Origin of the sequence: Paraburkholderia sp. SECH2, assembly GCF_030464795.1 — a bacterium.
Classification (GTDB): Bacteria; Pseudomonadota; Gammaproteobacteria; order Burkholderiales; family Burkholderiaceae; genus Paraburkholderia; species Paraburkholderia aspalathi.
The window spans coordinates 57,672-115,342 of record NZ_JALPRH010000024.1; the positions used below are offsets into that span (position 1 = coordinate 57,672).

Genomic DNA, 57,671 nt, shown 5'->3' on the forward strand with positions numbered 1-57,671 from the left:
TTTCGGGCTGCTAGCCGATACTGCGGCAAAACCCGAACCAGCACACCGCTGCGCAATGCCGGCAGCGCCCGCGATAGAGACAGCTGACCGATGCCGCCCCCCTCCTGTATTACGTTGACCAGTACGTCGGTCGTATCAGTCAATACCCGCGCCTGATCGCAGCAAAACACTTCGGGTCCGGCAAGTCCTTCGAACAGCCATTGCTCGGAGGCGTCGTCCATATGTCTGACTTGCAAGCACCTATGACGGCGAAGTTCGCTGACTGTTTCAGGGACACCATGGCTTGCCAGATAAACCGGTGATGCGCACAGTACGGTACTGGTTGCGCCGACGCGCTCAAACACCATGTGCTCAATTTGCGGGACGGGATTGCAAAGAAGTATCGTGTCGTGAATATCCAAAGCTGCATCCAAACTCCCGCTCAGGAGCGACGTTTGGATCGTTACCTCAGGATAGCGCGCTTGATAGCCGTGAATGAGCCACGCGAGATGGTGAGCATCGAACGTCGGATCCGCACCGATTCGTAACGTACCAATGGGCTTGGCGCACAGACCAGCCGCCTCGGCTTCCGCCAGTTCTAACCGGTCAAGGATGAACTTGCAGTGCGCAAGGTATCGATCACCTGCCGCAGTCAATGCCACGCTGCGGGTTGTGCGGCTTAGCAAGCGCAAACCCAGGTGTGTCTCCAGCTCTGCGATGGCGCGCGATACCTGCGGCGTCCCAACTCGCATCTGTCGCGCTGCTGCGGTAAAGCCGTTTGCATTTGCGACGGCCACGAAGGCGCGGATACTTTGCAACATGTCCATTCACATCCTTCTGCAATTCAGGTAAGCCACAACCTCATGTCCGATCGATCGCACAGCAGGCAGTAGGCGACTATGCAGACTCCGCGCTTTCACTCCGTCTCAGATTGGAGACCAAGTTTGACAGAACAAAAACACCTCTCACCATTTTGCGTGATGTGATTCTCACTCTCTCGGTTACTTGATCCAAGCAGGTGTGGATGATTCTTTTGTAGGGATACCCTGACCAACGACAATCCAGACTCCTTAGGAATGATCTTACTTACGCTAAGGAAATCCTTCGGCGAAGTCGAGAGAGTTAAGAAAGGTACGTTGCATAGCCTCTTTTGCATGTCGAAAAAATACATATAGTTTCCATTCCTAATCGACGGTTGTTTTTTGCCAACACTTTTTTGTAAGAATTTCGTGGCCGCTATTCTGCATCCCGCACTTCAACCAAAACCCAAGGATGCAGATGAAGACGACCACACTGGCAACTCTTTCGCTGGCCATGCTCGGCGCAACCGGCGTAGCTCACGCACAAAACAGCGTCACGCTGTACGGCATCATTGATACCGGCCTGACCTACGTTTCGAACGACGGCGGCAGCAAGTCCTTCAGCATGAGTTCGGGCAACGAGTCGGGTAGCCGTTGGGGCTTGAAAGGCTCAGAAGACCTCGGTGGTGGCCTGAAAACAATCTTCCAGTTGGAAAACGGCTTCAACTCGACGAACGGCAAGCTCGGCCAGGGTAGCCGCATGTTCGGTCGCCAGGCTTTCGTTGGCCTGAGCAGTGACAAGTTGGGTACGCTCACGGCCGGGCGTCAATACGATCCGCTGGTTGACCTGGTTCAACCGGTGCAGGGCGACGGCTTCCTCGGTGGCGTATTCATCTCGCCGGGTGACATCGACAACGCCGACAACAGCGCGCGGGTCAATAACTCGATCAAGTACACGTCGCCGACCTGGTCCGGCTTCCAGTTCGAAACCATGTACTCGCTGGGCGGAGTGGCTGGCGCGACGGGCTCGGGTCAGAGCTACGCCGCCGCAGCTGCATACAGCAACGGTCCCGTCAACCTGGCAGCGGGCTACTATCACCTGAGCAACGGCAGCGGCGCGAACCGCGGTACGACGACGTGGGATTCGTTGTTCAACACGGCTGTCAACGCAGCGTATTCCACTGCGGCGTCGATCAACAATGCGCGTATCGGCGGCAACTACGTGTTCGGCTCGGTGACCCTGGGTGGCTACTACAGCTATGCCGAATACACTGCAGATGCCAGCTCGACATTCAAGAAGGCGGAGAAGTACAACACGGGTTCGGTGTACGCCGTGTGGCAGGTATCGGCGCCGCTGCAGACGCAGATTGGCTACGTGTACCTGAAGTCGAGCGGCAATTCGTCGGCAAAGTACAACCAGTTCGCTGTTGCAGCAGACTACTCGATCAGCAAGCGTACGGATTTCTACGCATGGGCTGGCTACACGACCGCATCGGGAACACAAGACTCGTCGGGCACGGCCGCTGTCGCTGTTATTGGCTCGGCAACCGGCGACTCGGGTTCCAACAAGCAGGCTACCGTGACAGTGGGTATTCGCCACAGGTTCTGATTGAGTCCGGCTTAGCGAAAAGCCCGCTTTGTTGAACGGCTCTCGCGAAGTTGGATGATTCGCAAAGTCAAAGTTGACTGGGCTGAGTCCTGTACCGTACAGGACTCAGCCTTTTCGCTTGAATACTGGCTTTTTTCTAATAGATATACTAATTATCCATATTTGAATTCGGATCTTCGAACGTAAGACCCAGCGGCGGTTACCCCGTTATCGCCTTGATAACGTCGTCCTGAAGTCCGCGAATGTGACTGATCATCGCGTTGCGCGCTTCCACCTTGTCATGCGACTTCAGCGCGGCGAGGATTGCCAAATGTTCGACGTGATTCTCCTGCTGCCGGTGAAGATGGCTCGTCACGCGAAAGAGCCGCGCATTCAGCCGCATCATCGTGATCATCTGGACGAGAACGGCATTGCCCGACGCCTCTGCAATCGTTCTGTGCAGCAGATCATCCAGCTCACGATGCTCGACTTCCGTATGCTCGCCGACCTCGAGCGCGTGAACCTTCTCTTCCAGCGCCTCGATCGCCGCGGGCGTGAGCCGCTGGATGCCTAGGTCGATCGCCTGTGCTTCGAGTACTTCACGAACCCGCATGCTTTCGAAAAACTCGCGGGTAGACACTGTGCGCACCGCAAAACTGCGCGCGTCGGCGCGCACCAGCAGGCCTTCGCCGGTGAGCCGGATCAGCGCTTCGCGAACAGGTGTACGCGACATTTCCAGTTGGTCGGCGACACGCAACTCATTGAGTAGCGCGCCCGCCTCCAGCTCACGATCCAGGATCATCTCGCGCAAGCGCCGGTAGGCGCGCTCGCCGAGGCTCGCGACACGCGTTTCGGAGAGCGTTTCCTCTGTCTGTATGGACGGCGTATCCGGCTGCGGCAGCTTGCCTGTTGATTTCCTCGTCGCCTTCTTCACGCCCGTTACGGCTGCCTTCGTGTCTGTTTTTTTCATGATTGCGGGTAGTTCTCTTTTCCGCCGGATCCGCCTTCAGATGGCGGCAGTCCCGGCTTTGACCTGCGATGTTACAACGTCGGGGCGCTCGCATCGCAGGAACTGTCCATGACCGGCCTGCCCGCGGAACTGCCCATCCGCCCACACGGTCACGCCTCGACTCAGCGTCATCGCGGGCCACGCACGCACTTCGCGCCCCTCGTAGGGCGTGTAATCGGCTGCATGGTGAAGCTCGTCGTTGCGGATCGTACGTTCAATACCCGTATCCCATATCACCAGATCGGCATCGCTGCCGACCGCGATCGCGCCCTTGCGCGGATACAGTCCGTACAGTTTCGCCGCGTTCGTCGACGTGAGCTGCACGAAGCGGTTGATGTCGATCCGGCCTGCCAGCACTCCTTCCGAGAACAGCAAAGGCAGCCGTGTTTCGAGGCCCGGAATGCCGTTGGGCACCTGATGGAAGCCGCCAGCGGCACCGTGCAGCATCTTGCCGTGCGGATCGTCGTAGTTAAAGGGCGCGTGGTCCGACGACACGATCGTGAACATGCCGTTCTGCAATCCGGTCCATACGGCTTGCTGGTTCGCCTTGTCGCGCGGCGGCGGGCTGCAGATGCACTTCGCGCCGGCGAAGCCTTCGAGCGCGAGGTCTTCTTCGCTGAGGAAAAGATACTGCGGACAGGTTTCCGCGAAGATTGGCAGACCCCGGCCGCGCGCCCAGTGAATCTGCTCGATCGCCTCCCGTCCGGAGACATGGACGATCAGAATCGGCGCCTCCGTCACCTCGGACAACGCAATCGCCCGATGAGTCGCTTCCCGCTCGACCAGCATCGGCCGCGAATCGCCGTGATACTTCGGCGCGGTGAGCCCGGCCGCGAGCAGCCGTTCGGTCAACCAGCCAATGCAATCGCTGTTCTCCGCATGGACCATCGTCATCGCACCATGAACACGCGCGCAGGCGAGCACGTCTATGATCTGGCGATCGTCGAGCTTCATGTCGTCGTAGGTCATATAGACCTTGATCGACGTATAACCGTCCGCGATCAGTGCCGGCAGTTCGTCCTTCAGCACCGCCTCTGTCGGGTCCGACACAATCAGGTGGAACGCATAGTCAATCGAGGCCTTACCGTTGGCCCGGGTGTGATAGTCCTCGACCGCCGCGCGCACGCTGCGCCCCTTGAACTGCAGCGCGAACGGGATGACCGTCGTGGTGCCGCCGCAGGCTGCTGAGCGCGTGCCGGTCAGAAAATCGTCCGCCATTTTCGAGCCGTCGGACGTGGGCTGGTCGAGATGGACGTGCGCGTCCACGCCGCCTGGCGTGACGAAGCGGCCCCTGGCATCGATCGTCTCGCGGCCGTTGGGCAAATCGCGGCCGATGGCAACAACGACGCCATCGAGGATGCCGATATCGGCGGTGTAGAGATCGGCCGCCGTGGCGATGCGCGCGTTGAGAATCACCGTGTCGAAGCTGGACTGGTATATAGCGGTCACGAGTGTTTCTCCAGAATCAATGAGAGCGGGCTGCAACGCGCAGCGTGCGGCGCGCCGAGAGCCATGCGCGCCAGCCGCTTCGGTGTGTGTCGTGCGCGGCATAGCCCCGCCCGTAATAGGCTTCGATCTTGCGCTGGAAGAAGCTCCAGACCGTCGTCATCAGCAGGTAGTAAAGCGCGGCCACGACAAACAACTCGAGCACCATGAAGCGTTCCTGGATGAGTTCCTGCGTGCGTCTGAGCAGTTCTTCCATCGAGATCACCGACGTGATCGAGGTCGTCTTCAGCAGGCTGTTCACGCTATTGCCAAGCGACGGCACGATGAGCCGCATCGCTTGCGGGAAGACGATCTGACTCATAGTCTGCACACTAGTCAGGCCGAGTGCCTTCGCGGCGCTGGTCTGTCCGCGCGGCACTGCGATAATGCCCCCCCGGATAATCTCGGCCAGATATGCCGCCTCGTTGAGGATCAAGCCGATGAGCGCCGCCTCGATCACGGAGAAACGCAGCCCGACCTGCGGCAGCCCCGTGTACAGGATGATCAGTTGCACCAGCAGCGGCGTCCCACGAAAAACCCAAACGTAGAACGCAGCCGGCGCTGACAGCCAATGCTTCCCGGACAACCGCGCGAACGCGATAAGCGAACCGAGAACAAGGCCGCCCGCGATCGCCACGAGCGTCAGCCAGATGGTCTGAAACGCGCCGCCGATCAAGTACGGGCTGATCAGATATGAGGCGAAACCGTCCCAGCTCCATCCTTTGCTCATTGCCTGACTCCTGCAAATGTAATCAACGTGTTCGTGCGGCGATCACTTCGGCTGTGCGACTGCGATTGGCGCATCGAGCGGCTTCATGCCGTACTTCGCAAACAGCTTCTGGTAGCTGCCGTCCTTCTGCATCTCGTCGAGCACGCCGGCGATCGCGCTCGCGAGAGCCGGGCTCTTCGCTGCAAGCGCGACCGGCGTCGGGTGAATGCCGGACACGACACGCGCAAAGCCGCCGCGCTTCTGGTATTCGCCGGCCACCGCGTCGATCGAGACGACCGCGTCCACCTGGCCGGCGGCCAGCGCCTGATAAGCAATCGAAAACGTGTCGAAGGTGCGCAGCGTGAAGGGCGTCAACCCGCGCGCCGTCATATCCTTCATCATCGCGCGCGCCTGCGCCTCCTCGAAACCACCGATCTCGACGGCCACCGTGTGCCCCGCGAGGTCGTCCGTCTTCGTGATCTTCAACGGATTCGACGAGGTGGCGGAAATGCTGATCGCCTGGTTCTCGTACGGGATCATCTGCATGATGCGGGTACGCGCGTCGGTCACGAAAATGCCGGTATTGATGACATCCCAGCGGCCACCTTGCAGACCCGGCACCATCGCGTCGAAATCGATCTTCACGTATTCGGGCGTGAGGCACAGACGCCTGGCGATCTCTTCGCCCAATTCGATGCGCATGCCCTTCAGTTGCCCGGAACCGTCGGTGTATTGCAGCGGCGGCAGCGTCGGATTGGTCGACATGATGAGCGCACCTTTCTTGATCAGCGCGTCGGCGGGAATGGACGACGTGCACGCGGCAGCGGCTGGCTGGGCGTTCAAAGCGGCAGCAAGCGCGAGTGCGCCTGAAAGCAGAAACGGACGGGCAAACGAGCGGAAGGACATGAAATTCTCCAGGGGGAAAAGAATCAGGACAGCGTGTTCAGGACGCCGAGCGCCGCAAGGTCGGCGCGCAGCAGTTCGCGATCGCCTTGTGGCAGCGGCAGACGCGGCGCGCGCGGCGCGCCCACGGGCAAGCCCATCATCTCGAGGCCGGCCTTGCTTGCCGAGACATAGCGATGACCGCCAACCCAACGCACGATCGGCAGGATTTCGTGATAAATCGCGAGTCCCGCGTCGAGATCACGCTCGACAGCAGTGCATTCGTAAAGCCGGGCGGAAAGTTTCGGCAGCAGGTTCGAACACACCGCCACCCAGCCCTGCGCACCGACACACATGGATTCGTAGCCGAGAATCCCCGCAAACACGGTCATGCGGTCACCGCACAATTCGACGATGTCGCGCACCCGCGTGACCTCCAACGTCGACTCTTTGATGTAGCTCACGTTGTCGATGTGCGACAGGCGCGCGACGAGTTCCGGCTTCAGGTCGACGTTCGCCGTGGCCGGATTGTTGTAAATCATGATCGGCAGATCGATCGACTCGCCGATCCGACGGTAGTGCTCAAAGAGTTCGTCTTCGGTCGGCGTGCTGTAGAACGGCGGAATGACCATCACGCCGTCCGCACCGAGTTCCTGCGCTTCCCGCGAACGGGCAATGGCGTCGTCGGTCCATTCCATCCCCGTACCGAGCAGCACCGGCACGCGGCCCGCCGCCGCCTCGATCACGGTCTGCGCCACTTCCAGCCGCTCCGAATCCTTCAGCGACAGGAATTCGCCCGTGCTGCCGAGCGGAATGAGCCCATGAATCCCCTCTTCGATCTGCCAGTTCACAAGCTTGCGCAGAGCTGGCACGTCGACATGCTTGCCGTCGGCGGTAAAGGGCGTGATCAGAACGGTGTAGGTGCCGCGAAAAGTTTTCATCGTAGAGCTGGAATCCGGTTTTTTTGAGCGCTTTGAGTTTGCATATTGTTTGTATAGCATTTGTATACAAATTCCATACGTCAAGTTTTTCAAATTCCGGCCTCCGTCTGGAAGACGTGCAAAGCCCAATGCAACAAGGTTTCTGATGCGTCTAAAAAAATCGCACATCGCGCCATCCGGCAAGCTCATCTCGTTCGAATACGACGGCGAGCGCATCCGCGCGCCGGAGGGTGAGTCCATTGCCGCGGCGCTTGCCGACGCCGGCTGTGGGGTGTACCGGGAGACACGCGATGGGGCGCGGCGTGGGCTGTATTGCGGCATGGGCAACTGCTTCGAGTGCCTCGTGTGCGTGGACGGCAAACAGGGACAACGCGCCTGCATGACGAAGGCAGCGGACGGCATGCAGGTCACCGCGCAAGGCACTGAGCGCGCCAACGCCGGCGCTCATGTGCCGCTCGCCCCGACGCCTGAAGGCACGCAGCCGCGCGAGGTCACCGTCGACGTGCTGGTGGTAGGCGCCGGCCCCGCAGGACTATCGGCGGCGTGCGCGGCCCGCTCGCGTGGTGCATCGGTCGAGGTGATTGATGAGCGCCCCATGGCGGGCGGCCAGTTTTTCAAGCAGATCGCGCCGAGCCAGCAGGCCAGCAAACTCGATCGACAGTTCCGCGAAGGCGCAGCGCTGATCCGGCGTGCTCGAACGATGGGCGTCACGCTCACGCCGGAGGCGTTCGTCTGGGGCACATTCGGCCCGCACGAAATCGGCGTGATCGTAAATGGCGCAAGCGTCGTGTTCCGTCCGCAGCAGATCGTGCTCGCTCCCGGCGCATACGAATACACCACGCCCTTCCCGGGCTGGACCCTGCCCGGCGTGATGACCACCGGTGGCGCACAAACGCTGGCGCGGGCGTATCGCGTGGCGCCGGGCGAGCGGATCGTCATTGCGGGCAACGGGCCGCTGAACCTGCAACTTGCCGCCGAGTTGGTGGCCGGCGGTGCGAACGTCGTGGCGGTTCTCGAACGTGCGCCGCGGCCCGGCTTGCGCCTGTGGCGCGAACTGCTTGTAGCGACCCGCGAAGCACCCAGCCTGATTCGCGACGGCGCCGCTTACCTCGCTACGCTGCGCGCCGCGAACGTGCCGGTGGTCTGGAACGCACGCGGGCTCGAGGCGCATGGCAAGCAGCGGCTCGCGGAGATAACCTACATTTGCGACGACAAAACCGTCACCCTCTCCTGTGACACCCTGTGCGTTGGTGACGGTTTCGCACCGACGACCGATATCGCACGGACGCTCGGCTGCACGCATTCGTTCGTCGACAGAGGCATTGGACATCTCGCCACTGACATCGACGCAAACGGGCAGACGAGCATCGCAGGCGTGTTTGCGGCAGGCGACGGTGCGCGCATCGGTGGCGCCCGGGTCGCGCTCGCGCGCGGGACGCTCGCGGGCCACGCGGCGGCGGATGCGCTACGTCTTCAGTCAGAGGCGGGCGCCGAGAGATCGCGTGCTGCGGCACGCCGCGCGTTGGGGCGCGCGGACCGGTTCCAGACCGCGCTGTGGAAGATTTTCGCCGCACCGACGCCGCATATCGCGGATGTGCCGCGCGACACGATCGTCTGCCGATGCGAGGACGTGACGCAGGGCGTGATCGTCGACCAGCTCGCCGCCGGCCACGACACGCTTGCGTCGATCAAGCGCAACACCCGCCTCGGTATGGGCCGCTGCCAGGGCCGCAATTGCGCGGCGAGTTGCGCGAAGCTCATCGAGGAATCGACTGGCCGTGCGCGCGAGGTCATGCATTTTCTCGCACCGCGTGTGCCAATACGTCCCACGCCGCTCGCCGCGCTCGCGTTCGAGAAGCCCGAATGGGGTGGCCATCGCAAGGCGTCCACGCCGAACATTGCCCGGCCTGTAAAAGAACCCGCACTGGGCGATCAGACGACCGACATTCTCGTGATCGGCGGCGGCGTGATGGGTGCATGTCTTGGTCATTTTCTGAGCCGTGCCGGCCGCGATGTGCTGGTGGTAGACCGCGACGATCTCAACCTGCAAGCGTCCGGCGCAAACGCGGGCAGCCTGCACGTGCAACTCCTGTCGTTCGATTTCGGCAAGAAGGCGCGCGCGGGCGGGATGCCCGCAGCCAACACGCTTGCGCTCGGCCCTGCGTCAGTGCGGCTCTGGCAGCAGCTCGAACGCGAAAGCGGCGACAACCTCGAAATTCGTGTGACCGGCGGTTTGATGGTGGCCGACAGCGAGGCTGGCATGCGCTTCCTCGAGCAGAAGATCGCGCTCGAGAAACAGTTCGGCATCGAAGCGGAACTGCTCGATACGCGCAGCCTGCTCGCGTTGTCGCCACATCTTTCGCCCGCATTGCTCGGCGCCGAATATTGCCCGATGGAAGGCAAGATCAATCCGCTGCGCGCAACGTATGCCGTCATGCGCCTTGCCAGCGCGCAGGGCGCGCGCTTCCAGCGTGCGACCAACGTCACGGCGATCATGCGTGATCGCGACGGCTTTTCTGTCGACACGAGCCGCGGCTGGATTCGTTCACGTGTCGTGGTCAATGCCGCCGGCGCGTGGGCGAAAGAAATCGGTGCGATGCTCGGCGTGCACGTCCCGGTGGCGGGCACGCCGTTGCAGATGATCGCCACGGAACCCGCGCCGAAGCTCGTCGACCATCTGATCGCCCACGCCGACCGCCACTTGAGCCTGAAGCAGACCGCGACCGGCGGCATCCTGATCGGCGGCGGCTGGACCGCCGCGTTCGACCCCGCGCGGCGCATGAATCACGCAATGCGCGAGAGCATCGAAGGCAATGTCTGGGTCGCAAGCCACGTGCTGCCCGCGCTCAAAGGAATGCACATGGTGCGCGCCTGGGCCGGCATGAATATCGACATCGACGGCGCGCCCATTGTCGGCCCCGTTGAAGGTGTTCCCGGCTTCTTCAATGCCGTGACGTCGAACGGCTACACGCTTGCCCCAATCGTGTCGCAGTTGGTCACCGATCTCATTCTCCAACGTACGCCCGAACTTGACGTCGCGCCCTTTTTGCTCAGCCGCTTTGCGTCAGCGTGAAGCATATTCAAGTTCACTTGCCCGAAAAATCCTGACTACCCAAGAGCGGGATTAACTGACATGAATTTCAGAAAACACCTACGTAAATCGCCCTTGATTGCAACTTCCCCTGGGTCGTAAACCGGTTCTTTCTTCTCTGCGTTCTGGATGTTCTGCGGATACCTAAGCTGATCGCCGGCTCGTCGTATCGCCGTCTGGTCTCCTGAGACTAAAACTGCGTAGCGATGCCCGCAAACGCACCAGAAAGCGTGTACAACGTTGCATTTCCGTTTCCGTTGTTCGCATTGGCGTGGTACACCGCGCCGGTCAGAGACGTTGCGCGCGTCAACGTCGTATCCGGGATGATTTTTCTGTATTGCGCTTCGGCCGCGCATATTGAGAATCAGGTGCGGTTCTCACCGCTGCGACGGACGCGATCGAGGGCCACGGCCGCGATGATGACAAGGCCCTTGATAATGAATTGCCAGATGTCAGATACACCCAAGATGACAAGCCCATTGGAGAGTACTGCGATAATCAAAGCTCCAACCAGCGTCCCCCAGATAGAGCCCACGCCACCCACGAAACTTGTCCCGCCGAGGATAACCGCTGCAATCGCGTCAAGCTCGTAGCCCTGGCCGATCTGAAGACCATTCGCAGCATAAAGCCGCGCTGCGGACATCACGCCACCGAGACCGGAGAGCAGCCCGGAGACGGCATACACAAAGAGCAGAATCAGAGGGACCTTGATGCCCGAGAGGCGGGCTGCCGCAGGATTTCCACCAAGGGCATATATCCAGATGCCGAGCACCGTACGACGAAGGACGATCCAGGAGATCAGGATAACGGCGAGCGCGATGATTGCGAGCACGGGCACGCCCAGGATACTTGCATTGCCTATCCACGCGAAGCTCAGGTTGGGATTCATCACCGTGCCGTCGTTACCGAACAATCGCGCTAATCCTCGCACTGCGGTGAGCGACCCGAGCGTAACGATGAACGGCGGCAGCTTGAAATAGGCGATCAACCCACCGTTGAGCAAGCCCAAAACTATGCCGGTAATGAGTCCCACTGGGAGCGCAAAGGCACCGAATGTGGGATTGACGGAACACAACATGGCAGTCATTGCCGCGGTAGCCAGCATTGATCCCACTGAAAGGTCAATGCCTCCCGTTAGGATCACGAATGTCATGCCGGCGGCCAATACCGTATTGATGGCGGCCTGCTGCGACACAATTGCGATGTTTTGGCCGGTGAAAAACGTGCCTTCTGTCGCAAAATTAAATGCGAAGCAAAGGATGATCAACACCGGCAACATGCCGATTGCGCTAATCAGTCTTCGAATGTGCACCTTACGCGCCGACATTCCGATGCGCTCTGTCGATGTCTGGGCCGCGGCTGGGCCTCCGATCGTTGATTTGCTCATTTCCGTCTCCGAATCTGTTTCAAGCGGCATCAAGGGTTGCATCCGCCCCTGCCGCCAGAGCCATGATGTTTTCCTGCGTGATCGCCTCCTTGTCCGGGCCGCCGACCTCGCCGACGATATGCCCCGCCCGCATCACAAGGGTGCGATCGCAAACCCCGATGATTTCCGCCAGCTCGCTCGATATCACTACGACACCGATTCCCTGGCGAGCCAGGTCGTCGATAAGGCGATATATCTCTGATTTAGCGCCAATGTCCACACCGCGCGTCGGCTCGTCGAGAATCAGCACCTTGGGTCCGATTTGCAGCCAACGTGAAAGCAAAACCTTCTGCTGGTTTCCTCCAGAGAGGCTACCCACGTTGACCATAGGGCTCGCCGCCCGGATACGAAGTTGTTCAAACGCCGAATTTGCGCGACTCTTCCCTTTTGCAAGGTTGAGAAAGCCGCCTTGGAGTGAATCTGAAGCAATGACGCCAATATTGAGGTTTTCGGCGCACGACATGTCGAGAAAGAGGCCAAGTGCCTTACGGTCCTCCGTCAGGTATGCCAACCCGTTCCTGAGTGCGTCCGACGGTTGACGAATGTTCACCTCGAGGCCGTTGATGAAAACTTTCCCGCCCGTTTTTTCATCGGCCCCATAGATCAGTCGCGCAAGCTCGGTACGGCCAGAGCCGACCAGCCCGGCAATTCCCAATACCTCGCCTTGATGGAGCTGAAAGCTGCTTGGCTTGACTTTGTCGCCGTCTGAAATGTCTTTTGCTTCGAAGATGACAGGACCACGGCTACCGCCTGAATCGTGCTCTTTCATGTAAAACGTCGAGAGATCCCGACCGACCATCATCTTGACGATAGTCTGTGCCGATAAATCATGACGCTCAATCGTTCCCACAAATCGCCCGTCGCGCAGCACGGAGACACGATCGGAGAGGTCGTAGACCTCTTCCATACGGTGGCTGATGTAAATGATGGCGATGCCTTCGGCACGCAATTGCCTGATCAACGCAAACAGCCTCTCGCTCTCGCGAGACGACAGGGCCGTAGTGGGCTCATCCAGAACCAGGATTCTGGACTTCGCGTGCAACGCGCGGCCAATCTCCACCAGTTGCTGCTCTGCAATCGAAAGCGTGCCGACGATCGTGCGAGCATTGAAGGGCACGTCGAGTCGCTCCAGGACGTCGCGACATCCGGCATACATCGCCTTGCGATTGGCCATTCCGCGAGCTGAAACCTCGCGCCCCAAGTAAATGTTTTCGGCAACCGTCAGATTGGGGGCAAGGCTCAATTCCTGATAAATGATCGATATGCCATGATTCTTCGCCTCCTGCGGATCGCCAATGGTGACGGGCTGACCATCGATTAGAATCTCGCTTCCCGAGTCGGCCTCATAGGCCCCCGAGAGGATCTTCATAAGAGTCGATTTTCCTGCGCCGTTTTCACCCATCAGCGCAAGAACTTCACCACCCCATGCGCGCAGTTCGACGCTGTCAAGAGCCTTGGTGCCAACAAAGGTCTTGCTGACGTTCCGCATTTCGAGCAGAGGAATTCCGTTATCCGATGGCATCATGTCTCCTTGTGTGTGCTGGCCGGCGCGCGCCGTACGCCGAAGCGCGCGCGGTGCCCAATGCAGCGCTCACGCGCTGCATCGACAGAGGGTTGATTAGCCGCCCCAGCCCTTGTACGACGCGACGTTGTCACGCGTGACCAGTTTCGGATCAAGCAGAATCACAGGCACATCGGGCTTTTTCCCCTTTGTCAGGATGTCGTTGCCAATATCGAAAGCCCTCATTGCCATCGAGTACGGGCTCTGGGCCACCGACGCCTGGACCGACGAATTCGATTTCAGCAACGTCTCCACTTCCGGCGAGCCATCAACGCTGAAGATCATGACGTCCTTCCGGCCAAACTGTTTGGCCGCCAGATCCGCCCCGATGGCTTCCTGATCACAGACCGTGAACACACCATCGACTTTCGGGAACCGGGTCAGTAGCGACTGCATGACCGTCAGACCACCTTCACGCGTTGCCTTGGCGTTCTGGTTGTCGGAGAGGACTTCGAATTTGCCTTTGCTTAGAACCGACTGGCAACCCTTGACCCGATCCTGGATGGACGATACGGCCGGCCCATTCAAGATGACCACCTTGCCTTTCCCGCCGAGCTTGTCCGACAGGTACTGGCAAGCCATCTCGCCCGCCTTGAAGTTGTTGGTCTGTACAGTCGCCACCGCACCCTCTGCGGAAACATCGACCGCGATGACCGGAATGCCTGCTGCTTCGGCGCGTTTGATTGCCGGCAGAATCGCCTTAGGATCATCCGCAGTCAGAATGATCAAATCCGTCTTGGCGGAAATGAAATTGTCGATCTGAGCGAATTGCTTGTTCAGGTCGTAATCCGATGCGACTGTCGTGACCTTGGCGTTTGGATTGATCTGCTTTGCGCGATCGGTAACGCCCTTGGAGATTGCGATCTGAAAGGGATCGCCGAGGGAATAGATTGCAACGCCGACCGAATTGATATCCTTCGCTGACGCCACGCCTGTAAGCAGACCCATGGCTGCCAGACCGAGTACAACTTTCTTTAACATCATTGTCTCCATTTCTGATTTAAAAACCACTACGACGTCACGCTCGGCAGAGCGTGACAAAAGTCGGAATTGGAAGGCTCGCAAGCTCGATCATCGGGTTTGCGACGACTTTATTCATCGAGTAAGCGTGGTCCAGGCTCCACCCTTCTCGTTAGACCGAACAGCCGCATCGATCAACGCCATGGTGTCCACTCCGTCCGCAATGCCTGGTATGCCGTCGAGGTAAGACTGGTACGGCAAATCGAGACGTTTGGCGATCAATGCCTTCGCGAAATCTGCGTACAGGTTTGCGAAGGCAAGCGCGTAACCTTCGGGGTGCCCAGCCGTGAATCGCGTCGCAGCGGTTGCAGCCGGCGAGAGGCTGCTGTATCCCCGAGCCAGCCGGACAGCGGGCTTACCAGGCGGCTTGAACCAAAGCACCTCCGGTTCTTCCTGAACCCAGGTGAGACTGCCTTTCTCTCCAAAAATCCGGAATGAGAGGCCATGGTCGTTTCCCGTTGCGACATAGCTGCCCCAGAGCCGCCCGCGAGCACCGCCTTCGAACCGTGCCGTCAGATAAGCGTTGTCGTACACTTCGCGACCTTCGGCGAAGGTCGTCATCTCAGCAGAGACTTCCTCGATGCGGAGTCCGGTGATGTATGAAACGATATGGTGAGCGTGGGAGCCAACTTCGCCCAAGAGGACGCCCTTGCCCATCGCAGACTCGCGAAACCGCCAATGGCGGTCCGGATTTTGCGGGTCAGCCACAAAGCCCGCGCACAGTTCGCCTTCAATACATTGAATCTTGCCGAGTGCACCCGACGCCACCATCGCACGCGCTTCCCGAACCATCGGATAACCCGTGTAGCAATGCGTGAGGAGAAACAGCCGATTGTGTTGTTTGACGAGGTCATTGAGGCGTTGGGCTTCGCCAAGATCGCGGCTTAGTGGCTTTTCACAGATGACGTCGATCCCTTTCTCCATGAATGCGCTAGCCACTTCAAAATGCAACTGTGGCGGGGTGGCGATTACTACCGCGTCGATGCGGTCTTCGCGCGCTGCTTCGCGCTCTGCCATCACACGAAAATCGGTGTAGATCCGGTCCTCGTCGATCAATTCCGCTCGCGCAGAAGCTTTCGCAATCTCCGGGTCAATTGACATCGCGCCAGCGACCACATCGTAAAGACCGTCGGTTCGCATCGCGACAAGATGGGTGCGACCGATGACAGAATCTTTTCCACCGCCGACCAGACCAACTCGAACGCGCCGGCCAAATTGAGTAAGAAGATCAGTAGACATGTGTTTCACCTGCAATATGCCTGCAGTACGAGCTGCAGGTTGTTTGGAGTTTCGCCGACCATGCGAGGAGCGCACGGCCCACGTCAATAGAAGCAGCTCTTTTGAATCGATGATGCGATCCGTTACCGCATCCTTGCATCTCGGCTACTGGGCGAGATATCCGCCGTCGATCACCAGTTCGCTACCGGTCATAAACGAGGACTCATCACTCGCAAGGAACAGACATACATTCGCGACTTCCTCGGACGTGCCCATGCGTCCCATCGGCGTCTTCGCGATGATCTCGGCGTTCATGTCATCCGACTGGTGCTCAACGAGTGGCGTTCTGATCAATCCGGGATGCACAGAGTTCACTCGAATATTCTCGGGCGCGTAGGTCACGGCGGCGTTCTTGGTCATGTTTCGCACCCCGCCCTTTGCTGCGGCGTATGCCGCGGCCCCCGCGACACCAACAATGCCCCACATGGACGAGAAATTGATAATCGAGCCTTTGCGCATCGCGCGCATAGACGGCAACACGGCCTGGATGCCAAGGAAGCTGCCAGTGAGATTGACGTTGAGCACTTTCTGCCAGCTGTCCAGATCGGTGCCGTCCAACGTTTCATAACACCCGACAATGCCTGCGTTGTTCACGAGCACGTCGATGCGTCCGTGACTGGCAATCGCCGACTCGACAACGCGTGTCCAATCTGCTGGCGAGGACACGTCAAGTTGCTGAATGTCGAAGCCACGTGAATCACCCGTTGAATTGATATCAGCCGCAATGACCGTAGCGCCTTCGCGTGCGAAAATTTGCGCTACCGTCAATCCGATGCCCTGTGCAGCACCGGTGATCAAAGCGACTTTGCCTTTAAGGCGGTCCATTTTCTATCTCCTTTCTGATGTCCGCTATTCGCAGTTCTGTTTTCGACTTCCTCAACACGTTCCGTGGCCACCTACTGTGGCATCGCCACTGGTATCTCTAGCCCGGAACTGTTTTTATCTATCAGCGTCTCTCAGCACTCGAACGTTCTGGGCCGAAGATAGCGGTCCTGAGGTCCGGTCGGCGGCCCGATGGAAACGCGGCCCGCGAACTCGCGGCCAGTAATCTGTGGAAGGGAAGCGCTGATGTGGGGGACGGGCTTGCGGACGTCCACGCCGGGCCGTGATCATATTCATGAGGACCGGTGCCGCAGATGCCGCACGGTGTTGCTATGACAAGCACCTGTCCCAAGCTCGGTTTTCGTGGGGCATACTTCATCGGCGCAAAGATCGCGCTTACCATGAACCCGGACTGCTTTCATCGATGGTCTCCTACCAGGCCGCCCGGGCCAGGTGAATCGGTGGGTTTGCCGACTTCGTTGTCACCTTTGCAACGCCGCGTTGCGTTTCGTGGCATGGCTGTAGACTATTCGAACGTGCGCTAAAGAAATATGCGTGCCCGCGAAATCATATTTCCGGCAGGTGGAAATATCTTTGCGGTGACCACCTTGAAGGGGAAAGTCCATCCGGATTTCCCCGGGAATGGGACGACGACACGACGGCATCCGAGAAAATCTGGCCATCGTTCATTAGCGTCAAAACAAATAATTCGATTTCGGTCCAACGATCGTTACGGCTGATTCATCCACCTAGCGGAAATGTCATTTCACTTTGACGCATTTCTTTTCCGTTATGAGGTCGTTAACCTGTCGTCTCATGCACACGCGCACAACGGAGACGACAGCGATGCGCAACATCAACGAGGACACCATTACGCAGGCCGTACTTGCGTCAATGGACGATCGCTGCGACAGCAGACTACGCACGATCATCACCAGTCTGGTGCAGCATCTTCATAGCTTCGTGCGCGATATCAAGCTCACCGAGGCGGAGTGGCTCAAGGCCATACAGTTTCTGACTGAAGCTGGACACATCACGGATGACAAGCGTCAGGAATTCATTCTGCTTTCGGACACGCTTGGCCTGTCGATGCTCGTGATGGCGCTGAACCACAAAAAGCCGACCCACTGCACGGAAGCAACCGTATTTGGTCCGTTCTATGTCGAGGGCGCGCCGGAATACGAAAACGGCGCGGATATCGCGAACGGCGCGCGAGGCGAGCCGTGTTTTGTAAGCGGCCAAATCCGCGGTCTTGACGGCACGCCGGTGAGCGGCGCACGGATCGACGTCTGGCAGTCCGACGAAGACGGATTCTACGATGTCCAACGGTCGTCCGATGGTTCGGGTTCCGCAGCCCACCAGGCGCGCGGCAGGCTATACAGCGGCATTGACGGGAAATTTCAGTTTCGCTCGATCCTCGCTGAGGCATATCCGATTCCCCACGACGGCCCCGTGGGCCGAATGCTGGAAGCGCTCGGGCGGCATCCATGGCGGCCGGCACACCTGCATTTCATGATTGTGGCGCCCGGCTACGAAACGCTGATCACCCATGTATTCCGCGATGGAGACAAGTATCTCGACTCTGATGCGGTGTTCGGTGTTCGCTCAACGTTAATCACCGACTGGGTCGAGCACGATCCTGGCGTGGCGCCGGACGGTACAAAAATGAAAAAGCCGTTCTATACGGTCAATTATGACTTCGTACTAAACCCCGCGGAGGTTCATGCATGATCCGACATATTGTCATGTGGCGAGTTAGCGGTGAGACCCCGCAAGAACATCAGAAAGCCCGCCGGCTCGTCAAGGAGAGCTTTGAAGGGCTACGTGGTCAAATTCCAGGCATGCTGAAGCTTGAAATCGGACTCGATTCGAGTGCGGTCGACTATGCCTGTGATGTCGTTCTCATCACGGAGTTTGATTCACAGGCCGCTCTTGACGCCTATGCGACGCATCCGGAGCACCTGCGAGTGCGAGAGCTACTTGGCAATATGAGAACAGCGCGTTTTCAGGTCGACTATTGCGTCGAGACGACAGCCGACTCCGCTGGACCGCGGATAAGCGCGATCAACGCCTGAGTTGGCGCACGTGCATGCCCGAGCATATGCAGCATTGGGCATCAACCTGATCGTATCGATACACATGGTCCCTCAGGGCCATCACATAACTACTTCCTAAGGAACATCATGTCTGATCAAAACCCCCTGCGTCTGGTGACGCTTGTCGGAAGCCTGCGTCGTCTTTCTTTCCACGCAGCCATCGCCGACTCCCTGCAGACGTTAGCGCCGGAGAATGTCCAGGTGACGAGGTTACCCTCCGTTGGGTTGCTCCCCCACTACGACGCGGATGTTCAGGCCGAGGGTTTTCCGCAAACTGTGCTTGAACTTGGAAACGCAATTGGTGAAGCGGACGGAGTCATCATCGTCACGCCTGAATACAACTATTCGGTTCCCGGTGTGCTGAAAAATGCGCTGGACTGGCTTTCGCGTCTCCCGACAGCCCCGTTTGCAGGCAAGCCCGTTGCGATCCAGTCGGCGTCCCCTGGCATTTTTGGAGGCGCCCGCGCGCAATACCATTTGCGCCAGAGCCTGGTATTCCTCGATTCGCAGGTGCTGAACAAACCCGAGGTTATGGTAGGCGGAGCCGCAAGCAAGCTAGACGTAGAGGGCAAGAGCGTCACGGACCCACAGACGCGCGAAATCATCTCCGCTCAACTGAAATCCTTTGCTGCCTTTACCATGCAGCACAAACTGGCAATCAAATAAGCCCGTTGTGGCGGCGAGGCGGCGACAACAAATTCGCCTTACCGGGATACAGCCCACTAGAACCAGGGAGACGCGTTGATGAAGATGCTGATTACAGGCGGTCATGTAGTCACGATGGACCCGGCCATCGGCAATGGCCGCTTCAACTTATTGATCGAGAATGACCTGATTGTCGCTGTAGGACCGCAGGTCCAGGCGAACGATGCTGAACAACTCGACGCTACCGGTTGCATTGTCATTCCGGGGCTCATCAACGCGCACATGCACACGTGGCAGACCGCGCTGCGCGGGGTGGCGGCTAACTGGACATTGCCCACCTATTTCCGTAGCGTCCATGCGGGACTAGCAACGCTGTTCAACCAGGATGACCTTTACATCGGGACGCTCGTGGGTGCGCTCAACCAGCTGAGTCTTGGCACGACCACGCTGGGCGACTGGTGCCACAACAATCCGACGCCCGAACACACGGATCGCGCGATCGACGGACTGCTCGAGTCAGGGATCCGCGCCGTGTATTTTCACGGTTCCCCAAAGCCAGATCCGAAACCTGGGCAGAAGCACTTCAGCGAGATTCCCCATCCACGTAGCGAAATCGAGCGCCTGCTGAAGAACAGGTTCACAAGCCGCGACGCGCGCGTCACGCTCGGCATGGCGATCCTCGGCCCTCATTACTCGACCTATGAGGTAGCCGAGCATGATTTTCTGCTTGCCGCCGAGTACGAACTGATCGCCAGCATGCACTGCGCAGGGCTCGAGCCGAAGACGCCCGATGGTTGGGAACGTCTGGCCGAGCGCGACCTTCTTGGCCCGACCACCAACATCGTCCATGGTAACAATCTGAGCGACGCGCAACTCCGGATGATGATCGGCCGTGGGGTGACCTTCTCTGTCGCGCCCGAGACGGAAATGACTCAGGGACACGGCCATCCGATCACTGGCCGATTGCGTGACGCGGGCGGGGCGCCGTCACTTGGTGTCGATCTCGAGTCAGCCATCGCAGGCGACATGTTCACGGTGGCGCGGGTCGCGTTGGCCTCGCAGCGTGCGTTGGACAATGCGCAGGCTCGGGTCGACAGCGGGCAGTTGCCGAGTCATTCGACGATTTCCACGTCGGACGCACTCAGTTGGATAACGATTCGCGGCGCAGAGGCACTTGGCCTGCAGGATCGAATTGGGTCGCTCACGCCGGGCAAGCAAGCCGATGTCGTGTTGATTCGTGCAGACGGTTTGAGTATGCGACCGGTGCACGACCCTGTTTCGTCAGTGCTAATGCAAGGAAGTGCCGCAAACGTCGACACGGTGTTAGTGGCTGGCGAGTTCAAAAAGCGCGCCGGAAAACTTCTTTACGAGCAGTTGGAGCAACGGCTCGACGAACTGGACGCCTCGGGCAGCCGTATCAACGAGCGTTTCGCGGAACTCGCTACAAGCACGGGTTGAAGCGACGTCCAAAGCGGACCTTTGGTCTGGTCGCTCGACGCTCGCTCAACACCAGTTGCGCATAACGACAGGCAAGGACGCGACGCTGCGCCTGGTGCCATGTCCCGGATTTCGCGAGCCCTCGGAAGTGAAAGCGCAGCACTGGCGCATATGACCAATCACGCAGCCTCCGTCAGCCATCGTTTTTCCAAATCCAGATTCTTCACCCGTTCGATGAGGAACTCTGTGAAAGCCCGAATTTTCGCCGGCTGATACTTACGACTCTGATACGCAAGATTGATCGTGAGTGGCGGCAGCTTCCAGTCCTCAAGAACCGGAATGAGCCTCCCCGAAACGATGTCATCGTAGATGATGTACAAAGGCTGGATGACCATTCCAAGGCCAGCTCGGCCAGCGCCAACGATGACCTGACCTTCGTTCGAATCGAGCACGCTTTCGATCCGGATGTGACGCTCATCTTCGCCCTTGCGCAGGTGAAGCATATAGGGATCTGCTGCGAGGTTATATACCAGCATCTGATGCGTATCGAGATCCTCCGGTGTGCGAGGACGTCCATGCAGTTGCAGATAGCCCGGTGAAGCAGCGATCACTCGCCGTGTTTCGGCGAGCCTCCGCACTGTGATTCCGGAGTCGTGTTCATGCTCCTTGGTACGTATTGCCACATCGATCCCCGCCTCGATGAAATCCTGATACTGATTCGCCGTCACAATCTGCACGGAAAGGTCCGGGTACCTCTTCCTGAGTTCGGGGAGTGCTGGAGCAATATGCATCATCGCGAACGAGACTGAACTCGTTACCCGCAAAACGCCACGAGCGACCACGCATTCGTCGGAGACGATTGATTCTGCCTCTGCCATTTCTGCAAGCATTGCAGAACATCTCCGGTGGTAGTCATGCCCAACATCAGTCAGCCACATCCTCCGGGTAGTCCGCTCTATGAGGCGTGCCCCCAAACGTTCTTCGAGCGCGCTCAGCGTGCGACTTGCCGAAGCGTTCGACATATCGAGTCTATCGGCGGCTTTCGAGAGGCTGCCCAGTTCGCCAGTCAGGACGAACAACTCTATCTCGCTCCACCGATCCGCCATTTTTTGTTCCTCTACAAGGAAAACTGGGATCTGATTATTGCGGAGGGGCAGACAAAGACAAAGCGCGCAGGTGTCCACTTTGAGAAAAGTTCATTTTGGACTTTTTTGAAGGTGCCGCGGCCCAACGCGAGACTGTGCCAGGCATCTCATGGGGATTGGCAAGTACGCATCGCATTCCGACCATCTTCGCGTTCGACCGGGTGCCTCAACTCTCGCGCGCTTGAAGGATGCGGTCGATACGCTGTTGAGACCGGACCAGCGCTTCTTTCGGTTTGATCTCGCCGCGCATCATTCGATGAATCTCTTCGCCGAGGATCGACGTCATTCCTGAAAACTCCGGGATTGGGGGGCGTTGCCAATACTTCAGTTGATCGTTTTGCGCGAGTCTATCTATGATCTCGATGACGCCACTCATGCCTTTGACCTCAGGATCTGCGCTGACACTAAAGCGCGGACTGACCAGACAGCCATTCTGGACGTAATACTTGATCAGCTCGGGGGACGTAAGATATTGGGTAACACGCCACGCCATATCAACACGTTTCGGATCAATGTTCCTGGGGATACCGAGCGCGTATCCGCCCATTGGCGAGATGCATTGTGTTCCCACCGCGCGCGGATGAGGAAGAAAACCGGACCGTTTGTGGGCAGGCGACCCCGAATCAAATTCGAAGCGCGCTGCGCGAACCGACCAGACATATCCGGTCGCAATCTTCCCTTCGGCATAAAGTTGGCCGACGTCGTCCCAAGCGAGGTGCAGCAGGTTTGGTGGTGCGAAATTCTGGAGAGCGAGAAGATACTCTGCCGTCGCAAGACCTTCCGGGCTGTCGATCATGCATGCGATCCGCTCGCCAGAAAGTTGTGAAAGATCGAAATCTCCGTCGATCACCGGCAGATCAAGCGGTGACCTGCCGAAGTCACCCAGTAGTTGTAAGAATGTATGCCCGATGGGGGTTCCACGCGCAGCACAGAAAGCAACCCCAGCGATGTCCGGTCGCCGCTTCTTAAGTAGACGAAGAGCATGCAACGTTTCGTCGACGGTTGTGGGGGGCGCGAGACCGAGAGATTCAAAGATATCTGTCCGATAAAAAAATAGCTCGGCGGTCGGCTCGATTGGAACGCCGTACCGGACTCCATCGTAGCTCGCGGCATTCCAGCTCGCAGGATGGAAGTCGGAGGGGTTCATGTTGCTGCTTTCGAGCAGAGCATCAATCGGCATCAGTACACCCTTCTGCGCATACTCGCCAATCTGTGGCATATCGAAATCGATGATGTCGTAATGAGAGACTGCTCGCTGGGCATCGTTAAGGGTCAGTGTTCGAACATCATCTATCGATGCACAAGTGATCTCAACCTTGCCACCCAACCATTGTTCGAGCTCCTTTTGAGCACGCGCGAGGATGAGAAACGTCGGGTCGTCGGTGAACAAAAAACGCATTGTATTCTTGACCCCGATCCCCTGACGCAGGATTGCGGGCCCTGAGATAATGTTGGCAGCCATATAGGACGCACCGAAATAGTAGCTACTACGTCCCTCGGCATCAGTTGGAAACCCAAAGGTCTGAGCGACTATGTCCTTCATTCGCAGCGCATAGTCGTGAAAGCGGGCGATCATGTCCTCACTGGGATGCAGGGAGAACGATTTCCCGGTCGTAGTGCGCTCCCGCTTGATGATCAGTTCCTCCTCCAACATCTGATCGATCTTTCGCACCGCCGTGCTGTAGGGCATGTTCGCGGCGTGTGCCAGGCTGGTTACTGTCACCAGCTTGTTCTCCAGATGCCTGCGGATTACGAAAAGCAGAATATCCCACGTTGCCTCATTGATCCCTAGACACTCGTTTGACAACGCCCGCGCCTTCTCGGCGAAGGAAATGATCGTCAACAGTTCTTGCTTCGTCACCGCTCTCGCTCCTTGTCTCCATGTGCCTGACTCAACGGCCGGCTTCAGTTTTTTTTGCAGCGACAGAATCGCGTTGACTACCGGAAGGTTGTTTGGCTTCTAGTTTGCTGCCGATGCCCGCGTGCTGCTGATAGGAAGTATATTGTGTTTCTACAAGTGGACCGGCGAACTAAAGGGGCCTCGCCGGAAGCGGGTGACGGCAGGTCTGCCATATCCTGGAGGGCCCGAGTGGCGGCACGGCGCCTGACCACCCGCATCATAGGCACCGCAGATTCGAATGCCGTGCCGGTTCGCGGCCAAACTAGCGCTCAAGCCCGATGTGACGGAGGCAGCATACGAACCGCTCCTCAGTCGCATCGCCACAATGACTACGTCGTCACGGGTCTTTGCGCGCCCCCGTCCCAGCAATCGTCCGTTCTGACTGATAGAGTCTGTTTCTGGATTCTTTGCGTCGGTGTCTTCGAGAAGTCGTCCACGATGGCGATGAACCGTGGCACCTGGAATCGCGCCATGCGTTTCTCGCACCACGCAACGAGCAGCGCGTAGTCAAACGTGGCCGGCTTGCTTTTCAGCTTGAGAAATATTTTCAGGTCTTCGTCGGCGAACTCGTTCACTACGCCAATAAGGCGCTCTCTTCGACATCTGGATGCGAGTTGACGACGTTCTCCACCTCCCAGGCTGACACATTCTCGCCCCTTCGCCGCAGGCTATCTTTCTTTCGACCAAGGAAGAAGACGTAACCGTCTTCGTCCTCCCGCCCGAGATCGCCGGTATAAAGCCAACCGTCGCGGATTGTTTCGGCAGTCTTGTCCTCGTTGCGAAAATAGCCGGCCGTCAGTGTGCCGACCTCGCCCTCTGCGACGCGGATTTCGCCGATCTGTCCGGCTGTGAGCCGGCGACCGTTCTCGTCTACGACCTCCACTTTGAAATAGTCAACTGCCTTACCGATGGAACCCAGCTTGCCATCGACGTTGATGACACTGAAGCTCGACGTCTCCGTCATCCCATAGCCTTCTCTCACCCGGGCTGTCGACGATCGTCACCTGGATGCCGGTCTCTTTCGTGAACGGCTTCACGCCGGACTCTTCGATCGCCTGCCGATAGGCGCCGCCCCAACTGACCAGCGTCATCTGCTGCTCCGCGGCGAACGCGCGCCTTGAATGAAGTAGCAAGGGAGAGGCGGCGGCAGCGACTGCAAGACCCGCGACCCCGGTTAGAAACTGCCGCCGCTCCGGAGATGGAGCGGATTGACTCGACTTCGACATGATTGGCCTCTCACACGTGGTAGGGCAAACCGTTCAGCGAGGGAGGCGATTACAAGAACCGCCTCGCTTAAAGGCGATTTCGGCATAACGGCGTGACCGTGGCTAAAGCCTACGCATGCAAAGAACGCCGTGCATCTTCCACGACAGATTCTTATCTTTTGGATAAGCGTTAATGATGTGGCCGTTTCATCGCCTGACCGGCGTCGGAAGTCCGCAGAGAAAATTGCCCGATCTTTCAGTGTGCCTACGAGAAGTTCATCACTTGAAACCCCGCACCCTGACGGGCGCTTCTGCTAAAAATCGTCACCGCTTATATTTGCGGATCCCTATTTTTGCCGCATCACACTTCGCTCACACCTTGCTCAAAAGGAAGCTGAACGTGGAAACATACGATGTGGTCGTAATTGGGGCTGGCGTTATTGGCAGTTCGGTGGCTTTCCAGCTCGCCAGATTGGGCGCGAAGAACGTTCTCGTGCTCGACCGTGGGACGATCGGGGCCGGAACAACGTCGCAATCTTCCGGCATTTTGCGCACCCATTATTCGGTCAAGGAAAATGTCGAGCTGGCCCGGAAATCATGGGACGTCTTCAACAGTTTCGCCTCCTATCTGGGCGACGACGAAGCGTCGTGCGGACTGGTCAAGTGCGGCTACATGATCGTCGCGGCCGAGGGCGACAAGCTCGAGCCGCTACGCGCCTCGCTCGACCAGCAGAAAGCGCAAGGCATTCCGCTCGAACTGCTGGACGCGAAACAGGCTAGCGAACTGCTGCCCATCGCGCAGTTTGGCGATGCTGCGCTGATCGGTTACGAGCCGGAGGCCGGGTTCGCCGACGCCTACCTGGTGGCGACCAGCTTCGCCCGCGCGGCGCGCCGTGGCGGTGTGACCATCCGGGAAAACGCGTCGGTGAACCGGATCCTTATCCAAAACGGCAAGGTGGTCGGCGTTTCCACCAGCATCGGCGACTTCAGCACGTCGATGGTCATCAGCACCCAGAACATCTGGACTCCGGAACTCGCGGGCTGGACCGGCAAAACCCTGCCGGTCATGCCCGAGCGTCATGCCGTGCTCGCACTCGAATGCGAGGCGGCCAAGTACACGTTCTCGATGCCGGTCTTCAAGGATCTCGCCTCGCCAGGCATGCTCTATTACCGCAGCTACGGCGGCAGCCAGATGCTCGTCAGCGAAGGGGTGGTCGGCGAGAAGCTCAACACAAACGAAGTGGAGCAAGGCGACATTCCGATGGACTACGTCGTGGAAGTCGGCACCCAGGTTGCCGAGCGCTTCCCCGAATACGAGACGGCCGGCATCGCTTCGTCGTGGACCGGCGTCTACGACGTGACGCCCGACTGGAACCCCGTGCTCGGCAAGTTGCCCGGCATCGAAGGGCTGGTGGTGGGCTACGGCTTCTCCGGTCACGGCTTCAAACTTTCGCCGACCGTCGGGCGCGTGCTCGCGCAGGAAGCGCTCGGCCTGCAGACCGACGTGTCGCTCAAGCCGTACTCCATCGAACGCTTTACGACTGGCGAATTGCTGACCGGCAAATACGGTCTCGGCGCTGTGTCCTGAGGCCGCGGTCATGTCTGTAGTCGACATGCGCTCTGTCGCATCGGTGCCGCAAGAACCCCGGCGCAATGGCGGCGGAATCACACGAACCCTTGCGACAGGCAGCAGCCAGTGGCGGATCAGCCTGGCCGAAATTGAGCGTGACGGTCCAATTAAATGATGAGGAAGATGAGATGAAGGTCATTACCGCAGTAAAGCGCGTGGTCGACTACAACGTGAAGGTCCGGGTCAAGGCCGACGGTAGCGGCATGGATATCGGCAACGTCAAGATGTCGATGAATCCGTTCGACGAAATCGCTGTGGAAGCTGCCACGCGTTTGAAGGAAGCCGGCACGGCTAGCGAGGTCATCGCCGTTTCGTGCGGCCTGACCCAAAGTCAGGAAACCCTGCGCACCGCGCTCGCCATCGGCGCGGATCGCGGTGTGCTGGTAGAAACGGATGCCGAGCTACAACCACTCGCCGTCGCCAAACTGCTCAAGGCCGTGGTCGAGAAAGAGCAACCGCAACTGGTCATTCTCGGCAAGCAGGCCATTGACGACGACGCCGGCCAGACAGGCCAGCTGCTCGCCGCCCTTCTCAACTGGCCGCAAGCCACGTTTGCCAGCGGCATTGAAATCAAAGACGGCGCGGCGATCGTAACTCGTGAGGTGGACGGTGGCCTCGAAGTGCTTTCGCTGCGTTTGCCGGCAATCGTGACCACGGACCTGCGTCTGAACGAACCGCGCTACGTCACCTTGCCGAACATCATGAAGGCCAAGAAGAAGCCGATCGAAATGGTCAAGCCGTCCGACTTCGGCATCGACCCGTCACCGCGTCTGAAGACCCTGAAGGTCGTCGAACCGCCGGTGCGCAAGGCTGGCGTGATGGTGCCGGACGTGGCGACGCTGGTGGCAAAACTTAAAATTGAAGCAAAGGTGATTTAAATGACGACGCTTGTGATTGCCGAACACGATAACGCCCAACTCAAGACTTCGACGCTTCATACCATCACCGCCGCACGGCTGCTGGAGAACGGTGTCCACGTACTCGTCGCCGGTAGCGGTGCGCAGTCCGTTGCGGACACGGTGAGCAAGGTGGCCGGCATCGACAAGGTGATTTTCGTCGACGCGCCCCAGTTCGCGGACGGTCTCGCAGAAAACGTCGCGGCGCAGGTGCTGTCGCTCGCCGGCGACTACACGCACATCCTTTTTCCCGCCACGGCTGCCGGCAAGAACACCGCGCCACGCGTCGCGGCGAAGCTGGATGCCTCACAGATCTCTGACGTCATTGCTGTGGAGTCGGCCGACACATTCCAGCGCCCCGTGTACGCCGGCAACGCGATCGCCACCGTGCGATCGGACGACCCAGTGAAAGTCGCCACCATCCGCACCACCGCGTTCGATGCTGCCCAGCCGAACGGTGGCAAGGCAACGGTCGAGACCGCAGCGGCAGTGGCCGATGTCGGCCTGTCGACTTTCATCCGCCGCGAAGTCGCCGCCAGCGACCGGCCCGAACTTACCTCGGCGCGCGTCGTGGTGTCCGGCGGGCGCGGCCTGGGCAGCAAGGAAAACTTCGCCCTGCTCGACCCACTGGCGGCAAAGCTCGGCGCCTCGGTTGGCGCGTCGCGCGCGGCAGTCGATTCGGGTTTCGCGCCGAACGACTGGCAAGTCGGCCAGACCGGGAAAATCGTGGCACCAGAACTGTATGTCGCTGTCGGCATCTCGGGCGCGATCCAGCATCTGGCCGGCATGAAGGACTCGAAGGTCATCGTCGCGGTGAATAAGGACGCGGACGCGCCGATCTTCAGCGTCGCAGATTACGGTCTCGTCGGCGATCTGTTCGAGGTGCTGCCCGCGCTGACCCAATCGCTGTAAGCGGTTCGCCACAGGACGGCTCAAACGCTTCCTGTTGCTGAAGCTCGAGCCGTCCCGGCAAGGTAACTCGCATCGAGTGACGCAATGTTGGGGCAGCCTAACAACCGCATGCAAATCTCGAGTTCTTTTTTCAGCATGGAAAGGATGTCTCCCGCGCCGCTCAGATCCGCCGCGGCAAGGCCGTAAAGCGGCGCGCGCCCTAGCAGCACCCCATTGGCGCCCAACGCGATTACTTTGGCAATATCGCTTCCGCGACGGATCCCTCCGTCGATCAACACAATGAATCCGCGCGGCGTGGACGAAATCGTGTCCGCCAGAATCTCAAGCGAACTGAGCGCACCGTCGAGCTGACGACCGCCGTGATTGGAGAGCACGACGCCGTCCATGCCGTGCCGCGCCGCTGTCACGGCATCGGCGGTCGTCTGGATTCCCTTGATGAGCAGCTTGCCTGGCCAGTGCTGGCGCACCCAGGCCAGGTCGCGCCAGTTGAGCGACATGTCCATTTGCCGGCTCATGGCCGCAGCCTGCACTTCGAGGCCCGGGCCCAGATGGGCACTGCGGGCGAGGTTGACCAGTTCGGGCGCACCATGCACGCCGACCATCGCAGTCCAGCGCGGGTGGGTGGCGATATCCCAGAGTAGCTTCGGTGTCCAGCGCAACGGCAACGAGAAACCGGTCCTTGCGTAGTGGTCGCGTTGACCCGTGACCGGGGTGTCGACGGTGAGCAGAAGTGTGGAAAAGCCGCATGCCGTAGCGCGCGCCATCATATCTTCGGCAATACTGCGGTTCTGCTGGACATAGAGCTGCAACCACAGCTCGCCGTCGGATGCCTTGCGGACGTCCTCAAGGAGGCTCGTCGATGCAGTGGACAGAACAAACGGCAAACCGGCCGCCCGAGCGGCCCTCGCCAGCGTCTCGTCCGCCTCGCGTCGGTAGAGTCCGTTAAGACCGGTTGGACCGACGACCGCCGGCCAGGCCGCAACGGCACCGGCTAGCATTGCTTTGGTATCGACTTCAGCGACGTCCACCAGCACACGCGGTGCAAACATGACCCGTTCGTAGGCGAGCCGGTTGCGCCGCAGCGTGATCTCTTCTTCCGCTCCGCCCTCGAGGTAGTTGAAGGCGAAATGAGGAAGAAACCGCTTCGCGGCACCACGATAGTCGGCGACGTTGGCGAACGCCATCTAATGGCCGGATACAGCAGCGGCCACTTTCGGAAGCACGCGGCCCGGATTCATCGTGTCCTTCGGATCGAGCAGTTGCTTGAATTCACGCATCAGCGCAATCTCCGCTGCATCCTTGTAGACACTCATTTCCGACACATGCAGTGAGCCGATCCCATGTTCGGCACTGAACGTGCCGCCCATGCCGGCCGCGATGTCGTAGAGGAGATGGCTGAGCTTCAGTTGAACACCCGCTTTATCCTCCACACTCGCCCAGTACGCGTGGCTGAACATGGCGATGTAGTGAAGATTCCCGTCCCCCATGTGCCCGACCACCACCGGCACCGCCGCCGGATAGTGTTCCGCCAGTGCACGCCCCGCCAGTTCGACGAAATCCGGAATGCGGTAAGTGGGGACGGCGATATCGTGCGTGAGGCCCATGCCCTCGCGACCGTTCGCTTCCGTGACGTGATGCCGGATGCTCCAGAGGTCTGCGCGTTGCTGCTCATTCAAAGCGATCACAGCGTCCTGCACGACACCATGGTTGAACGAATCGTTCAGCGCCTCGCTCAGCCGTTCAGCGAGCGATTCACTCGTGCCGGTCGCGGCCGCGAGTTCGACCAGAATCGTCCAGTTGGGTGTCGTCTGAAACGGGTTTCGCGCGTTTTCTGCATGACGCAGCGAGATATCGAACTCGCTTTGCGAAATCAGTTCGAGACCGACGAGTTCGCCGGGAAAGGCAGCCTGCAGCTTGAGACCTTCATCGACTGCCGCGGAAACGGTCTCCACACCCAGCATGGCGGTAGCGATGGCGTGCGGCCGCGGAAACAGCTTCAGCGTGGCCGCCGTGACCACCCCGAGCGTTCCCTCCGAACCGACAAACAGGTTTTTCAGGTCGTAACCGCTATTGTTCTTTCGCAACGAGCGCAGGCCGTTCCAGATACGACCGTCGGCGAGTACAACCTCGATACCGAGGATCAGGTCGCGGGTGTTGCCGAAGCGCAGCACGTTGGTGCCGCCGGCGTTCGTCGCGATGTTGCCGCCGATCTGGCACGAACCCTCCGCACCCAATGTCAGCGGAAACAGGCGGTCAACCTCGAGCGCTGCGGCCTGGATGTCGGCGAGCACGCAACCGGCCTCGACCGCCATGGAATTATTCCGCGGATTCAATTCGATAATACGGTTCATCTTGCGCATGTTGAGCAGCACGCTCTGGCCATCATGGTCCGGCACCGAGCCGCCGCATACGCTGGTGTTGCCGCCCTGCGGGAACACCTTGACGGCGTTCTCATTACAGAACGCGAGCACCTTCGATACCTGTTCCGTGGTGCGCGGGAAGACGACGCAAGCCGCCTTTCCTGAATGACGTTTGCGCCAGTCGATGAGATACGGCTCCATGTCGGATGGCGCATCCATCACGTTGGCATCACCCACCAACTCCTTGATTGCAGCAATCAGGCTATGTGAGTTCATATCCATATTATTTTTTCAGAACCGCGCTATCGCGCGCCGACCAGCGAACCGTGAGCGGGCGCCCCATTGGCGAGCGTTCCACAGCCCGCGCCGAAATTGTCTTGACGAGGAGCGCCGCGCCCGCGCCCGCGGTCAACTCGAAGCGCGTCATGCCGCCCCCGAACGATATCTGGGAGATGACTCCGGTGCATTCATTCACCGCATCGCCCGTTTCAATCACCGATCCCTCGCTCTCAACCACGGAAATCTTCTCCGGTCGCACGAGAACCTTGACCCGGGAGCCCATGGTATGACCTGCGGTGCTTCGCACCTTGAGGGTCCAGTTGCCACCTATCAACACCGTGTCGATGGATTGCACAACGCCCTCAAACAGATTGGATTCGCCGACGAAATCCGCGACGAATTCACTGGTCGGTTCAAAGTAAAGCTCATCAGGCGTGCCGAGTTGCGCGATGCGGCCGCCGTTCATCAGACACACCCGGTCGGAAAGATTCAGCGCTTCCTCCTGGTCGTGCGTGACGTACACGAGCGTCGTGCCAAGATCGCGGTGCAGGCGCTTGATTTCGCCCTGAAGCTGGTCGCGCAGTTTTTTGTCCAGCGCACCGAGCGGCTCGTCCATCAAAATGACCGAAGGAGAATAGACAATGCAGCGCGCAATGCCTACACGCTGCTGCTGTCCCCCGGACATCTCGCGTGGCTTGCGGTTTTCGTAACCCGTCAGGCCGACCCGTTCCAGCGCGTTGCGAACGCGTTGCTGAATTTCGGACTTGCCCACGCCGCGGATTCGCAACGGAAACGCGACATTGTCGAATACGTTCAGATGCGGCAGCAGCGCGTAGTTCTGAAACACCATGCCGAGTCCGCGTTCGCGCGGCGGCACCGCGGATACGTCCTTACCTTCCAGCAAAATGCTGCCTGTGGAAGGCGCCACCGCGCCGGCAATGATGTTGAGAATCGTGCTCTTGCCCGATCCGCTCGGGCCCAGCAAACTCAAAAACTCGCCTTTGCGGACCGCGAAATCTGTAGTGTGTAGCGCCACCGAACTTCCGTAGCTCTTGCTGATGCCGCGGAAGACGATCATGTTCGCCCCGGCGTCGATCGAGGTCGATAGGGTGTCCATATTTCCGTTAACCATTGAATTCGTGTGGGCCGAAGGTCGCCCATCATTCTCGAGCAGTACGTGTGACACACTTTTCTCCGACTTCAATTTGACGATTCAGCTGCCGCTGGCTGCAGGAACACCGAAATACAGCAAAACACGAGTGAGAGCACGGTCAGCAATGCCGACACAGCGGCAATGACCGGCGAGATATCCCACTGGATGCTGCTATACATCTTGACGGGCAAAGTCGTTGTAGTCGGGCTGGTGAGAAACCAGGCGATCACGACTTCGTCGAAAGACACGAGAAACGCGAACAATGCCCCCGCGAAAATCGATGGCTTGAGCTGCGGCAATACCACCTTGAAAAATACCGTTCTGCGGTTCGCGCCCATGATGGTGGTGACGAACTCCAGTGCGGGGTCGAGCTTCTTCACGCCGGCCATCACCGTCATCATCATGAACGGCGTCACGTAAGCGACATGGCTGGCCACGAGACCCGCCGTCGTCCCCACGAGATGAAGCCGCGACAGATAGAGGTACAAGCCGAGCGAGATCACGATGACCGGCACGAGGATCGGGCTCATGAGCAGCAGCATGACCAGTCTCTTGCCCGGGAAATCGAATCGCACGAGACCGTAGGAGGCCGGCACGCCGATCAGGATAGAGACCACCATGGTGCAGCCCGCCACCTTGATACTTTGCAGAATCGGGCCGACCCAGGAAGACGAACTGAAGAGTTGCTCATACAGCTCCAGGGACCAGACGCGCGGCGGAAACGTCAGTTCGCCATTTCCGCCAAAGGAAATCGGAATGACGATCAGGGTGGGCACGAGAATGAACGCGTACACCGCAAATGCGATGATGTTGCGCAGGCGCACATAGCGGCGCTCCTGCTTATCGATCACCACACCAGGTGTTGCGGCCGCAGGCATCGCCACGTCGATTGAAGTTGTCATGCCGTCACCCCTTTCTTCGCCTAACGCCGCTGAAACTGATCCGCGCCCATGGCGGCAAGCGTGACGATGCCGAGCAGAATCACGCCTATCGCGGACGCCATGTTCCAGTCCATCGTCTCGCGTGTATAAAAATCGACCAGATTCGACATCATCGCGTCCTTACGTCCGCCCAGCAGCGCCGGTATGACGAAGAACCCCATCGACATCACAGTGGTGCTCAGCGTGGCAGCGGCCACGCCGGGAAGGCTCAACGGCAAGGTGATGCGGAAGAAAATGCGCGGCGGTTTGGCGCCCATGATTTCGGAAGCGCGATACAAGGACTTGTCGATCGACAGCAGACTGGCGAGCACCGGGAACACGATGAACGGGATCAGATAGTTGGTCATGCCCACCATCACGCCGAAGCGGTTGAACAGCAGCGGCAATTGCACGCGCGCGTGAAACGCGGCGGACAGCAACTGGTTCACCAGACCGTCGCGTCCCAGCAGGATGGTGAACGCATAGCTCTTGACGAGAATGCTGGTCCAGAACGGCACGAGCACCAGCACCATGTACATGGCGCGTTTGCGCGGCGTCTGTTTCGCCAGATGCATCGCGATCGGATATCCCAGCAACAGGCTGGCCACCGACGCGGTGATGCTGATCTGGAACGTGGACCACAGCGTGCGCAGAAACAGATCGCTCCCCAGCAAGCGTTGATACGCCGACAGCGAGGGGCCGCTGCCAATCCAGAAACTCGTATAGACGACGTAGGCAAGCGGCACGAACAAGACGAAAAACAGGAATACTGTCGCTGGCCCCACGTACAGCAGTCCGTCAACACGTGATTTCATACCCCCTCCTTAACCCAGCCCCCGATACGCTGCGACGCGCAACGGAAACAGCACATGTTCAGCCGAGCACCCACTCCTTAAATCGCAAGGTCAACTCGTCGTAGTGGTCGGCCCACCAGGTGTCGTTGCTGACCACATTCATCCTGTTCGAGGGATCGGAAAGCCACTTGCGAACCTCCGGCTTCATCATCGGCAACGCGCTGCGGCTTGCTGGCGTATTGCCGAGTGCGTTCATCAACGCGGCCTGCCGGTCGGGACGCAGAGCGAACTGCACGAACTTCATGGCGTTGGCCTTGTTCGGCGAGTTCTTCAGCACCACCAGATACTCCAGACCGATCAGATTCTGCTTGAACGAAAAGTTGATCGGCTTGTTGGCTTCCTGAGCGGCCTTGACGCGCGTCGAATAGGTGTAGCTGAAGTCGACCTGACCGGTTTCGACGAGCGTGACCGTTTGCGGCGTCTGGTCCACCCAGTTGCCGATATACGGCTTGATGCGGTTGAGTGCTTTAAACGCACGCTCGACGTCGAGTGGGTAAAGTTTGTCCGGTGCAACGCCGTCAGCAAGCAACGCAATTTCCAGCGTCTCGCTGGCGCGGTTGCGCAGCGTACGCTGTCCGGGAAATTTCTTGACGTCGAAGTAGTCCGCAAAGGTCTGCGGATGCTTGCCGTCCGGGAATTTGCTGTTGTCCCAGCAGATGCCGCCCGTGAAGCCGTAGAGCGGTACAGCGTCCTTCGTCATCGGCGCGATCAGGTCGCTGCGATTGAACAGCGCGGGATCAAGCGGCTCCCAGTAGCCGTTCTTCGAACCGGTCATCGCCATCGGGCCGACCGCGTCGAACACGTCCCATTGGACGTTGTTGGTCATCACCTGGGCTTTGACCTTTGCGAGGTCCGGCGTGTCCACCAGCGTGACGTGAACGCCAAATTCTTTCTCGAAGGGCGTGGCAAGAGCTTCTTCCACACCCGCGTGATAGTTCCCGCCCCAGCTCACAACCGTCAGATTGCTGGCCGCCGCGGCCTTACGCGAGGTGATGACCATCGGCGCGGCAATCGCAGTCGAGAGCAGGGTCGTGCCCGCTGCTTGCAGGAAGCGACGGCGAGGTAGGACGTTTCTGGAATCAGCTGACATGGCTTCGGCCTCTTATCTGATGAGTGGTCTACTCGGTTTCACGGGCAAGGAGCGGCGCAATGACGGTCGCCAAACGGCGCCGTAGCGCGTCCGACGCAGGTAGCATCGGCGGCAGAACGTCGCCGAAATCAAAACCCTGAATCGCGAGCGCTGCTTTAATGGGTGCCGGGTTCGGCTCCGCAAAAACTGCATCGATGAGGGGCCGCAAGGTCGCATGCAGCTCGATCGCTTCTTTCAGTTGACCGCAGGATGCAAGCGACAGGACCTTCGCCCATTGCCTGGGAATCAGGTTAGAGCTCGAAATGATCCCGCCGACGGCGCCCATCGCCACGTGCAACGGCAGAACGTCTTCCTCACCGCTCAGGATCGCAATCTTCGACGCCGCGAGTTCAGCCACCCGCATCTGTTGCGCAAGATCGGGATTGCATGCCTTGATACCGACGACGCGAGTCATCTCCGCAAGCCGCGCAACCGTCTCGTAGTGAAGCGAAACGCCGGTGCGATACGGAATCTCATAGAGGATGATGTCCGCGTCCACCTGGTCGGAAAATTTCTTGTAGTAGTCGAGGATACCGTCCTGCGTGGGGCGGAAATAATACGGCGTGACAACCATCAGCGCCTTCGCGCCGGCAGCGACAAACGCCTTCGCATTATCGATCGCGTCACCGATGCCCGGCGACAGAATGCCCGGCACGACATGGAGCTTGCCCGCCCCCGCTTCAATCGATGTTTCGACCACACGCAGGCGTTCGCTCGCGGACAGCGACGTGTACTCGCCCGTTCCGCCCAGCGGCACCACGCCGTCCGCGCCGACGGCACCCAGACGCTGAATGTGCTGATACAGAGGGGCCGGCTGGAAGTGCCCCTCCTTGTCCAGTGAAGTGGGAACCGCGGTCAGAATGCCCGCGTATTGGTGTTTCGTGCTCATCGGTACACCCTTCTTCTGATGAAAGTTCACTTCGGTCATCGGTAAGTCAATGAACTGTGCATGGTTGACACGATAGGAAGCCAAAAACAAGGGTGTTGCACCATCAGTGCCAGTTACCATCTTCATAAGGCACGGTTATCCAATCATCCTCCGAACGCTGCCGGGTGATTCCTCCACTGGGACAAACCCTTGACCAGGAGATAAGCAGGCAGGCGCAAGCAGCGTAAGCGCAGCCGGTTTGAGACGGCGGCGAAGCGGCCGTTCTGGACTCGCGTGATGGCACCCCACGCCATTGCTCCGTGAGCCGGCTCCCCGGCGGGAGAATCCCACCGTGAGCGGCTGTTTCAAAGCTGCTCGCCAGTGTGATTCCCTCAGAGAAGCCGCGGAGCACGCTTACGCGCCGAACTGCCAGTCGCGCGTCGGCAGGTAGGTTTCCTTGACGGTTCGCGGCGAAACCCAGCGCAGCAGGTTCAGATACGAGCCGGCCTTGTCGTTGGTACCGCTTGCACGGCCGCCGCCGAACGGCTGCTGACCGATCATTGCGCCGGTCGGCTTGTCGTTCAGATACAGATTCCCGGCGGCGTTGACGAGCGCTGCTTCCGCCTGATGCAACGCAAAACGGTCGGTGCAGAAAATCGAACCGGTCAACGCGTACGGACTCGTCGCGTCGATCAGTTCGAGCGTTTCATCCCACTTGTTGTCTTCGTACACGAACACCGACAGGATCGGGCCGAACAGTTCTTCCGTCATCAACGCATGCTTCGGGTCCGACACCTGAAGCACCGTGGGCTCGACAAAGTAGCCCGGATCGGACCAGGTCTTGCCGCCCGAGACCACCTTGACCGCCCCATCTTCCTTCGCGGCGGACAGCACGCGACTGAGCTTCTGGTGCGATGCCTGAGCAATCACCGCGCCCATGAAGGTGCTGAAGTCGGCGACATCACCAACCTTGAGTTGCGCGAGACGGTCGCGCAGTTCCTGCTCGACGGCGCCCCACAGGCTCTTCGGAACATAGGCGCGCGAGGCCGCGCTGCACTTCTGGCCTTGATAGCCGAAAGCGCCGCGAATCAATGCAATGGCGACTTCCGACGCATTGGCGGATGCGTGCGCCAGAACGAAGTCCTTGCCGCCCGTTTCACCGACCAGACGCGGAAGCGTCCGGAACGAATCCACTTTCGACGCTACACCCTTCCACAGCGACTGGAACACCGCCGACGAACCCGTGAAGTGAATCCCCGCCAGATCACGCGACGACAACGCAACGCGCGTCGTCAATTCAGCCTCACCCGGCACGAAGTTGATGACGCCCGGCGGCAGACCCGCTTCTTCCAGCGCCTCGAAAAAGATGTAGTTCGCTAGTGCCGACTTCTCGGACGGCTTCCACAGCACCGTATTGCCCATGATCGCGGGCGCGGTGGTCAGATTCGCGCCGATCGCCGTGAAATTAAACGGCGACACGGCGTAGACGAAGCCTTCCAGCGGACGCCAATCGATGCGGTTCACCGCGCTCGCGACCGACATGGGCTGCTCCGCGTAGACACGCTGCGCGTTATAGGCATTAAAGCGCAGAAAATCGATCAGTTCGCACGCGCTGTCCGGCTCGGCTTCCTCTACCGTCTTGCTCTGGCCCAGCATGGTTGCCGCGTTGATCCTCATACGCGAGCGCGTGGCGACGATTTCCGCCGCACGATGAAGAATCGTCGCGCGGCTGGCGTGCGTGAGATTCGCCCAGTCGCGCGCCACCGCTTTCGAACTGGCGATCGCTTCGCTAATCTGAGCTTCGGTCGGGCGGTGAATGCGGGCCAGCAGTCGTTGATGGTCGTGCGGCGCGCGCACTTCTACGACGTCGTTCGAGAAATAGCGCTTGCCGCCGATGACCGTCGGGATCTCCACGACATCGCGCTGCTCGAGCGCCTTGGTCAGTTCACTGGCTGCCGAGGTTCCACGGCCGAAATGCACTTCCGGTTCGTTGACCGGCAAAGGAAATTGAGGACCTGAAATCACGCCTGCTCCTTAAGAAAATCTTTTCAATGAACCGCGGGCAAACCTCGCGTTGGACGCGGAGTCCCCTCTGTCAAATGGGGCTTGGCGGTCAACTTGCGGCGACACATAACATCACCTTCGAGAGTAGTCGCTGCAAAAATGAAGCGCTTTCTATTCAATCAGCCGTTATGAATTGGATCGAACGCAGTTATGGAAGCAGCGGGCGCAACCAGGCTTCAGCGTGTCCGGTAACGCCGGGTTCGTCCCTCTCACGCGACTTGTGTTATTGCTCTTCCGGCAGACAGACGTCTTCCGGGTTCAGCGATAAAGCCTTGGCGATATCCCGAGAAACCTGCCGTTCGTAGGCCCGTCGCAACAGGTCGTACAAATCGGTTGGCAGGTGACCGAGTTCGTTTTCCCGGAACGCAAGAAAGAACGAACGGCTGAACCCCGTATAGGGGCGGCCGTGCCGCGAGAAAGCCGATAGCGGCACGACGCGCAGCTCCGGCACATAGTGTCGCGACTGCCACACGCACAGCGGCGTGGTGATAGCAAAGCCAAGACCCGCGGCTACCAGACTGAGCATCGGATCGGTCGCGTCGAACTCGCAGGTTCGTTCCACATTTTCCGAGTTCGCCGCCAGATAAGCGTCGACGTGTTGGCCAATCACCGAACGGGCGCTGTAGCGAATCAGTTGAAGATGACGGCTCAGGTCCGCGAGCGTCGTGAATCGGTCGACCTCGAAGCTTTTGGGCAAGACCACGAAATAAGGCTCGGAGAAAAGCTTTTGCCGACGGATGCCGGGCGTTAGCGCGAGGCCCGTGGTGGTGACGGCCATGTCGAGCTGACGCGCCTCGAGCTGGCCGTCGAGCGCGGGCGTGATGCCGGACCACAGACGGATCTGATGCGAGGTGCCGGCCAGCGCTTTGATAATGATGGGACCGATCGTGGCAGCGAACGAATCGACACAGCCTAGCCGAACCACGGCTCGCTTGGCGCGGGTCACGTTGCGCACGCTTTCGACCATCTGGTCCGCACCCTGCAGGAGCACGGTGGCATGTTCGAACAACCGCTGTCCCGCCGCCGTGGGACGCGCGGGACGCGTTGCGCGGTCCAGCAGCGTGGTATCGAGAATCGTTTCCAGCGCCTTGATGCGCTGCGAGACACCGGCCTGTGAAATGGCCAGCCGGCTTGCTGCGTCTGAAATGGACCCCGCCTCTACGACTGCCACCCAACTTGCCAGCAAGTCCCAGTCTGGATACTGTTCGGGTACGCTTTCTTTCATGGTTGACGGCGCATGGTTGACGGCAAGGTAGCAGCGGGATCGAAGAAAACGGCTGCTGGAGCATTCGGGTTTCCCCCGACGCAACGACTAATAAGTGCCCTCACGTCCAGCAGTGGCATGAGCGGCCCGTTCGTTTGCGGGCATGGCCCTCAGGATCGCGTCGAGCGAATCCAGCGCCTCGCTCAGCGCAGCATCATCATCCACTACGTCACTCTTCGAAGCAACGTTCCGTGCCTCACAGTCAACCCGCCAGCGGCCCGCCACTTCGACTTCGATCGCGTGGATTCCGTGCTGCGGCGCGCCGTAGTGTTGCGCGGCGAACGCATCCGCCAGCTTGCCGTTGACTACCCAGGAGCGCTTGCAGGCCTGCACCGGTTCCGTAATTGCCGAGACGAGCCGCCGGTCGCAAGCGGCACCGCGGTTCGTGCCGACGTTGCATTCCGCGGCGCCCGGCTGCTCCCGATACGGTGATAACCACGAACTCGCATGCGAGACCAGCAGCAAGACATTGTCGTGCTCGTTGCGCAACCGGCGCAGTTCGCCGGCAATGGCAGCGTGAAATGGTTTCCAATATTCTTCAACCCGCGCGCTGACATCCGTCTCGGATGGCTCCTGCCCTTGCGCATAGAGCGGCTCGCCTCGTGACGTGTGCGTTCTGCACAGGCCGACGCGATTGAGTCTCGACGAGAGCGGACGACTATCTAGTGCGACGTTGAAGTCGATCACACAGGGATGGTAAAGCGCGGACACGCAGGTCATTCCGCGCTTCAACGCGGCCGACAGCAGCGTCGTGCCAAATGGATCCGCGAGGCGGCCCTCGATGGGTGCCCAGGCCGCGTTGAGCCGCAGCTCTGCTGGCAAGGCCGTGCCGGTATGCGGCGTAACGACCAGAACCGGCGAGCCCCCACGGGAAAGCTGGCCGAAAGGCAGATTCTGCATGTTGCTACCCTCAGATTCGCATCGACGCGCGTCGAATGTGCATCCTCGTGCGCTGGCATGGCGGGACGCGACGCAATATCAACGACGGTACTCGAACAGAATGCTAGGCGACTCTCCTTAAGCGCGGGTTTATCTGTTTATAAGCGGCGCTTACGAAGCTGCGCAGCGGCGCCCGGGATCGTCTGGCGGAAGGCAGCCGGAGTCGAACCGACCTGAGAGCGTCTGACGCCCTCAACTGGATTTGAAGTCCAGCCGCACCACCGGATGCGAATGCCTTCCTACGGTGATTGAACAAATTGAACTACCTGAACCACGCCCCGCAACTCAAACACTGAATCAGATCAGATCGAGCCAGCGACTATCCGCGCGCATCAGATGCAGCCCACGGTGGAAGCGAGTATATCCAACCCGGTCGAAGAATTCCAAAAGCTGGATCGCGCGTTTTCGCCCGAGCCCAGTGACATCGCGAAACGGCGCGGCCGCTACCGTACCCGCATTCTTTTGCGCTTCGGAACCCGCAATCAAAGCCAGTTCGCGAATTACCTCGTGGTGATAGAAGAGGTCTCGCACAACCTGAAAAAGCTCGCCCTGTCGCGCAAGTTTGCGCAGTAACTGCCGCACGCGGTCTTCGGATACGCCGTGTGCATTTGCCAGATCACGCACCCAAGGCGGATCGAAACGTCCGTCTTTTAGCGCCGGCAGCAGCGCCGAAGCGAGTGCGCGATCGGCGTCGTCGAGCGTCACCGCGTGGTCCGGCAAATGCAACCAAGGCCCACGTCTGACGATCTCGCCGCGCGCCGCTGAATCGTCGACTAGTGCGCGCCACAATGCGTCGTCGACGAGCGGCGCTGCGATCCGCCGTAAGCGCGATACATCCGGGCCGAGTTCGTCTGGCGAGCGCTCGTGGTATTGCCTTAGCGCCGCAATAAGGCGCGCATTCAAGGCACGCCATGACGCATCAGCGATCAACAACGCGTCATTACCGCCGGGGAGTTCCACCACGCGCGTGTCGGATGGCAACGCGAGCACGGCCGCCGTCATACCCGTCAGTCGTTCCAGCAACGAACGGGACAATCCGTGCGGCGCCCTTGCGAGGAGCGAACCCAGCGCGCCGGTGTCGAGCATGACCTGAATCGCATCGAGCCACGCCAGCCGCTCAGCCGAGCGACGTTTGCGCGAAGGCGCAAACGGATCGAGCACATGACCACCCCCAACCGTGCGACTAGCCTGGGCATTGCGCACGACAAAGCGGTCGCCAGGAAGGGCGCACACCGGCCGTTCGAACACGAGTTGCACGCGCGCCCGCTGACCTGCGCCAAGCGTCTCACCATCGAGCAATGCGACATGCGCTACCTGATGCTGCGTGCCTAGGTGCACATGCAACGGCGCCCAATGCTCCAGCGTCAACGGTGCGTCGGCGAGCAGCGTCAGCATGACGTCAATGCGCTCCGAGGCTTCTGACAACCGTGGATCGACAATCCAGTCGCCACGATCGATTGCGCTCTTCTCGATGGCCGCCAGATTCAACGCGCAGCGCTCACCGGCCCTTCCAGTCTCGGCTGGACGATTCTGCGCATGAATGCTGCGCACGCGCACCGGCTGATTTTTCGGCGTAAGCAGCATCGTGTCGCCCACCGCTACGCGTCCCGACACCACGGTCCCGGTCACGATCGTGCCTTGGCCTGAGAGCGTGAAGACCCGGTCGACCGCGAGACGGAACAGACCGTCGTCGCGTCTCATGCGCCACTCAACTGCCGCGGCGTGCAAATGCGCTTTCAACGCGGCCACGCCTGGATCATCTTCACGCGTCGCGCAGGTGTCGAACATGGGTGCGTCCTGCAGCACGCTGCCGCTCAGAAACGCTGCCACCTCGTCATGCACTTCCTGCAGTCGCTCAGCATCAACGCGATCTATCTTGGTCAGCGCGATCGCGCCGCGCTTGATGCCGAGTAGCTCGACTATCGCCAGATGTTCACGTGTTTGCGGCATGACGCCATCATCAGCAGCAATCACGAGCAACGTGAAATCGATTCCGCTTGCGCCCGCGGTCATCGTATGGACGAGCTTTTCGTGACCCGGCACATCGATCAGGCCGAGCACGTCGCCGTTGTCGAGCGGCACGTACGCATAGCCCAGTTCGATCGAAATGCCGCGCGCCTTTTCTTCCTTGAGTCGATCCGTATCGACGCCCGACAACGCTCTCACCAGACTCGTTTTACCGTGGTCGATATGCCCGGCCGTACCTACGATCATGCCTGCACGTCCTTCAGTTGCTCGATCAACTGCGCTTCATCGGCGGCTTCGAGACAGCGCAGATCGAGACGCAATGCGTCGTCTGCAATACGGCCGATGACCGGCCGCGCCATCTCACGCAAGCGCTTCTCAAGCGCGAGCAATTGACGGCCGCTGCGCTTGCCGTCGGCGGTCCTGACGACAAGGCCGTAGCTCGGCAGCACATCGACAGGCAATGCGCCGCTGCCTATCTGGCTGAACATCGGCTCGACCGCGATGACGCAGCGATCGCCGGCCATACGCTGCAACGCAGGCTGCACCCGCTCCGCGGTGAGCCGGATATCGTCGCCCGGGCGTGTGAGCAAACGCAGCGTAGTGAGCCGCTCAGTGAGTTTTTCCGGCGCGCGATACATCTGCAGCACGGGCTCCAGTGCCGCGAGCGTCAGTTTGCCGACCCGCAGCGCGCGCTTGAGGGGATGCTTCTTGATCTTGGCGATCAGATCACGCCGGCCGACAATCAACCCCGCCTGCGGACCGCCAAGCAGTTTGTCGCCGCTGAACGTAACGAGGTCGGCGCCGGCTTCGATGGTTTCGCGCACGGTCGTCTCACGCGGCAAGCCCCATTGCGTCAGATCGACCAGCGTGCCGCTGCCGAGGTCAACCGCAACGGCAAGACCGCGTGCGTGGGCGAGCGGCGCGATGGCGTCGACCCCTACCTCTTTGGTGAATCCGCTGATCGCGTAATTGCTCGTGTGGACTTTCATCAGCAGCGCAGTCTGCGGACTGATCGCTTCGTCGTAGTCCTTCAGATGCGTACGGTTGGTGGTGCCGACTTCGCGCAACTTCGCGCCCGCACGGTTCATGATGTCGGGAATGCGAAACGCGCCGCCGATTTCAACCAGCTCGCCACGCGACACGATCACTTCCTTCTTCGACGCCAATGCGGACAACGTAAGCAACACTGCCGCGGCATTATTGTTGACGACGGTCGCCGCTTCGGCTCCGGTCAGTTCGCAGATGAGTTCGTCGATCAGGTCGTCGCGATCACCACGCTTGCCGGTGCCGAGATCGAACTCGAGGTTGGCCGGTTGCGTGAGCGCCTTCATGACGGCTTGCACCGCTTCGTCGGGCAGCAATGCGCGACCGAGATTGGTATGCAGCACAGTGCCGGTCAGATTGAAGACGCTGCGCAAGCGGGCCGCGTTGCGGCGGCGCAGCGTGGCCTCGACGGTGACCTGTAGTTGCGCGATATCAAGCGCGCTCACCGACGCATCGCCGGACTGCGCGCTGACGCGCCAGGCGTCGAGTGCGTCACGCAGAGCACCCAACACCTGAGTACGGCCGAACTCGGTCAGCAACGCCGCAAACTCGGCCGACGCCATCACCTTTTCTACCGACGGCACACGCGCCATCAGCGCCCGCAATTCAGAGCCGGTTACATCGCTCACGAGGCAATCCTCATTCTCAGTCGGACTCGACGGAAGAATCATCGCCTGGTTCGGCCTGTTCCGGCCAGAGCCACGGATGCGGCGACGCGCGCCGGTAACCTTCCGCTCCCATCAGCAGGTCCAATGTGAGACTGGCGAGATCGTCCGCGAACGGTTCGAAATCGTAGTCCTTCGACTGAATGCCGATCTTCCGGTAAGTATGGCATTCGTCGCACGACTCCGCCTTCAAGGATGCATTCTTCGAATCGGCTTCTCGCGTGGCCTCGTCGGTGTCCTGCGAGCCGACTGCGTGATAGGCAATGCCTTTGGTCGAATCGCAGTTCGAACACTTCGCGCGGACCATGTGCCACTCCGTCGCACACAGGCCGCATTGCAGGTAACGGTAATTGTCATACGCACCGCCCACGCGCACCATGCTCGCCACCGGATGCGATCCGCACACGGGACACAAGCCCAGCGTCTCGATGTACGGTACCTCGCGCTTATCGATGTCGGCAGCAAGGTCGGTCCATACGACTTGCAGCGCCGCCATGATGAACGGCGCGCTCGCCGGATCGACTTCCTCGAAGCGCTGCGCGAAGATCGCGTCGGCCTGGGTGTCGAGCGTGGCCTGGTCCAGCGTTCGCAGCTTTTCAATGAGCGCTTCGAGCGGCGGCGTGAGCGGGCCGGCGGCTTGCACCTTGTCCAGCAACTGCAGCAAAACCTCGTGCCACGCGGGGTCGCGCACGCCGGAAAGCGCTGGAATCAGCGGCATGGAATGCTGCTGTGCACTCGCGATCAACTCGGCGCTGGGCGGCTTTGCCTTGAAGCCGGTGATCACGGCTTGCTGCGCGTCCGCGAGCACAGCCATCAGACGCAAATAGCCGGCGATCGGATTGCTGAGCGCCGCCAACTGACGCAGCCGCGCGGCGCGCGCCGAAAAGACTGCCAGCCGTTCCGGCGTACGGATGCGGGGAATCGCCGTGTGGTCGAGCGATTCGATATCGCCGGCCTCAAGAATGCGTTGAACCAAAGTATCGACCTCTGAAAACTGCGCTGAAAACTGAAGAGCCGCCGCAGTTCGTCGAACAGGGGCGGCGGCTCGGGGTGCGTGGCAAGTTGCGCCACGCGTTTTCCCTATCTATTGCCGTTCCTACTTGCCGATGATTTCCTTGAACCAGTTCGGATGATGCTTTCTTGCCCAGCCGTAGGTCACCGTCCCGCGCGTCATCGCACCGATCGAGCCCTTGATCCACAACGCCGCATAAATATGCACGACGATGCCGACGATCAGCACGAACGCAGCCGCAGCATGAACCAGCGCCGCGAGGCGAATGATCTCGATCGGAAAATAGAACGAGAAATAGCGCCGCCAGATCACAATGCCGCTCGCCAGCAACAGCAGCAGGCAAATCACCATAGTGAAAAATAGCAGCTTTTGACCGGCGTTGTATTTCCCAATCGCAGGGAGTTTTTCCTCACGATTGTTGAGCACGTCGTCGATCTGCTTCATCCACTGGATGTCGGCTTTGTCCAGATAGTTGTGATGCCAGAAACGCAACGCAAGAATCAGGAACGACAGGAACATCACACAGCCGACAAATGGATGCAGAATCCGCGTCCATTGCCCGCCGCCGAAGATCGCGTACAGCCACGACATCGCCGGATGAAACATGGCGAGACCGGAGAGCGCCAGCAGAACGAACGTGATAGCAGTGATCCAGTGATTCGTCCGTTCATTCGGCGTGTAGCGCTGGATCAGGCTGTTGCCCTTCACGTCTTTCAGCACAACGTGCTCATGATTTTCAGCGTGCTTCATCGGATGCCTCCCGCGAACGGCGTGCTTCGTCAGCTTCGTGCTGTGCTTCGGCTTCTTCCGCCTCCGTCACCTCGTTCGGACCGACACGGGTGTAATGGAAGAACCCTGCCACCGCAGCAAACGCGATACCTGCCAGCGCCAGCGGTTTCGCCAGACCTTTCCACAGAGAAACCATCACGCTGATCTTCGGATTCTGCGGCAAACCGTGATACAGGTTGGCTTTGTCGGCGTGGTGCAGCACGTACATCACGTGCGTGCCGCCCACGCCGGCGGGATCGTACAAACCTGCGTTCTGGAAACCGCGCTCCTTCAGATCGACAATCCGATCCGCCGCCTGCTGCTTCATGTCCTCCTTGGTGCCGAACATGATCGCGCCAGTCGGGCAGGTCTTCACGCACGCCGGCTCCTGACCGACAGCCACGCGGTCCGAACACAGCGTGCACTTGTACGCACGGTTGTCCTTCTTCGAAATACGCGGCACGTTGAACGGGCAGCCGGTTACGCAATAGCCGCAGCCGATGCAGTTTTCCTCGTGAAAATCCACGATGCCGTTCGTGTACTGCACGATCGCGCCCGGCGAGGGGCAGGCCTTCAGGCAGCCCGGATCCTCGCAGTGCATGCAGCCGTCCTTGCGGATCAGCCACTCGAGATCGCCTTCGGTGTTCTCGTACTCCGAGAACCGCATGACGGTCCACGAATGCTCAGACAGATCGCGCGGGTTGTCATAGATGCCGGTCGTGGTACCGATCTCGTCGCGCAGATCGTTCCACTCCATGCAGGCCGTCTGACACGCCTTGCAGCCAATGCACTTCGATACGTCGATGAGCTTGGCGACCGTGCCCGTCACCGGCTCACGCACTTGCGGTTCGGGCAAGGTCGTGGCCGAGAGGCGTTTGATATCCAGTGATTGCAGTGCCATCTCTTTTCCTTATGCCTTTTCGACCTTGACGAGGAACGACTTGAATTCCGGTGTTTGCGAATTCCCGTCGCCCACGGAGGGCGTCAGCGTATTGACGAGATAGCCCGGTTTCGCGAGCCCCTTGAAGCCCCAATGCAAGGGCAAGCCGACCGTCTGGACCTTTTTCCCTTCGATCATCAGCGGTTTGATCCGCTTGGTGACGAGCGCCACGGCGATGATGTGCCCGCGATTGGACGACACTTTCACACGGTCCCCCGCGACCACGCCCACCTCCTTCGCCAGATCTTCGCCGATCTCCACGAACTGCTGCGGCTGCACAATCGCGTTCAAACGCGCGTGCTTGGTCCAGTAGTGGAAATGCTCGGTCAGACGATACGTGGTGGCCGTATGCGGGAAATTCTCATGCGTGCCGAAGGCGGCCCGATCGTCCGGGAACACGCGCGCCGCCGGACTGCTGACGACCGCCTTGTTATCCGGATGCAGCGGGTTATAGCCGAGCGGCGTTTCAAACGGTTCGTAGTGCTCGGGGAATGGTCCTTCCACCAGACCGTCGCGCGAGAAGAAGCGCGCCACGCCCTCCGCATTCATGATGAACGGATTCATGCCGTTTTCAGGCGGCTCGTCCACCTTGAAGTCGGGAATGTCGGCACCGCTCCACGTCTTGCCGTTCCACGCGATCAGCTTGCGCGTGGAGTCGAACGGCTTGCCGCTGACGTCGCACGAAGCACGGTTGTACAGAATCCGTCTGTTCGCCGGCCACGCCCATGCCCAGTTCAACGTATTGCCGATGCCGGTCGGGTCCGAGTTGTCGCGACGGCCCATCTGGTTGCCCGCCTGAGTCCATGCACCACAGAAGATCCAGCAACCGCTCGCGGTGCTGCCGTCGTCGCGCAATTGCGCGAAGCCCGCCAGTTGCTCGCCTTTCTTCGCGAGCACCTTGGTTTTGTCGGTGGCGTCGGTCACGTCGGCGAGCGCCTTGCCGTTGAACTCCATGGCGATTTCTTCAGGCGTCGGGCTTTCCGGATCGGAGTAAGGCCAGCTCATGTTGAGAATCGGATCGGGATACTTGCCGCCGTTCTCCTTATAAGCCTTGCGAATGCGCAGCCACAGCCCCGACATGATCTCGAGGTCGCTCTTCGCTTCGCCCGGGCCGTCGGCGCCCTGCCAGTGCCACTGCAGCACGCGGCTGGAACTGACCAGCGAACCGCGTTCCTCGGCGAAACACGTGGTGGGCAGACGAAACACTTCCGTCTGAATCGTCGACGGATCCACGTCGTTGAACTCGCCGAAGTTCTTCCAGAACTCCGAAGTTTCAGTAGCGAGCGGATCCATGATGACGAGCCACTTCAACTTGGCCAGACTCGCGCCGATCTTCGCCTTGTTCGGCGCCGCGGCGAGCGGGTTAAAGCCCTGCGCAATGTAGCCGGTCATCTTGCCTTGATTCATCAGCTCGAAGACCTGCAGCATGTCGTATGACTTATCGAGCTTCGGCAGATAGTCGTAGCCGAAGTTGTTCTCGGCGGTCGCGTTATCGCCCCACCACGACTTCATAAAGCTGACGTGAAACGCGCGGTAGTTGCGCCAGTAGCTCAACTGGTTCGGCCGCAACGGCTGGCTCGCGCGCTTCTTGATGAAGGCGTCGAAGTCCTGCTCGCCTTCCATCGGCAGCGTCATGTAGCCCGGTAACAGGTTCGACATCAAACCCAGGTCGGTCAAACCCTGAATGTTCGAGTGACCGCGCAGCGCGTTCATGCCGCCGCCCGCAATGCCGATGTTGCCCAGCAGCAATTGCACCATCGCGCCGGTGCGGATGATCTGCGCGCCGATCGAGTGATGCGTCCAGCCGAGCGCGTACAGGATCGTGCCGGCACGCCCCGGGACAGCTGTGGACGCCAGCATCTCGCATACCTTGAGGAATTTTTCCTTCGGCGTGCCGCAGGTCCGTTCGACCTGCTCGGGCGTATAGCGCGAGTAGTGCTGCTTCATCAGCTGGTAGACGCAGCGCGGGTGCTGCAGCGTCGGATCGATCTTGGCGTAACCGTCGTCGCCGATCTCGTAGTCCCACGTACTCTTGTCGTAGCTGCGTTTATCCGCGTCGTAGCCGGAATACAGGCCGTCCGTGAACGAGAAATCCTCGCGCACGATGAACGGCATATCCGTGTAATTCCTGACGTACTCGTGCTGAATCTTGTCGTTGGTGAGCAAATAGTTGATCACCCCGCCCAGGAACACAATGTCCGAGCCGGTTCGAATCTGCGCGTAGTAATCCGCGACCGAGGCCGTGCGCGTAAAGCGCGGATCGACCACGACCAACCTTGCCTTGCGATGCGCCTTCGCTTCCGTGACCCACTTGAAACCGCACGGGTGCGCTTCGGCCGCATTGCCGCCCATCACGAGAATCACATCCGCGTTCTTGATGTCGACCCAATGGTTCGTCATCGCTCCACGGCCAAACGTCGGGGCAAGACCTGCCACCGTCGGGCCGTGTCAAACACGTGCTTGATTATCGAATGCGAGCATGCCAAGACTGCGGACAGTCTTGTGCGTCAAATACCCCACTTCATTGCTACCGGCCGATGCTGCGAGCATGCCGGTGGTCAGCCAGCGGTTGACCTTCTTGCCGTCTTCCGTCGTCTCGACGAAATTGGCGTCGCGGTCTTCCTTCATCAGTTTGGCGATGCGATCGAGCGCGTCTTCCCAGGAAATCCGCTTCCATTCATTCGATCCGGCCGCGCGGTACTCCGGATACTTCAGACGGCTCGGACTGTGAATGAAGTCGATCAGGCTCGCGCCCTTCGGGCACAACGTGCCGCGGTTCACCGGATGATCGGGATCGCCTTCGATGTGGATGATGCTGGACTTTGCATTCTTGGCGTTGTCGCCAAGTCCGTACATCAGGATGCCGCAGCCCACCGAACAGTACGGGCAGGTGTTGCGGGTTTCGGTTGTGCGCGACAGTTTGTACTGACGAACCTCGGCCAGCGCGGGTGCCGGAGAGAAGCCCATGAGGGCCAAACTTGATCCGGCGAGCGTGGTGGCGGAGACCTTCAGAAACTGTCGCCGGGACATGTGGGTCATGTAATGGCCTCGGCTCTTTTTGGGATACTAATAACGATTATAGAGGCCGATATGAAGTCCTGCAGCCAGACTGCCCATCTCTTTAAAGTTGTTAAATATGAAGCACCGCAGCCGGTTTAACGGAAGCAGCACTATTCCTCTTGCATCAGTTGATTGCGTCCGCAACGACCCGCGCCGTGGGTGGCCGCTATCCTGCGCCGCGCTCGAACAACCGCCATAATGTGGTCATTCGAAGCCTGAAATCCGCGCCACACATGACCGACACCCTCCCCGCCGCAAACCCTTCGCCCCGCCTGACCAGCCTGTCGCACGGCGGCGGCTGCGGCTGCAAGATCGCTCCAGGCCTGCTCGCCGACCTGCTCAAGCGCAGCGCGCCGCTGCCGTTCTTTCCCGACCTGCTGGTCGGCAACGATACCGCCGACGACGCCGCCGTCTACCGGCTCAACGACGGGCAGGCGATCGTCGCCACCACTGATTTCTTCATGCCGATCGTCGACGATCCGTTCGACTTCGGCCGCATTGCCGCAACCAATGCGCTGTCAGACGTCTACGCCATGGGCGGCAAACCGATCATGGCGCTGGCGATCGTCGGCATGCCGATCAATGTGCTGCCGCACGACGTGATCGCGGCGGTGTTAAAGGGTGGCGAGTCCGTCTGCGCCGAAGCCGGCATTCCCCTCGCCGGCGGTCACTCGATCGATTCGGTGGAACCCATCTACGGCCTCGTTGCGATCGGCGTGGTCGATCCGCGGCGCGTCAAACGCAATGCCGGTGCGCGCGCGGGCGACGTGCTGATCCTCGGCAAGCCACTGGGCGTGGGCGTGCTGTCGGCGGCGTTGAAAAAAGACCGGCTCGATTCAAACGGCTATGCCGCGATGATCGCGGCCACGACCAAGCTCAACCGACCGGGCGCGGCGCTGTCCGCGCTCGACGGCGTGCATGCCCTCACGGATATCACCGGTTTCGGCTTGCTCGGCCATACGCTGGAATTGGCGCGCGGATCGAATCTGACGGCTCGCGTGCGCTATGCGGATCTGCCCTGGCTGCCGGACGTGGTCAGCTTCGCGGAAGCCGGCATTTTTACTGGCGCTTCCGGGCGCAACTGGGACGCATACGGTAAAGACATTGTTTTGCCTTCCTCATTGCCGTCGACGGCCCGTACTCTGCTCACCGATCCGCAAACCTCGGGCGGCCTGCTGGTTTCATGCGCGCCGGAAGTAGTCGACGAGGTACTCGCCCTGTTCCGCGCCGACGGTTTCAACGAAGCGTGCGTGATCGGCGAAATGGTCAGCGGGGACAAGCGAGTCGAGGTTAGCTGAGGCGCGAGCGGGTTTCATCGGCGAAGCCAGGCTAGGCAAGGCGAGACGCAGGTCCAGGACGCAGGCCTGCGCGGCTCGCCAGCCGGTATTCACGGCGCATGCGATAATTTCGCTTCCCCCGCTGGTCTGTTTCGTCCGTAACCCCTTGAAAAACCTACTCGTCAGCCTCGATCAAGCCGGTGATTTCGATGAAATCATCGACGTGCGTACGCCTCTGGAATTCGCCGAAGACCACATCCCCGGCGCGCTCAACGCACCTGTGCTGAGCAACGAAGAGCGTGTTCTGGTCGGCACAACTTACAAGCAGGTCTCAGCGTTCGAAGGCACGCGGATCGGCGCGGCGCTGGTTGCGCGCAACATCGCGCACCACCTGGAAACCACCTTCGCCGACCGGCCGCGCAACTGGCGGCCGCTCATCTATTGCTGGCGCGGCGGGAAACGTTCGGGTTCGGTCACGACGCTGTTCAATATGATCGGCTGGCCGGCACGTCAGCTGGACGGCGGCTATAAAAGCTATCGGCGCGCGACGCTGGACACCCTCGAGACGCTGCCGAAAAAGTTCAACTACATCGCGCTAGTGGGCCCGACCGGCAGCGGCAAGACACGCCTGCTCGAAGCGCTGCGCCAGGCGGGCGCGCAGACGCTGGATCTCGAAGCGCTGGCTGCCCATCGCGGCTCGTTGCTCGGCGCATGGGCAGGCATTGAGCAGCCGTCGCAAAAACTCTTCGACACGCTGCTGGTGACCGCCCTGCGCACATTCGATCCCAAACGGCCGGTGTTCGTCGAAGCGGAGAGCCGGCGGATCGGTTCGATCGCACTGCCGCTCGCGCTCCTCGACACGTTTCATCAGGGCGCTTGCGTCGAAGTGCTATCGAGCCACGAAGACCGCGCGGCGTTCCTGCTGCATGACTACGCGCATCTGTTCGACGATCCTGAATCGTTGAAAGCGCAGTTGCAGAAGATGATCGGTTTGCATAGCCGCGAACGTGTCACGGGCTGGCAACACCTCGTCGATGAAAATAGCCGGGCCGAGCTCGCGCGCGAGCTGATTGAACGGCACTATGATCCGGCGTATGCGCGCAGCAGCCATCAGCATTTCGTGCAGTTGCCACAGGCGTTGCAAATGAATTTTCGGCCTAACGACGCCGATCTCGTTGAGCAGGCAAAAGCCCTGCTTGCCCAACTCGATAACAGCGCGCTCGCTGTCATCTGACTAAAAACTAACGTTCAAGATCATTCATCATGCAATCAACCCTTCGGCAGCCCCGCGTCGCCCTCGGCTGGATCGTGTTCCTGCTGATTGCCGTCGTCGGGCTCTTCTATGTGAAGTGGTTTCCGTACTACAACCGGGCGTTCGTCGCTGCAAGTCAGCATTCCATCGGCAAGTCGATCCTGATGGGTACGGCGTCGAGCGCGCCTGCAGCCTCGTGGCAGGCCGCCTTCGATTACGCGTTGGCCTACGGTAAGGCGATCTGGCAAGCCATGGTGCTAGGCCTTCTGCTGGGCTCGGCGGTGCAGGCGTTGATTCCGCCGCAATGGGTCGCACGCGCGCTCGGCCGGACCGATTTCAGCAGCGTGGTGAAGGGCGGCTTGATGTCGTTGCCGGGCATGATGTGCACGTGCTGCGCGGCGCCGGTCGTGGCCGGCTTGCGCGCCCGTCAGGCGGCACCAGGTGCGGCGATCGCGTTCTGGCTGGGCAATACTGCTTTGAATCCGGCCACGCTGATTTTCATGGGCTTCGTGCTCGGCTGGCAATGGATGGGCTTGCGGCTCGCCCTCGGCCTCGTGATGGTGTTCGGCCTCGGCTATCTGGTGAACCGCATGGTCACGCCGAAGGAAGCCGAGGCGTCGCGCGAAGCCATGGCACAACTCGTCACCACCGACGACCCGGGCACCGCGTTCACACGCTGGGTGAAAATCCTCGGAACAATGACGCTGCGGCTGATTCCCGAATACATCGTCCTGGTGCTGATTCTCGGCGCCGCGCGAGCATGGCTGTTCCCGCACATCGGACCCAGCATCGATAACAGCCTGCTGTGGATCGTCGCTTTGGCGATCGCCGGAACCTTGTTCGTGATTCCGACCGCGGGCGAAGTGCCGATCATTCAGGCCATGCTCTCATTCGGCATGGCCGCGGGTCCGGCTGGCGCGTTGCTGATGACGCTGCCGCTAATCAGCGTGCCGTCGATGGCCATGCTTGGGCGCTCGTTCCCGAGGCGCGTGCTGACGGTGGTGGCGCTGGCCGTGGTGGTTTGCGGGGTGGTCAGCGGGTTGCTGGCTATTGCATTGGGGTTTTAAAGCATGAAACGTATTGCAGCATTTGCAGCGACGAGCTGGTCGGCCGCGGCCCTTCTTTACTTCGGACAGCATTCGGTAGCGCTGATCGTGGTAAGCGGGGTTGTCGTGCTGGCCGGCTTCGACCTGCTCCGTCCCTGACGGGATCTACGTCGGACGAATCGTCGCCGACTCGAGCGTCATCCTGCGGCGCGCGCCGATCAGCGCGGCCAGAGCCGTGCCGATCCCCAACGCAAACAGGCACGCCGTCGGCACCAGCATCGGCGCAACATGGCTGTGCGCCACCTTGCCGACATAAGGCATCAGGTTCTGCCCGGCAAAGCCGCCCAGATTGCCGATTGCGTTGATCGCCGCCACGCTCGCTGCGGCCCTTGCGCCAGAGAAGAATCGCGGGGGCAGCGACCAGAAGCACGGATAGAGCAAGGGGATGCACGCCCCGCCCAGACACAGCGCGGCAAAACGCAGCGACGCTGTCGGCAGAACCAGGCTCGACGCAAAGCAAACGACGCCGATGCCGGCCACCACGCTCATCGCCTTCAACACGACGCGCTCACGCTTGAGCTTCCCAGGCAGCCACAGCAGAAGCAGTGTCGCGAGCGCCCACGGAATCATGTTCAGCAGACCGTTCAGCGACGACGACACGCCATCGCTTTTCAGCAGCGTCGGCATCCAGTAGGTCACCCCGTACAACGACGTCGACATCAGCATGTACGTCAACGCGAACATGAGAACCTTCGGATCGAGCAACGCGCCCCAAGGCCGCGTCGCCTTGGCATCATCCGACGCTTCCCGCTTGAGCGCGGCGATGACGACATCCTTCTCCTGCTGCGAAAGGAACGGCGCTTCCTGCACCGAATTCGGCAAGAATTTGAGCGCGACGAACGCAATCAGAATGGCGGGAATGCCGGTGGCGATGAACACCCACTGCCAACCCGCGAAACCCCACGTGCCGCCTAACGTCAGCAGAAGACCGCCGACCAGCGAGCCCAGCATGTTGGCGAGCGAGCTACCCAGCGTGAAGAACCCCAGCACTTTGGTGCGATAGCTTTGCGGGAACCACTGCGTAAGGTAGTAGATGACGCCGGGATAGAAGCCGGCTTCGGCAACGCCCAGTGCGAAGCGAAAGGAATAGAAAACGGGCAGCGAGCGCGCGAACGCCATCAGCACCGTGACCACACCCCAGGTCATCATGATCCGCGCGAGCCAGGTCCGAGCGCCGAAGCGATGCAATGCCAGCGTGCTGGGCACCTCGAAGATAAGGTAGCCGATGAAGAACAGCGAAGCGCCGAGGCCATATGACGCCTCCGTCATGCCGAGGGCATGCACCATCTCCAGCTTGGCGAAACCGACGTTCTGGCGGTCGATAAACGAAATCAGAAACATGACGATCAGAAGCGGCATCAGCCGCCACGCCATCTTCCTCATTACCTGCTGCTCAAATCCTGCCTGCGTAGACATGTCCGCTCCGGTTTTCTCGCCGGCCGCCTTCGCCTTTCGCTTCGCGGCATGGCAGCCGCTACGTCCAGGGAAACGGCCAGATTGATGTAGTCATATATATGTTTATATGAACTGGCATCGGACACCATGGGGTGATACCCGGATAGGCGCGTGCAGCCCCAGCGATTTCTAGGGGCGCCGCGTTCAAAAAGCGGGGGGTGAGGTTGAGGCGGATCAGCTCCGCTGTATTCCAGCGAGTCACTGACTCAGCGGATTTCCACCTGGTACTGAAACGTCGTGGCTGTGCCGCGCGTGCTACGCCATTCGAACGGCGTGCCCGCGAAGTCCGATGCGACACGCTGGACCTGGATGACAGGGCTGCCGACCGCTACATCGAGAAGCGAGGCATCGTCGGATGTGGCTTGTTCTACTCTTAAGATTTCCGTGGCGGACGCCACGATCTGCCGGCAAAGACGTTCATACAACGGATACAACAAGTCCTCGAAATCGTCGAGCGACAACGTGGCCAAGGGTTCGAAACGCGCACGCGGCAACCAGATTTCTTCAGACAGAACCGCCTGGCCTTCGATCAGGCGCACACGCGAGAGGTGGATCGCTTTCTCAGAGGCTTTCATGCCCAAAGTAGAGCGAATTTCTTCGCCGGGTTTCACGATCTCGCGCTTGAGCACGCGCGCGGTCGGCCGCACCGGCTCGCCGTCGCGCGACTTGAAACGGAAGAAACGAAACAGCGACGAATCGAAACGGGGCCGGCGAATAAACGTGCCCTTGCCCTGGCTGCGCGTGAGCACGCCGTCGACAACGAGCAGATCGATCGCCTTACGAACCGTGCCAGTGGAGACGTTATAGAACTGCCCCAACTCCGCCTCCGTGGCGATGGGTTCCTCCAACGCCCATTCGCCTGCGGCAATGCGGCCAACCAGGTCGTCACGCAATTGCTGATAACGGGGCAACCGACCATCCGGCTTGGTCACAAAAGAGGTTGCGTCCATAGCATTCATATAGTTGTTCAGAGGAGTAACTACTGTACAACATCCCGCGGCGGCGACGTGAGCAAGGGTTAATACTCAATGACTTTTGGCGACTTTGCGACCACCATTCATACAGTCATATATATGACTACATGATAAGCACGACGGAGACGGCTATGTTCACGTGGTACAAGCAAGGCACGTCCCTCGAACGCAACACCTTCTGGGGGTGCTTTGCGGGTTGGGGGCTCGACGCGCTCGATGTGCAAATGTTCACCCTCGCCATCCCCGCGATCATTGCCGCGTACGGCATCGACCATACGCAGGCCGGCGCGATCAGCAGCGTCACCTTGATATCTTCGGCGCTCGGCGGCTGGATCGCCGGCGCGTTATCGGACCGCATCGGACGGGTCCGGACCTTGCAAATAACGATCCTCTGGTTCGCCGGCTTCACCTTTCTCTGCGCGTTCGCGCAAAACTTCCCGCAACTCCTGGTTCTCAAGGCGCTGCAAGGATTCGGATTCGGCGGTGAGTGGGCGGCAGGTGCGGTATTGATGGCGGAAACCATTCGTACCGAACACCGCGGCAAGGCGATGGGTGCCGTGCAAAGCGCCTGGGCGGTCGGCTGGGGTGCAGCCGTGCTGGTGTATGCAGCGGCGTTCTCCTGGTTGCCGTCGGACACCGCATGGCGTGTAATGTTCGCCGTCGGCCTCGTGCCGGCCGGCCTGGTGCTATTCGTGCGGCGCAATCTGAAGGAACCGGCACGCGTCGCGACGGCAAGCACTGCGCCCAAGGTGTCGGTGCTCGGGCAGATAACCCAGGTCTTCCAGCCGCGCGTGCTCCGGACCACCGTGATCGGCGCCGTGCTGGGCACTGGCGCACATGGCGGGTACTACGCGATCATGACCTGGCTGCCCACCTTCCTTGCCAAAGAACGGCACCTATCGGTTCTGAACACTGGTGGCTATCTGGCGGTTGTCATCGTGGCTTTCTGGTGCGGCTGCATGGCGAGTGCTTATCTGCTCGACCGCATTGGCCGCCGCCGCAACGTCGCCCTCTTCGCGTTCTGCTGCATCGTTACAGTGCTCGCTTACGTGATGCTGCCGCTGAGCAACACGCAAATGCTCGTGCTGGGCTTCCCACTCGGCTTGTTCGCCGCGGGCATTCCAGCGAGTCTCGGCCCGCTGTTCAACGAACTGTATCCGGCCGACATGCGCGGCACAGGCGTCGGATTCTGCTACAACTTCGGACGGATCGCTTCGGCGGGCTTCCCTGTGCTCGTCGGCTACATGAGTCATTCGATGTCGCTCGGTATGGCAATCGGAATCGACGCGGCCATTGCTTACGGTCTCGCGATGATCGCCGTGTTGCTGCTTCCCGAGACGCGCGGCAAACGTCTGCGTGGCGTGGTGCCAGAATCGGCGCCCGATGCCGTCGACAACGCGCGATTGACCCTGGACCCGCCGCGGGGTTGATCATGGGTGCTCCCGTATCCGTCGCCCAGTCCCACTCCTGCCGCGTGGACACTCACGCGCATGTCTTCGAGAGAGGTTTGCCGCTCACGGATAGCCGGCGCTACGCGCCGGGCTACGACGCCACGCTCGACACGTATTTGCAACTGCTGAACACGCACGACATCGGGCGCGCGGTTCTCGTGCAGCCGAGTTTTCTCGGGACGGACAATCGCTACCTGCTACAAGCACTGTCGCGAGATACGCACCGCTTAAGGGGCGTAGCGGTCGTTGCGCCCGATGCTTCAGAGGAAACGCTGGCGGACCTACATGGTCGCGGCGTAACCGGCATACGGCTCAATCTGATCGAGCAGGCATTGCCGGATCTGGGCGCGAAATCATGGACGCCGTTGCTTGAGCGATTGTCGAGGTTGGGTTGGCACGTCGAACTGCACCG

General features: G+C 60.1%; 48 protein-coding genes and 1 tRNA gene (2 of these 49 cut by a window edge). 15 read left to right on the forward strand and 34 right to left on the reverse strand.

All coding sequences use genetic code 11. The annotated features are described in order from the left end of the window. Positions 1-806: the 5' portion of a LysR family transcriptional regulator gene (locus M0D66_RS29820; protein ID WP_266212412.1), read on the reverse strand. Its footprint begins 187 nt before the window's first position; 806 of the gene's 993 nt are visible here — the first part of the coding sequence; it begins with the start codon at positions 804-806; its stop codon lies beyond the left edge, outside the window. A 451-nt stretch (positions 807-1,257) separates the two neighbouring features. On the opposite strand from M0D66_RS29820, the gene M0D66_RS29825 reads away from it, so the two are divergent. Next, on the forward strand, positions 1,258-2,388 hold the full coding sequence (locus tag M0D66_RS29825; RefSeq protein WP_211702441.1) for a porin: 1,131 nt from the start codon (positions 1,258-1,260) through the stop codon (positions 2,386-2,388). Between the two features lie 199 nt (positions 2,389-2,587). Here M0D66_RS29825 and M0D66_RS29830 read toward each other — a convergent pair whose 3' ends face one another. The 5 genes from M0D66_RS29830 to M0D66_RS29850 are packed head-to-tail and all read right to left on the reverse strand — an operon-like array spanning position 2,588 to position 7,393. Beyond that, a complete protein-coding gene (locus M0D66_RS29830) occupies positions 2,588-3,337 on the reverse strand; it encodes a GntR family transcriptional regulator (RefSeq protein WP_211707292.1) in 750 nt (249 codons plus the stop codon). Between the two features lie 36 nt (positions 3,338-3,373). Beyond that, on the reverse strand, positions 3,374-4,825 hold the full coding sequence (gene hydA / locus M0D66_RS29835; protein WP_266212413.1) for a dihydropyrimidinase: 1,452 nt from the start codon (positions 4,823-4,825) through the stop codon (positions 3,374-3,376). A gap of 16 nt (positions 4,826-4,841) precedes the next feature. After that, the gene (locus tag M0D66_RS29840) at positions 4,842-5,591 is read right to left on the reverse strand and encodes an amino acid ABC transporter permease (RefSeq protein WP_266212414.1); all 750 of its coding nucleotides are present in this window, start codon (positions 5,589-5,591) and stop codon (positions 4,842-4,844) included. Between the two features lie 42 nt (positions 5,592-5,633). Further along, entirely contained in the window at positions 5,634-6,476 is an 843-nt protein-coding gene (locus M0D66_RS29845) for an ABC transporter substrate-binding protein (RefSeq protein WP_200653183.1), read from the reverse strand. A 23-nt stretch (positions 6,477-6,499) separates the two neighbouring features. Beyond that, positions 6,500-7,393, reverse strand: coding sequence for a dihydrodipicolinate synthase family protein (locus M0D66_RS29850; RefSeq protein ID WP_266212415.1), 894 nt, complete (start codon positions 7,391-7,393; stop codon positions 6,500-6,502). 145 nt (positions 7,394-7,538) lie between these two features. Between M0D66_RS29850 and M0D66_RS29855 the strand changes: the two genes are divergently transcribed. Further along, a complete protein-coding gene (locus M0D66_RS29855; RefSeq protein ID WP_266212416.1) occupies positions 7,539-10,466 on the forward strand; it encodes an FAD-dependent oxidoreductase in 2,928 nt (975 codons plus the stop codon). Positions 10,467-10,848: 382 nt separating this feature from the next. Here the strand turns inward: M0D66_RS29855 and M0D66_RS29860 are convergent, their stop codons facing one another. From M0D66_RS29860 to M0D66_RS29880, 5 genes are all read right to left on the reverse strand, one after another. Then, the gene (locus tag M0D66_RS29860) at positions 10,849-11,811 is read right to left on the reverse strand and encodes a ribose ABC transporter permease (protein WP_234486839.1); all 963 of its coding nucleotides are present in this window, start codon (positions 11,809-11,811) and stop codon (positions 10,849-10,851) included. 79 nt (positions 11,812-11,890) lie between these two features. Further along, the gene (locus tag M0D66_RS29865) at positions 11,891-13,435 is read right to left on the reverse strand and encodes a sugar ABC transporter ATP-binding protein (RefSeq protein WP_208620666.1); all 1,545 of its coding nucleotides are present in this window, start codon (positions 13,433-13,435) and stop codon (positions 11,891-11,893) included. Positions 13,436-13,528: 93 nt separating this feature from the next. Next, complete coding sequence (locus tag M0D66_RS29870; protein ID WP_093635302.1) at positions 13,529-14,452, reverse strand: ABC transporter substrate-binding protein; 924 nt, start codon at positions 14,450-14,452, stop codon at positions 13,529-13,531. Positions 14,453-14,566: 114 nt separating this feature from the next. Next, on the reverse strand, positions 14,567-15,730 hold the full coding sequence (locus tag M0D66_RS29875) for a Gfo/Idh/MocA family protein (protein ID WP_200620232.1): 1,164 nt from the start codon (positions 15,728-15,730) through the stop codon (positions 14,567-14,569). Between the two features lie 144 nt (positions 15,731-15,874). Further along, on the reverse strand, positions 15,875-16,594 hold the full coding sequence (locus M0D66_RS29880) for an SDR family NAD(P)-dependent oxidoreductase (RefSeq protein ID WP_093635300.1): 720 nt from the start codon (positions 16,592-16,594) through the stop codon (positions 15,875-15,877). 843 nt (positions 16,595-17,437) lie between these two features. Between M0D66_RS29880 and M0D66_RS29885 the strand changes: the two genes are divergently transcribed. The 4 genes from M0D66_RS29885 (at position 17,438) to M0D66_RS29900 (ending at position 20,790) form a co-directional block, all read left to right on the forward strand. Further along, positions 17,438-18,322 carry an intradiol ring-cleavage dioxygenase gene (locus M0D66_RS29885; RefSeq protein WP_200620259.1) on the forward strand — a complete coding sequence of 295 codons (885 nt, stop codon included), beginning with the start codon at positions 17,438-17,440 and terminating at the stop codon, positions 18,320-18,322. Next, positions 18,319-18,666, forward strand: a complete 348-nt coding sequence (locus tag M0D66_RS29890) for a Dabb family protein (RefSeq protein WP_093635298.1) — start codon at positions 18,319-18,321, stop codon at positions 18,664-18,666. The genes M0D66_RS29885 and M0D66_RS29890 overlap by 4 nt, the downstream gene beginning before the upstream one ends. Positions 18,667-18,774: 108 nt before the next feature. Further along, complete coding sequence (locus M0D66_RS29895) at positions 18,775-19,353, forward strand: NADPH-dependent FMN reductase (RefSeq protein ID WP_093635297.1); 579 nt, start codon at positions 18,775-18,777, stop codon at positions 19,351-19,353. A 78-nt stretch (positions 19,354-19,431) separates the two neighbouring features. Further along, entirely contained in the window at positions 19,432-20,790 is a 1,359-nt protein-coding gene (locus tag M0D66_RS29900) for an amidohydrolase family protein (RefSeq protein ID WP_093635296.1), read from the forward strand. 158 nt (positions 20,791-20,948) lie between these two features. Here M0D66_RS29900 and M0D66_RS29905 read toward each other — a convergent pair whose 3' ends face one another. The 4 genes from M0D66_RS29905 to M0D66_RS29920 all read right to left on the reverse strand — a co-directional run bounded on the left by M0D66_RS29905 (position 20,949) and on the right by M0D66_RS29920 (position 25,040). Then, positions 20,949-21,875 (reverse strand): LysR family transcriptional regulator, encoded by a 927-nt coding sequence (locus tag M0D66_RS29905; protein ID WP_200620233.1) that lies wholly within the window; start codon positions 21,873-21,875, stop codon positions 20,949-20,951. 205 nt (positions 21,876-22,080) lie between these two features. Further along, on the reverse strand, positions 22,081-23,775 hold the full coding sequence (locus tag M0D66_RS29910; protein WP_093635294.1) for an ABC transporter substrate-binding protein: 1,695 nt from the start codon (positions 23,773-23,775) through the stop codon (positions 22,081-22,083). Between the two features lie 613 nt (positions 23,776-24,388). Beyond that, positions 24,389-24,778, reverse strand: coding sequence for an AMP-binding protein (locus M0D66_RS29915; protein ID WP_266212417.1), 390 nt, complete (start codon positions 24,776-24,778; stop codon positions 24,389-24,391). Further along, positions 24,717-25,040 carry a twin-arginine translocation signal domain-containing protein gene (locus M0D66_RS29920; RefSeq protein ID WP_266212418.1) on the reverse strand — a complete coding sequence of 108 codons (324 nt, stop codon included), beginning with the start codon at positions 25,038-25,040 and terminating at the stop codon, positions 24,717-24,719. Before M0D66_RS29920 ends, M0D66_RS29915 begins: the two co-directional genes overlap by 62 nt. Before the next feature lie 379 nt (positions 25,041-25,419). Between M0D66_RS29920 and M0D66_RS29925 the strand changes: the two genes are divergently transcribed. From M0D66_RS29925 to M0D66_RS29940, 3 genes are all read left to right on the forward strand, one after another. Further along, positions 25,420-26,607 carry an FAD-binding oxidoreductase gene (locus M0D66_RS29925; RefSeq protein ID WP_200620236.1) on the forward strand — a complete coding sequence of 396 codons (1,188 nt, stop codon included), beginning with the start codon at positions 25,420-25,422 and terminating at the stop codon, positions 26,605-26,607. Between the two features lie 170 nt (positions 26,608-26,777). Beyond that, on the forward strand, positions 26,778-27,527 hold the full coding sequence (locus tag M0D66_RS29935; RefSeq protein WP_266212419.1) for an electron transfer flavoprotein subunit beta/FixA family protein: 750 nt from the start codon (positions 26,778-26,780) through the stop codon (positions 27,525-27,527). Then, the gene (locus M0D66_RS29940; protein ID WP_200620239.1) at positions 27,528-28,457 is read left to right on the forward strand and encodes an electron transfer flavoprotein subunit alpha/FixB family protein; all 930 of its coding nucleotides are present in this window, start codon (positions 27,528-27,530) and stop codon (positions 28,455-28,457) included. Positions 28,458-28,477: 20 nt separating this feature from the next. Here the strand turns inward: M0D66_RS29940 and M0D66_RS29945 are convergent, their stop codons facing one another. The 17 genes from M0D66_RS29945 to fdnG form a co-directional block, all read right to left on the reverse strand. Further along, positions 28,478-29,641 carry an alpha-hydroxy acid oxidase gene (locus M0D66_RS29945; protein ID WP_200620240.1) on the reverse strand — a complete coding sequence of 388 codons (1,164 nt, stop codon included), beginning with the start codon at positions 29,639-29,641 and terminating at the stop codon, positions 28,478-28,480. Further along, positions 29,642-31,099, reverse strand: coding sequence for an FAD-binding oxidoreductase (locus tag M0D66_RS29950; protein WP_266212420.1), 1,458 nt, complete (start codon positions 31,097-31,099; stop codon positions 29,642-29,644). A gap of 1 nt (position 31,100) precedes the next feature. Continuing rightward, on the reverse strand, positions 31,101-32,300 hold the full coding sequence (locus M0D66_RS29955; protein WP_266212421.1) for an ABC transporter ATP-binding protein: 1,200 nt from the start codon (positions 32,298-32,300) through the stop codon (positions 31,101-31,103). Beyond that, on the reverse strand, positions 32,297-33,151 hold the full coding sequence (locus M0D66_RS29960) for an ABC transporter permease (RefSeq protein WP_266212422.1): 855 nt from the start codon (positions 33,149-33,151) through the stop codon (positions 32,297-32,299). The genes M0D66_RS29955 and M0D66_RS29960 overlap by 4 nt, the downstream gene beginning before the upstream one ends. Before the next feature lie 20 nt (positions 33,152-33,171). Beyond that, positions 33,172-33,984, reverse strand: coding sequence for an ABC transporter permease (locus M0D66_RS29965; protein WP_266212423.1), 813 nt, complete (start codon positions 33,982-33,984; stop codon positions 33,172-33,174). Between the two features lie 58 nt (positions 33,985-34,042). Continuing rightward, positions 34,043-35,113 (reverse strand): polyamine ABC transporter substrate-binding protein, encoded by a 1,071-nt coding sequence (locus tag M0D66_RS29970; protein WP_266212424.1) that lies wholly within the window; start codon positions 35,111-35,113, stop codon positions 34,043-34,045. Between the two features lie 28 nt (positions 35,114-35,141). Further along, on the reverse strand, positions 35,142-36,041 hold the full coding sequence (gene dapA / locus M0D66_RS29975) for a 4-hydroxy-tetrahydrodipicolinate synthase (RefSeq protein WP_200620245.1): 900 nt from the start codon (positions 36,039-36,041) through the stop codon (positions 35,142-35,144). Between the two features lie 393 nt (positions 36,042-36,434). Then, positions 36,435-38,045, reverse strand: a complete 1,611-nt coding sequence (gene pruA, locus M0D66_RS29980; protein ID WP_266212425.1) for an L-glutamate gamma-semialdehyde dehydrogenase — start codon at positions 38,043-38,045, stop codon at positions 36,435-36,437. Between the two features lie 262 nt (positions 38,046-38,307). After that, a complete protein-coding gene (locus M0D66_RS29985) occupies positions 38,308-39,309 on the reverse strand; it encodes a LysR family transcriptional regulator (RefSeq protein ID WP_200620246.1) in 1,002 nt (333 codons plus the stop codon). 87 nt (positions 39,310-39,396) lie between these two features. Next, on the reverse strand, positions 39,397-40,248 hold the full coding sequence (locus tag M0D66_RS29990) for an N-formylglutamate amidohydrolase (protein ID WP_266212426.1): 852 nt from the start codon (positions 40,246-40,248) through the stop codon (positions 39,397-39,399). A 183-nt stretch (positions 40,249-40,431) separates the two neighbouring features. Further along, a tRNA-Sec gene (locus M0D66_RS29995) sits at positions 40,432-40,527 on the reverse strand. 57 nt (positions 40,528-40,584) lie between these two features. Continuing rightward, on the reverse strand, positions 40,585-42,501 hold the full coding sequence (gene selB / locus M0D66_RS30000; RefSeq protein ID WP_266212427.1) for a selenocysteine-specific translation elongation factor: 1,917 nt from the start codon (positions 42,499-42,501) through the stop codon (positions 40,585-40,587). After that, positions 42,498-43,928, reverse strand: a complete 1,431-nt coding sequence (gene selA / locus M0D66_RS30005) for an L-seryl-tRNA(Sec) selenium transferase (protein ID WP_266212428.1) — start codon at positions 43,926-43,928, stop codon at positions 42,498-42,500. Before selA ends, selB begins: the two co-directional genes overlap by 4 nt. Before the next feature lie 16 nt (positions 43,929-43,944). Then, positions 43,945-44,940 (reverse strand): formate dehydrogenase accessory protein FdhE, encoded by a 996-nt coding sequence (fdhE, locus tag M0D66_RS30010; RefSeq protein WP_256457414.1) that lies wholly within the window; start codon positions 44,938-44,940, stop codon positions 43,945-43,947. Positions 44,941-45,060: 120 nt separating this feature from the next. After that, entirely contained in the window at positions 45,061-45,726 is a 666-nt protein-coding gene (locus M0D66_RS30015; RefSeq protein WP_097394618.1) for a formate dehydrogenase subunit gamma, read from the reverse strand. After that, positions 45,713-46,645, reverse strand: coding sequence for a formate dehydrogenase subunit beta (gene fdxH, locus M0D66_RS30020; RefSeq protein WP_093646694.1), 933 nt, complete (start codon positions 46,643-46,645; stop codon positions 45,713-45,715). Before fdxH ends, M0D66_RS30015 begins: the two co-directional genes overlap by 14 nt. Positions 46,646-46,654: 9 nt before the next feature. After that, positions 46,655-49,723 (reverse strand): formate dehydrogenase-N subunit alpha, encoded by a 3,069-nt coding sequence (fdnG, locus tag M0D66_RS30025; RefSeq protein WP_266212429.1) that lies wholly within the window; start codon positions 49,721-49,723, stop codon positions 46,655-46,657. Between the two features lie 254 nt (positions 49,724-49,977). Here fdnG and selD point away from each other — a divergent pair, with 254 nt between their 5' ends. From selD to M0D66_RS30045, 4 genes are all read left to right on the forward strand, one after another. After that, positions 49,978-51,042, forward strand: a complete 1,065-nt coding sequence (gene selD / locus M0D66_RS30030) for a selenide, water dikinase SelD (RefSeq protein ID WP_266212430.1) — start codon at positions 49,978-49,980, stop codon at positions 51,040-51,042. Positions 51,043-51,187: 145 nt separating this feature from the next. Next, entirely contained in the window at positions 51,188-52,255 is a 1,068-nt protein-coding gene (gene mnmH, locus M0D66_RS30035) for a tRNA 2-selenouridine(34) synthase MnmH (RefSeq protein ID WP_266212431.1), read from the forward strand. 29 nt (positions 52,256-52,284) lie between these two features. Beyond that, positions 52,285-53,340 carry a permease gene (locus tag M0D66_RS30040; protein ID WP_200565795.1) on the forward strand — a complete coding sequence of 352 codons (1,056 nt, stop codon included), beginning with the start codon at positions 52,285-52,287 and terminating at the stop codon, positions 53,338-53,340. 3 nt (positions 53,341-53,343) lie between these two features. Next, a complete protein-coding gene (locus M0D66_RS30045) occupies positions 53,344-53,478 on the forward strand; it encodes a hypothetical protein (RefSeq protein ID WP_266212432.1) in 135 nt (44 codons plus the stop codon). A gap of 6 nt (positions 53,479-53,484) precedes the next feature. On the opposite strand, the gene M0D66_RS30050 is transcribed toward M0D66_RS30045, so the two are convergent. Together M0D66_RS30050 and M0D66_RS30055 are read right to left on the reverse strand one after the other, a co-directional pair. Next, positions 53,485-54,795 carry an MFS transporter gene (locus tag M0D66_RS30050; RefSeq protein WP_093646684.1) on the reverse strand — a complete coding sequence of 437 codons (1,311 nt, stop codon included), beginning with the start codon at positions 54,793-54,795 and terminating at the stop codon, positions 53,485-53,487. 245 nt (positions 54,796-55,040) lie between these two features. Beyond that, complete coding sequence (locus M0D66_RS30055) at positions 55,041-55,784, reverse strand: GntR family transcriptional regulator (RefSeq protein WP_266212433.1); 744 nt, start codon at positions 55,782-55,784, stop codon at positions 55,041-55,043. A gap of 155 nt (positions 55,785-55,939) precedes the next feature. On the opposite strand from M0D66_RS30055, the gene M0D66_RS30060 reads away from it, so the two are divergent. Beyond that, the gene (locus tag M0D66_RS30060; protein ID WP_266212434.1) at positions 55,940-57,238 is read left to right on the forward strand and encodes an MFS transporter; all 1,299 of its coding nucleotides are present in this window, start codon (positions 55,940-55,942) and stop codon (positions 57,236-57,238) included. A gap of 2 nt (positions 57,239-57,240) precedes the next feature. Beyond that, on the forward strand, positions 57,241-57,671 hold the 5' portion of the coding sequence (locus tag M0D66_RS30065; protein ID WP_266212439.1) for an amidohydrolase. 505 nt of this gene lie beyond the right edge of the window; the window shows 431 of its 936 coding nt (coding positions 1-431); the start codon lies at positions 57,241-57,243; its stop codon lies off the right edge, out of view.

Excerpts from the sequence above, each read along its gene's own strand:
- M0D66_RS29875 (WP_200620232.1), bottom strand. The coding sequence starts at position 15,730 with ATGTCTACTGATCTTCTTACTCAATTTGGCCGGCGCGTTCGAGTTGGT.
- M0D66_RS29945 (WP_200620240.1), bottom strand. The coding sequence starts at position 29,641 with ATGGCGTTCGCCAACGTCGCCGACTATCGTGGTGCCGCGAAGCGGTTT.
- M0D66_RS29865 (WP_208620666.1), bottom strand. The coding sequence starts at position 13,435 with ATGATGCCATCGGATAACGGAATTCCTCTGCTCGAAATGCGGAACGTC.
- M0D66_RS29880 (WP_093635300.1), bottom strand. The coding sequence starts at position 16,594 with ATGGACCGCCTTAAAGGCAAAGTCGCTTTGATCACCGGTGCTGCACAG.
- M0D66_RS29965 (WP_266212423.1), bottom strand. The coding sequence starts at position 33,984 with ATGAAATCACGTGTTGACGGACTGCTGTACGTGGGGCCAGCGACAGTA.
- M0D66_RS29950 (WP_266212420.1), bottom strand. The coding sequence starts at position 31,099 with ATGGATATGAACTCACATAGCCTGATTGCTGCAATCAAGGAGTTGGTG.
- selB (WP_266212427.1), bottom strand. The coding sequence starts at position 42,501 with ATGATCGTAGGTACGGCCGGGCATATCGACCACGGTAAAACGAGTCTG.
- M0D66_RS30015 (WP_097394618.1), bottom strand. The coding sequence starts at position 45,726 with ATGAAGCACGCTGAAAATCATGAGCACGTTGTGCTGAAAGACGTGAAG.
- M0D66_RS29900 (WP_093635296.1), top strand. The coding sequence starts at position 19,432 with ATGAAGATGCTGATTACAGGCGGTCATGTAGTCACGATGGACCCGGCC.
- M0D66_RS29985 (WP_200620246.1), bottom strand. The coding sequence starts at position 39,309 with ATGAAAGAAAGCGTACCCGAACAGTATCCAGACTGGGACTTGCTGGCA.
- M0D66_RS29890 (WP_093635298.1), top strand. The coding sequence starts at position 18,319 with ATGATCCGACATATTGTCATGTGGCGAGTTAGCGGTGAGACCCCGCAA.
- M0D66_RS30060 (WP_266212434.1), top strand. The coding sequence starts at position 55,940 with ATGTTCACGTGGTACAAGCAAGGCACGTCCCTCGAACGCAACACCTTC.
- M0D66_RS29845 (WP_200653183.1), bottom strand. The coding sequence starts at position 6,476 with ATGTCCTTCCGCTCGTTTGCCCGTCCGTTTCTGCTTTCAGGCGCACTC.
- M0D66_RS30040 (WP_200565795.1), top strand. The coding sequence starts at position 52,285 with ATGCAATCAACCCTTCGGCAGCCCCGCGTCGCCCTCGGCTGGATCGTG.
- M0D66_RS29940 (WP_200620239.1), top strand. The coding sequence starts at position 27,528 with ATGACGACGCTTGTGATTGCCGAACACGATAACGCCCAACTCAAGACT.
- M0D66_RS29970 (WP_266212424.1), bottom strand. The coding sequence starts at position 35,113 with ATGTCAGCTGATTCCAGAAACGTCCTACCTCGCCGTCGCTTCCTGCAA.
- M0D66_RS29825 (WP_211702441.1), top strand. The coding sequence starts at position 1,258 with ATGAAGACGACCACACTGGCAACTCTTTCGCTGGCCATGCTCGGCGCA.
- M0D66_RS29885 (WP_200620259.1), top strand. The coding sequence starts at position 17,438 with ATGCGCAACATCAACGAGGACACCATTACGCAGGCCGTACTTGCGTCA.
- M0D66_RS29870 (WP_093635302.1), bottom strand. The coding sequence starts at position 14,452 with ATGTTAAAGAAAGTTGTACTCGGTCTGGCAGCCATGGGTCTGCTTACA.
- M0D66_RS29960 (WP_266212422.1), bottom strand. The coding sequence starts at position 33,151 with ATGACAACTTCAATCGACGTGGCGATGCCTGCGGCCGCAACACCTGGT.
- M0D66_RS29915 (WP_266212417.1), bottom strand. The coding sequence starts at position 24,778 with ATGACGGAGACGTCGAGCTTCAGTGTCATCAACGTCGATGGCAAGCTG.
- M0D66_RS30050 (WP_093646684.1), bottom strand. The coding sequence starts at position 54,795 with ATGTCTACGCAGGCAGGATTTGAGCAGCAGGTAATGAGGAAGATGGCG.
- selD (WP_266212430.1), top strand. The coding sequence starts at position 49,978 with ATGACCGACACCCTCCCCGCCGCAAACCCTTCGCCCCGCCTGACCAGC.
- dapA (WP_200620245.1), bottom strand. The coding sequence starts at position 36,041 with ATGAGCACGAAACACCAATACGCGGGCATTCTGACCGCGGTTCCCACT.
- M0D66_RS29905 (WP_200620233.1), bottom strand. The coding sequence starts at position 21,875 with ATGGCGGATCGGTGGAGCGAGATAGAGTTGTTCGTCCTGACTGGCGAA.
- fdxH (WP_093646694.1), bottom strand. The coding sequence starts at position 46,645 with ATGGCACTGCAATCACTGGATATCAAACGCCTCTCGGCCACGACCTTG.
- M0D66_RS30045 (WP_266212432.1), top strand. The coding sequence starts at position 53,344 with ATGAAACGTATTGCAGCATTTGCAGCGACGAGCTGGTCGGCCGCGGCC.
- M0D66_RS29860 (WP_234486839.1), bottom strand. The coding sequence starts at position 11,811 with ATGTCGGCGCGTAAGGTGCACATTCGAAGACTGATTAGCGCAATCGGC.
- M0D66_RS29830 (WP_211707292.1), bottom strand. The coding sequence starts at position 3,337 with ATGAAAAAAACAGACACGAAGGCAGCCGTAACGGGCGTGAAGAAGGCG.
- M0D66_RS29840 (WP_266212414.1), bottom strand. The coding sequence starts at position 5,591 with ATGAGCAAAGGATGGAGCTGGGACGGTTTCGCCTCATATCTGATCAGC.
- M0D66_RS29990 (WP_266212426.1), bottom strand. The coding sequence starts at position 40,248 with ATGCAGAATCTGCCTTTCGGCCAGCTTTCCCGTGGGGGCTCGCCGGTT.
- M0D66_RS29920 (WP_266212418.1), bottom strand. The coding sequence starts at position 25,040 with ATGTCGAAGTCGAGTCAATCCGCTCCATCTCCGGAGCGGCGGCAGTTT.
- M0D66_RS29935 (WP_266212419.1), top strand. The coding sequence starts at position 26,778 with ATGAAGGTCATTACCGCAGTAAAGCGCGTGGTCGACTACAACGTGAAG.
- M0D66_RS29895 (WP_093635297.1), top strand. The coding sequence starts at position 18,775 with ATGTCTGATCAAAACCCCCTGCGTCTGGTGACGCTTGTCGGAAGCCTG.
- M0D66_RS29855 (WP_266212416.1), top strand. The coding sequence starts at position 7,539 with ATGCGTCTAAAAAAATCGCACATCGCGCCATCCGGCAAGCTCATCTCG.
- M0D66_RS29850 (WP_266212415.1), bottom strand. The coding sequence starts at position 7,393 with ATGAAAACTTTTCGCGGCACCTACACCGTTCTGATCACGCCCTTTACC.
- M0D66_RS30055 (WP_266212433.1), bottom strand. The coding sequence starts at position 55,784 with ATGGACGCAACCTCTTTTGTGACCAAGCCGGATGGTCGGTTGCCCCGT.